Annotated in this window: 38 protein-coding genes, 1 tRNA gene and 2 pseudogenes; 30 read left to right on the top strand and 11 right to left on the bottom strand. The window is 44.1% G+C overall.

The features are described 5' to 3' along the window. Positions 1–179 precede the first annotated feature (179 nt). From C5471_RS10095 to C5471_RS10120, 7 genes and pseudogenes are all read left to right on the top strand, one after another. Positions 180–374: a hypothetical protein gene (locus C5471_RS10095; RefSeq protein ID WP_133813773.1), complete on the top strand. Its 195-nt coding sequence runs from the start codon at positions 180–182 to the stop codon at positions 372–374. A gap of 15 nt (positions 375–389) precedes the next feature. Continuing rightward, complete coding sequence (locus C5471_RS10100) at positions 390–1268, top strand: integrase domain-containing protein (protein ID WP_133813774.1); 879 nt, start codon at positions 390–392, stop codon at positions 1266–1268. A 3-nt stretch (positions 1269–1271) separates the two neighbouring features. Beyond that, the gene (locus tag C5471_RS10105) at positions 1272–1472 is read left to right on the top strand and encodes a helix-turn-helix transcriptional regulator (protein WP_036773792.1); all 201 of its coding nucleotides are present in this window, start codon (positions 1272–1274) and stop codon (positions 1470–1472) included. Next, a pseudogene (locus C5471_RS25280) lies at positions 1469–1801 on the top strand (ash family protein); the annotation flags it as partial. The gene C5471_RS10105 and the pseudogene C5471_RS25280, both read left to right, overlap by 4 nt. Before the next feature lie 271 nt (positions 1802–2072). Further along, a pseudogene (locus tag C5471_RS24310) lies at positions 2073–2969 on the top strand (primase-helicase zinc-binding domain-containing protein); the annotation flags it as partial. 84 nt (positions 2970–3053) lie between these two features. Then, complete coding sequence (locus tag C5471_RS24315; RefSeq protein ID WP_242688644.1) at positions 3054–4103, top strand: helicase RepA family protein; 1050 nt, start codon at positions 3054–3056, stop codon at positions 4101–4103. Between the two features lie 462 nt (positions 4104–4565). After that, complete coding sequence (locus C5471_RS10120; RefSeq protein ID WP_036773694.1) at positions 4566–4775, top strand: helix-turn-helix domain-containing protein; 210 nt, start codon at positions 4566–4568, stop codon at positions 4773–4775. A gap of 127 nt (positions 4776–4902) precedes the next feature. On the opposite strand, the gene C5471_RS10125 is transcribed toward C5471_RS10120, so the two are convergent. Together C5471_RS10125 and C5471_RS10130 are read right to left on the bottom strand one after the other, a co-directional pair. Further along, on the bottom strand, positions 4903–6165 hold the full coding sequence (locus C5471_RS10125) for a tyrosine-type recombinase/integrase (protein WP_166295840.1): 1263 nt from the start codon (positions 6163–6165) through the stop codon (positions 4903–4905). A 164-nt stretch (positions 6166–6329) separates the two neighbouring features. Further along, positions 6330–6414, bottom strand: a tRNA-Leu gene (locus C5471_RS10130). 498 nt (positions 6415–6912) lie between these two features. Between C5471_RS10130 and ampH the strand changes: the two genes are divergently transcribed. After that, on the top strand, positions 6913–8130 hold the full coding sequence (gene ampH, locus C5471_RS10135) for a D-alanyl-D-alanine-carboxypeptidase/endopeptidase AmpH (RefSeq protein WP_133813776.1): 1218 nt from the start codon (positions 6913–6915) through the stop codon (positions 8128–8130). Positions 8131–8240: 110 nt separating this feature from the next. Here the strand turns inward: ampH and lptG are convergent, their stop codons facing one another. Together lptG and lptF are read right to left on the bottom strand one after the other, a co-directional pair. After that, entirely contained in the window at positions 8241–9317 is a 1077-nt protein-coding gene (lptG, locus tag C5471_RS10140; protein WP_133813777.1) for an LPS export ABC transporter permease LptG, read from the bottom strand. Continuing rightward, a complete protein-coding gene (lptF, locus tag C5471_RS10145) occupies positions 9317–10417 on the bottom strand; it encodes an LPS export ABC transporter permease LptF (RefSeq protein ID WP_133813778.1) in 1101 nt (366 codons plus the stop codon). The genes lptG and lptF overlap by 1 nt, the downstream gene beginning before the upstream one ends. A gap of 291 nt (positions 10418–10708) precedes the next feature. Between lptF and pepA the strand changes: the two genes are divergently transcribed. The 7 genes from pepA to C5471_RS10180 all read left to right on the top strand — a co-directional run bounded on the left by pepA (position 10709) and on the right by C5471_RS10180 (position 19375). Then, complete coding sequence (gene pepA, locus C5471_RS10150; protein WP_133813779.1) at positions 10709–12229, top strand: leucyl aminopeptidase; 1521 nt, start codon at positions 10709–10711, stop codon at positions 12227–12229. A gap of 64 nt (positions 12230–12293) precedes the next feature. Then, on the top strand, positions 12294–12743 hold the full coding sequence (locus C5471_RS10155; RefSeq protein ID WP_133813780.1) for a DNA polymerase III subunit chi: 450 nt from the start codon (positions 12294–12296) through the stop codon (positions 12741–12743). 13 nt (positions 12744–12756) lie between these two features. Further along, entirely contained in the window at positions 12757–15654 is a 2898-nt protein-coding gene (locus C5471_RS10160) for a valine--tRNA ligase (RefSeq protein WP_133813781.1), read from the top strand. A gap of 363 nt (positions 15655–16017) precedes the next feature. Then, complete coding sequence (locus tag C5471_RS10165; RefSeq protein ID WP_133813782.1) at positions 16018–16791, top strand: amino acid ABC transporter substrate-binding protein; 774 nt, start codon at positions 16018–16020, stop codon at positions 16789–16791. Positions 16792–17065: 274 nt separating this feature from the next. Continuing rightward, a complete protein-coding gene (locus C5471_RS10170; RefSeq protein ID WP_133813783.1) occupies positions 17066–17767 on the top strand; it encodes an amino acid ABC transporter permease in 702 nt (233 codons plus the stop codon). Further along, complete coding sequence (locus C5471_RS10175; RefSeq protein ID WP_133813784.1) at positions 17745–18509, top strand: amino acid ABC transporter ATP-binding protein; 765 nt, start codon at positions 17745–17747, stop codon at positions 18507–18509. Before C5471_RS10170 ends, C5471_RS10175 begins: the two co-directional genes overlap by 23 nt. Positions 18510–18601: 92 nt before the next feature. Then, positions 18602–19375 (top strand): amino acid ABC transporter substrate-binding protein, encoded by a 774-nt coding sequence (locus C5471_RS10180; protein ID WP_133813785.1) that lies wholly within the window; start codon positions 18602–18604, stop codon positions 19373–19375. A 42-nt stretch (positions 19376–19417) separates the two neighbouring features. Here C5471_RS10180 and C5471_RS10185 read toward each other — a convergent pair whose 3' ends face one another. Next, on the bottom strand, positions 19418–19648 hold the full coding sequence (locus C5471_RS10185; RefSeq protein ID WP_133813786.1) for a hypothetical protein: 231 nt from the start codon (positions 19646–19648) through the stop codon (positions 19418–19420). A 387-nt stretch (positions 19649–20035) separates the two neighbouring features. Continuing rightward, a complete protein-coding gene (rraB, locus tag C5471_RS10190) occupies positions 20036–20452 on the bottom strand; it encodes a ribonuclease E inhibitor RraB (protein ID WP_133813787.1) in 417 nt (138 codons plus the stop codon). 164 nt (positions 20453–20616) lie between these two features. Between rraB and argF the strand changes: the two genes are divergently transcribed. The 6 genes from argF (at position 20617) to nrdG (ending at position 27532) form a co-directional block, all read left to right on the top strand. Continuing rightward, a complete protein-coding gene (argF, locus tag C5471_RS10195) occupies positions 20617–21633 on the top strand; it encodes an ornithine carbamoyltransferase (protein WP_133813788.1) in 1017 nt (338 codons plus the stop codon). Positions 21634–21945: 312 nt separating this feature from the next. Beyond that, positions 21946–22869, top strand: a complete 924-nt coding sequence (gene pyrB, locus C5471_RS10205) for an aspartate carbamoyltransferase (RefSeq protein ID WP_133813790.1) — start codon at positions 21946–21948, stop codon at positions 22867–22869. A gap of 842 nt (positions 22870–23711) precedes the next feature. Next, positions 23712–24176, top strand: coding sequence for an aspartate carbamoyltransferase regulatory subunit (gene pyrI / locus C5471_RS10210; protein ID WP_133813791.1), 465 nt, complete (start codon positions 23712–23714; stop codon positions 24174–24176). A 92-nt stretch (positions 24177–24268) separates the two neighbouring features. Beyond that, positions 24269–24655 carry a 2-iminobutanoate/2-iminopropanoate deaminase gene (gene ridA / locus C5471_RS10215; RefSeq protein WP_133813792.1) on the top strand — a complete coding sequence of 129 codons (387 nt, stop codon included), beginning with the start codon at positions 24269–24271 and terminating at the stop codon, positions 24653–24655. 256 nt (positions 24656–24911) lie between these two features. After that, on the top strand, positions 24912–27071 hold the full coding sequence (gene nrdD / locus C5471_RS10220) for an anaerobic ribonucleoside-triphosphate reductase (protein WP_133813793.1): 2160 nt from the start codon (positions 24912–24914) through the stop codon (positions 27069–27071). Beyond that, on the top strand, positions 27068–27532 hold the full coding sequence (gene nrdG, locus C5471_RS10225) for an anaerobic ribonucleoside-triphosphate reductase-activating protein (protein ID WP_133813794.1): 465 nt from the start codon (positions 27068–27070) through the stop codon (positions 27530–27532). Before nrdD ends, nrdG begins: the two co-directional genes overlap by 4 nt. A gap of 2 nt (positions 27533–27534) precedes the next feature. On the opposite strand, the gene C5471_RS10230 is transcribed toward nrdG, so the two are convergent. Together C5471_RS10230 and bhsA are read right to left on the bottom strand one after the other, a co-directional pair. Beyond that, positions 27535–27966, bottom strand: coding sequence for a YhbP family protein (locus tag C5471_RS10230; protein WP_133813795.1), 432 nt, complete (start codon positions 27964–27966; stop codon positions 27535–27537). Positions 27967–28089: 123 nt separating this feature from the next. After that, a complete protein-coding gene (gene bhsA / locus C5471_RS10235) occupies positions 28090–28341 on the bottom strand; it encodes a multiple stress resistance protein BhsA (RefSeq protein ID WP_133813796.1) in 252 nt (83 codons plus the stop codon). A 275-nt stretch (positions 28342–28616) separates the two neighbouring features. Here bhsA and C5471_RS10240 point away from each other — a divergent pair, with 275 nt between their 5' ends. Beyond that, positions 28617–28931, top strand: a complete 315-nt coding sequence (locus C5471_RS10240) for a GIY-YIG nuclease family protein (RefSeq protein WP_133813797.1) — start codon at positions 28617–28619, stop codon at positions 28929–28931. Here the strand turns inward: C5471_RS10240 and C5471_RS10245 are convergent. Continuing rightward, entirely contained in the window at positions 28900–29403 is a 504-nt protein-coding gene (locus C5471_RS10245; protein ID WP_133813798.1) for a GNAT family N-acetyltransferase, read from the bottom strand. The two genes, C5471_RS10240 and C5471_RS10245, sit on opposite strands and share 32 nt — an antisense overlap. Further along, complete coding sequence (gene ubiT / locus C5471_RS10250; protein WP_133813799.1) at positions 29397–29738, bottom strand: ubiquinone anaerobic biosynthesis accessory factor UbiT; 342 nt, start codon at positions 29736–29738, stop codon at positions 29397–29399. Before ubiT ends, C5471_RS10245 begins: the two co-directional genes overlap by 7 nt. Positions 29739–30348: 610 nt before the next feature. On the opposite strand from ubiT, the gene C5471_RS10255 reads away from it, so the two are divergent. From C5471_RS10255 to C5471_RS10285, 7 genes are all read left to right on the top strand, one after another. Then, positions 30349–31293 carry a prenyltransferase gene (locus tag C5471_RS10255; protein WP_133813800.1) on the top strand — a complete coding sequence of 315 codons (945 nt, stop codon included), beginning with the start codon at positions 30349–30351 and terminating at the stop codon, positions 31291–31293. 20 nt (positions 31294–31313) lie between these two features. Next, positions 31314–33833: a phosphotransferase gene (locus C5471_RS10260; RefSeq protein WP_133813801.1), complete on the top strand. Its 2520-nt coding sequence runs from the start codon at positions 31314–31316 to the stop codon at positions 33831–33833. 166 nt (positions 33834–33999) lie between these two features. Further along, a complete protein-coding gene (locus C5471_RS10265) occupies positions 34000–36744 on the top strand; it encodes a phosphoenolpyruvate synthase (protein WP_133813802.1) in 2745 nt (914 codons plus the stop codon). Beyond that, positions 36737–37792 carry a hypothetical protein gene (locus C5471_RS10270; RefSeq protein ID WP_133813803.1) on the top strand — a complete coding sequence of 352 codons (1056 nt, stop codon included), beginning with the start codon at positions 36737–36739 and terminating at the stop codon, positions 37790–37792. The genes C5471_RS10265 and C5471_RS10270 overlap by 8 nt, the downstream gene beginning before the upstream one ends. After that, complete coding sequence (locus C5471_RS10275) at positions 37789–39363, top strand: fatty acid CoA ligase family protein (protein WP_133813804.1); 1575 nt, start codon at positions 37789–37791, stop codon at positions 39361–39363. The genes C5471_RS10270 and C5471_RS10275 overlap by 4 nt, the downstream gene beginning before the upstream one ends. Next, positions 39360–39983, top strand: a complete 624-nt coding sequence (locus C5471_RS10280; protein WP_133813805.1) for a CDP-alcohol phosphatidyltransferase family protein — start codon at positions 39360–39362, stop codon at positions 39981–39983. Before C5471_RS10275 ends, C5471_RS10280 begins: the two co-directional genes overlap by 4 nt. After that, entirely contained in the window at positions 39973–40515 is a 543-nt protein-coding gene (locus C5471_RS10285; protein WP_133813806.1) for a CDP-archaeol synthase, read from the top strand. The genes C5471_RS10280 and C5471_RS10285 overlap by 11 nt, the downstream gene beginning before the upstream one ends. A gap of 79 nt (positions 40516–40594) precedes the next feature. Here C5471_RS10285 and C5471_RS10290 read toward each other — a convergent pair whose 3' ends face one another. Further along, positions 40595–40777: a hypothetical protein gene (locus C5471_RS10290; protein WP_207627285.1), complete on the bottom strand. Its 183-nt coding sequence runs from the start codon at positions 40775–40777 to the stop codon at positions 40595–40597. 469 nt (positions 40778–41246) lie between these two features. On the opposite strand from C5471_RS10290, the gene C5471_RS10295 reads away from it, so the two are divergent. Continuing rightward, the coding region (locus tag C5471_RS10295; RefSeq protein WP_278250152.1) for a contractile injection system protein, VgrG/Pvc8 family at positions 41247–41570 on the top strand (324 nt) is incomplete at its 3' end.

The following is a 41570-nucleotide window of genomic DNA, read 5'->3' on the forward strand; positions in this document are numbered from 1 at the left end:
CACCTGCCCTGCTTCGGTTTACTGACTCCGATGTTCAGGCGTCACTTTTCGCCGGTTTACTGCTGAAAGTGACGCCGCCGCATAAAGGTAACATCCACATTACAGGCGTATGCCTGCTCAACAAATCAGTGCTTCTGTCACTGCTAATTAAGATTAAAAAAACCATCAAAAAGGAGAACTTGACGATACCGAGGCTGGCTTTGGCCAGAGGGGATAACCTGCCTACGCAGGCGGTAGTACAGCGTACTCAAACCGATACCCCGCAATACCTCAACAGCGTTCACTCTGGCGCACAGGTATCGTTCAAGGGCAAAGCAGATAACCCCTGTTTTGTCAGAACTGTCGCGCGCCAGAGATTTAATGTTATCAGGTGAAAAATAAGGAGTGATATGAGTCGATTAGTCAGGGAAATGCAAACCTTTGCCCGGCAGGCTGGAGGCAGTCATAAAACCTGTCATGACCGCATTCGGATAGCGAGGCGGCTAGGTGAGTTTTTGTTGAAACTGAATATTCAGGTGAAAAGCCTCAACTATTTAAAGACCAAACATATTGAAGGTTATATCCATGCCCGACTGTCTCAGAGCATAGCCAAACGCACCCTGCAAAATGAAATGTCGGCGCTCCGCCATATCTTTCTTCTGGCAGGCCGGACGAAGTTAAGTACCTCTCCCCGATTGAGTAATCAGGCATTGGGACTGAGTGGTACCAGTCGTGCAGGGACAAAACAAGCCATTCCTGATGTACTTTTTCAGGCAGTTCATCAGAAAGCAGCAAAATACGATGCCGGACTGGCAATCACCCTCCAGCTTACCCGTTTAATGGGGCTACGTTCTCAGGAAGCCGTTCAGTGCTGTGCTTCGCTGAAAAGCTGGCAAAAACAGCTTAATCAGCCAGAGCCTAAGCTCCATATAGTTTTTGGTACTAAAGGCGGTCGTCCCAGACAGACTCGAGTTCTGAACGTGGACGCTGTGAAAAAAGCGGTTGATAAAGCCATTGAAATTGCAGAACAGCGCGGCGGCAGGCTGATTGATAAACCCGATCTCAAACGAGCGATGAACTACTGGCGTGCCCATACCGCTCATCTGGGATTAACCGGCTGTTATGCCCCACATAGTTTGCGCTACGCATGGGCACAGGATGCGCTGAGGTTTTACCAAGAAAGCGATTTTACTCGTCAGGAAGCGAGGGCTTTAGTCTCAATGGATTTAGGTCACGGTGATGGTCGCGGGCGTTATGTTGAACGAGTTTACAGTCAGAAGGAGGATTGAGAAATGGCAGAGACAACCTTAATACGTCTGGCGGATGTCATGAAAAAAGTCGGTTTAAAGAAATCATGGATTTACCATTTGATGCAGCAAGGGGAATTCCCTAAATCTGTCAGTCTGGGAGCACGCTCAGTAGCATGGGTAGAAAAAGAAATTGATGAATGGATTATCAATAAAATCAACAATCGCGAGGAAACACAAGGATGAGTCTGAATGAGGCTTTTAACCTTAATTATAAGTTGATAATCAGTAAATTACTGCGGTATAGTTCACGCGCTGCGGCAAAATCCGCAGCCGGAGTTAGCGTTCCGATTAACATGATGGCAGCATTACACGCCTGTTTTAGGCTATCCAATGCTGGTGCTTTTGTACACCTGTTGTCTATGGTGGCTCAGGCAGGGGCTTCGAAAGAAGCGCCGGTTTCCATTGTGTCCGGTAACGCTAACCCTGTCTGGGCTGCCACCCTCGAGGTTAGCGTCTCTGGTGGTAGCGATAGTTCGCACACAATGGAGGCTGCCTTATGGCTATACCCCCTCTTAACCTCTACTTATCATCCCAAAACTGGCTATCTTATCTACAATGTCAGCTATTCTCTCGTTTTAAGGCTTTTTCTCTGGCAGGGGTGTTTTATGCATGATTACCGCCCTGAAAACTCAGAAGAAGTACTCGACCATTGCCGGGCACTTATCAACAGTATTATTGAACAAAATAATCTCGCATTTAAGGAAATCCTGACTTTCGTTTTATGGGAACGTATTGAACTGCTCAGTAAAATGCTGATTGGAGAAACCACAGAGGAGGAAAGCCATGCCCTCCTTCATTTCTGATATTGTCCGGCAATCCCGCCACCGTTGGCCCGCGATCCTATCTCAGGCAGGCATTGTTGTGCCCGCCAATAACCGTCATGGGCCTTGTCCCATGTGCGGTGGGAAAGACCGGTTCCGATTTGATGATAAAAACGGTAATGGTACATGGATTTGTAATCGGGCTAAATGCGGTCATGGAGATGGACTGGATTTATTGGCAAAATTTAAAGGCTGTCAATTAATTGAGGCGGCAAGGTGGATATCTGAGTTGTCAGAACTCCCGTCAACGGCGCCAGCCAGAAAAAAAGCCTCTGTTATTCAAGTGCCGATTGCTGAACGGGTCAATTCGTTATTAAATCAGTGTATTAAGGGCACCAGCCCTTATTTAATTCGCAAGAGTTTAGCTGAACGTGTTTTTTTGTTCCCACCGGCTTACTGTCAAAAAACAGGCAATGTGATTTTTCCAGAAAATACACTGGTGTTACCACTGGTTAATATTGCAGGAGGATATTGCGGTGCCCAATTGATTCACCCTGACGGCAGCAAGCGATTATTACCCGGCAGTCAGTTAAAAGGAGCTTTTGCTATTGTCCATGAACCCGATTCTTATGATGACATTATCATCACAGAAGGTTATGCCACTGGCTTATCACTGGCCGTTATTAGCCGAAACAGTGCAATCTATGCCGCCATTTCCGCTAATAACCTGCTCAATGTAGCAAAAGCGCTTAAAGCGCAACATCCGCAAGGTGTTTTTATTATCGCAGGGGATAATGATGTTGATGCAGATGAAAAGAACACAGGAAAAATTAAGGCGGAACAGGCCGCGAATGCAATACAGGGAAAGGTTGCACTGCCACCAACAGACTATCAAGCTGATTGGGATGATTACCGTAAGCAATATGGTGATGAGGCAACCCGAACAGCCTTTTATCACCAGACCGGTAAAATCACCGGTTCCCTTTCTGTGACTCGTCTCCCCATGACCTACAGCACATCATTACCTTTACGCAGAGGTTCTGAGGGCTTTGATACTCATCAGGATTATCTGATCAAAGGTCATTTGCCCAGTAACGCCTTAGCCAGTATTTACGGCCCCAGTGGTTCTTATAAATCTTTTTTAGCGGTGTCATGGGCATGTCATATCGCCACGGGTAAAACATGGGCAGGTAAACGCGTCAATCGGGGAGCGGTGGTTTATGTGGTAGGTGAAGGTGGTCTGGGAGTTCCGCGTCGTATCCGGGCATGGGAAAGCAGCCTGAACGATAACAGCCCGATAGATGCCCTTTACCGTATAGACTGCCCGGTGTTTCCTGCTAGTCAGGAAAGTGCTGAGCAAGTGATTTGTGCAGCGAAAGATGTCGAACAAGAAACCGGATTGCCTGTCCGTCTGATTGTACTGGACACTCTCGCCCGCTGTTTTGGCGGCTCGGACGAAAACACCGCTAAAGATATGGGCGCGTTTATTCAGGGTTGTGACTATATCAAAGCCAAAACAAACGCCACCGTGCTTGTTGTGCACCATTCCGGCAAAGACCAAGATAAAGGCGCAAGAGGCTCCAGCGCTTTTCGAGCCGCACTGGATGCGGAGTTTAATATCCGCCGTGAAAATGATAAAGAAGCGCTGATATTAAGCTGTACCAAAATGAAAGATGCTGATGAACCTCCACAAGTCGCTTATGACTTGCATCCGGTCAGCATTTGTATTGATGAAGACGGCGAAGAGATTACCTCTCTGGTGTTGTCAGATCAGCCCAGACAACCACAGGATGCCGCAGCCGGTGATATGGCACTGGCCCATGTCCGGCGTCTGTCAGGCAATCATCTGGCACTATGGGAATCTATTCGTAACCGAACAGCCCAAAGCGATTCCTGCACAAAATCACAGGTGCGGGATGACTTACGGGCGAAAGGCATTGATGTATCAAAGAAATTCAGCCGCTGGCTGGATAAACTGGAAAATGATGGATTATTGACCGTGTTGGGTGAAGATATCCGCATTAATCAACGCCACTCTAATATGGGGGAATAAATGGTAAATGTGGGGGATATTGTCAAAAATCCAGCAATGCTCCCCACTTACCACTTATTAAGCTCACCTAAATGGGGGAAGCACATGAAACCCTTATTCTGTCTGGCTTTAAGCGATTTTAATAATATCAATGTGGGGGCAATAAAAATCCATATATCGTGGGGGACAAAATGGGGGAAGAGTAGGTATTTTCCTTCTGTCGGTATAGAGCTATTTAATTCATTCATAATGTATGTTTAACACTATCCTATTTATTAATATCCAATAGAGCATTCACATTATTCTGTAATTAGAAAATCATCTTCTCTTTATTTAAAGAAAAATAAAATGGGTAATCAATGGGGGAGTTTTATTTAAATGGGGGAAATAATAAAATAATGGTATTTTTTAACTTTAACTATTTACAGATAGAGTCCATGAAAGGATAATTATTTTATGTCACCACTCAGGAAAATATAAAATATGATTCAACAGGATTGGCATCCAGCCGATATTATTGCCGGACTGAAAAAGAAAGGAATAACATTAGCCGCTTTATCAAGGAGCGTTGGATTGGCTTCATCCACACTAGCAAATGCACTGACACGCCACTGGCCTAAAGGAGAAAGAATTATTTCTGATGCGTTAGGAGTTCCGCCTGAAATTATCTGGCCTTCCCGTTATGAAAAATAACGGCATTAAAATATCCATACCTGAGAGACTTTATAATTCTTAAAAAAACATTATTAACTCAAGACATCTATTGCCCACTATTCAAAGTGGGCTTTCTTACACAGTGAATTAATGTGTTTTTATATGACTATTTACTATTTTTATTTGAGAAAACGTAAGGAGCAATAAATTCTTTTTTACATTGATCCAAATAATCCGCCCACCATTGGATCATTAATCGCCTTTCCTCCAAATGTTCAGATGTATGGATATAAGCAGCTCGGACACCATTACGCTCTGTGTGGCTCATTTGTCTTTCAACTGCATCTTTTGACCATAGCCCTGATTCAACTAAAGCGCTACAAGCCATCGCTCTGAAACCATGCCCGCATACTTCCGTTTTTGTATCATATCCCATCACTCGTAATGCATTATTTACCGTATTTTCACTCATAACTTTATTAGGATCATGGTCGCCGGGAAAAAGCCGTTCATTGTCCCCACTAAGCTCTTTAAGTTGCTGTAAGATATCTATTGCCTGATTACTCAACGGCACAATATGGGCTGATTTCATTTTCATGCCGCGGTAAGAATAACGAACTCCTTCGATTGGATTTCGTTGACCAGGTATCTCCCACACTGAACTATTAAAGTCAACTTCATCCCATCGTGCAAAACGTAACTCACTAGAACGCACAAAAGTGAGTAGAGTCAGTACCACCGCTAAACGTGTAATTTTCCTGCCACGGTAATGACTTATACGTTCCAATAATTCAGGAAAGCAATTGGATGGCAATGCAGGATAATGTTTAGTTTTAGGCATAGTCAGCGCCCCGGCCATATCTATAGCCGGATTACTGTCGATAATGTCATTTTGTACGGCATAGCGCATGATAGCTGTTACCCGCTGCTGAAGCCGTTGAGCTACATCATGCTTTCCTGCATCATCCACCATTCGGATAGGTGCTAATAGATGACTAGTCTTTAACTGACGGATATCAACTTTACCAATATGAGGAAAGATGTATTGTTCAAGGCTGCGCAGTACACGCGCCCGGTTATAGTCACCCCACCGCTTATTACTGGAGTGCCATTTCCTGGCAATAGTTTCAAAATTGAATTCTCCTGATGCCTCAGCTTGTGTCTCTTTCTGTGTTGCTTTGGGATCTATACCATTAGCTATCAGTTTTTTAGCCTCATCACGTTCAGCTCTGGCATCAGCAAGAGAAATTACCGGGTAAACCCCAAATGCTAACCTGTCTTCTTTTTTATCAGTAGGTCGGCGGTATTTCATACGCCAGTATTTTGAACCTCGCGGAGTAATTTCCAGATACAACCCGCCACCATCAGCGAGTTTATAGGCTTTATCTTTTGGCTTTGCTGTCTCTATTTGCCTGGCATTGAGTTTCATGTTGGGGGCACATTATTAATCGAATCGGAAGATGCCCCCAATTATGCCCCCACAGATATGTGGATTGCAACGGACGATGATAGACCTTGATAGACTACTTTATTTGATTTATAAGGAGTTTTCTTGGATAAGTGGACTTTGGTGAACTGCTATGAACATAGTCATGGTGCCGAAGGCCGGACTCGAACCGGCACACCCGAAGGCGGTTGATTTTGAATCAACTGCGTCTACCGATTTCGCCACTTCGGCACTGAAGTAGTATGCGGATAACGGGGGCCATTATACCTGTCAGTGATCTGTTAGCAATAGTTATCCTACTGATTTAGTTTAACCGTCGAAAAAAAGATCATTTTCATCTATTCAATACAAATTCATGCTCAATTCTTAAACACAAAAAACCCAAGCGAGTATAAAGCATACTCAGCAACATCTTTTCAGTCTGAAATTAATCTTCCTACTCAGCACCAGCTCACAACCGAAAAAAAACTAAAACAGTTTTATATCACCATAGTTTGCTGAAACACCTGACGCCGATAGACAACTTATAATCACCTTATATAATCTGGATGATAATTCACTATGAGGTAAATGGTTATGACGATTATTAGCTGGATTGGTGCTGGTATCTTTTTGGGCATTGTCATTGGCGCGTTGATGATGCTGTTTAAAAAGAATAAGTAACCGTATTTTGATATCTCTATCCTGTCCGTGAGTTTACTGGAAGTATGCCTAATTGGTTAATTCAAAATGAATAAACAGTTTTTTAAGATCTTCCCTGTTTCTGCCATGGTTTTGGCTCTCGCAGCCTGTTCTCCTTCCGATAAAACCTATTCTCCAAAGTTTCTGCAACCAAAGAAACAACCATTGAAATGGGAGGTGTTTGAGGGAAACGCGAGAACTAAAAAGCTAGCTTCGCAATTGGTTGATCAGTACGCGCAGGATATTTTCAATGGCAGCAATGCCCAAGGTATGGCAATGGTGGTGATTGATAATAATCAGGCGGTTTACCGCAGCTTCGGTGAAACTCGTCCGGGAAACGGCATCCGTCCTAAGCCTGATTCAGTTATCCGCATCGCTTCGCTGACTAAGCTGATGACCAGTGAGATTATGATCAAGCTGGAAGAGGATAAGGTTCTGCGTTCCACCGATCCATTGCAAGATTACAGCTATTATGGCGTGAGAGTGCCTCAATACAGCCCTCTTCAGCCTATCCGGTTGTTCCACCTGGCAAGCCATACCAGTGGTTTACCTCGTGAACAGCCGGGAGGTCAATGGGGACGCCCTGTTTTTGTCTGGCCTACACAAGCCAATCGCTGGACTTGGTTGAAAACAGCTCAATTAGATGTATCTCCAGGCACAACTGTATCTTATTCCAATCTAGCTTACGATTTATTAGCGGATGCACTCGCTAAGGCCGCAGGTAAGCCATACACCCGCTTGTTGCACGATAAGATCACCGGCCCTTACTATATGAAAGACACGACACTGACACCCAGCCGCTCTCAATGTGCCCGTCTGATGGAGAGTGATAAACCCAGTCCGTGTCTTAATACTGTTGCGGCAGCAGGTAGTGGTGGAATCTATTCCACGCCAAGAGATATGCAGCGCTGGATGCAGCAGTTTTTGTCATCAGACAATCAGTTACGTAAGCAAACTGCCAGCCGCGAGCAGGGAGTTTATTTTAAGCGTTCCGCTCTGGCTTCAATTAAAGGGATGGATATTGCCGGTCAGGCAGATGGCATTGGTCTTGGCTGGGTTTACATGAACGCTCGTGGTGATGTACTGGGCATTTATCAGAAAACCGGTGGTGGCGGTGGGTTCAATACGTATATGGCAATGATCCCCGAGCAAAATATCGGAGTATTTGTGGTGATTACCCGGAAGCAACGCAGTAAGTTCAGCAGTGTAACGACCGGGGTTAATCAACTGGTAACTGCATTGTCGAGGAATCACAAACAAGTTTGAATCTGAGTTTTATAAATCGAGATACCTGGGATGGAGTTTCTCGCTTATTCTCCATCCCCGCAGCTTCTCTAATATCTTGTTCCTATCACCCGCACCACGATTGCTAAAAATTACTGTCTCTTAAGCAATAAATAAACACTCACAGTAAGGAACAGCAAACTTGGTAGCAGCGCTGCCAAAACTGCCGGCATACTGTAAACCAAACTCAGTGGGCCAAAGATCTCGTTGAGGACATAAAATAAGAAGCCAAAGCTGATCCCCGTTACTATCTTAACGCCCATCGGTACAGTACGCAGCGGTCCGAAGATGAAAGAGAGCGCCATCAACATCATTACCGCAACTGAAAGTGGGGCAAATATCTTTTTCCACATATTCAGTTGATAACGCCCTGATTCCTGCTCACTCTGTTTGAGATACTTGATGTATTGATACAAGCCACTGATGGAAAGTGCTTCAGGGTCGAGCGCGACAACACCCAATTTTTGTGGTGTCAGCCGAGTTTTCCAATCAGCAGAGATACTCTGTGATCCCGTGATTTTTTTGTTGTCTGTCAGGTTAGATTCTTCCACCTGAGAAAGCTTCCATAAGTCACTATCTTCATCATAAACAGCACTGGCTGCATATCTTACAGAGAGTAGTTTTTTATCATCATCAAAATGATAGATATTGACGCCTTTAAGCTCTGTATCACTCATTAACTGCTGGATGTAGATAAAATCGGTCCCGTCTTTCGCCCACATGCCTTTAGTTGTTGAAACCAAAGAACCACCAAATATCTTCTGAGCCCGGTAGTTACGTGCCATCTGTTCACCTTGTGGCGCAACCCATTCACCAATAACCATGGTCAGGATCACCAGCGGAATTGCCGTTTTCATGACTGAGCCAGCAACCTGCATACGGGTAAAACCAGAAGCCTGCATAACCACCAGCTCACTGCGGGTTGCCAGCGTGCCAAGCCCCAATAAGGCCCCAAGTAAAGCTGCCATCGGGAAGAATATCTGAATATCTTTCGGCACACTCAGCAAAGCATAAAGACCAGCGGAAAGAGTGGTATATTCCCCCCGCCCCACTCTTCTCAACTCGTCAACAAACTTAATAATGCCGGAGAGTGATACCAGCATAAATAGTGTCATCAGAATGGTTTGTAGAATAGTCCGACCAATATAACGATCCAATACACCAAACATCAGGCTACTCCTCTACCTTTAAAACAGGCCCGAATCCTGCGCATCAGTACGGTATCCCAGATATTGAGAATCAACGCCAACATCAGATAAGCCCCGTTAACCGCCCACATCCAGATCATCGGATCCAATTTGCCCTTGCTACCGTTAGAGCGTAGGGAGCTTTGCAGTAAGAAGAAGATCAGGTAAAGCAGCATTGCAGGCAACATGCTGAGTACCCGGCCCTGACGTGGATTCACCGCACTTAACGGTACAACCATCATGGTCATAATCAATACCGAGAGCACCAAAGTTAAGCGCCAATGGAACTCAGCACGGGAATCTTTATCATCATTTTGCCATAACTGAGTCATGGATTTTTGTTCAATTTTGTTACCATCTACAGTCGAAGCCTGATGCCCAACAATCGCTTGATAATCATTGAACTCGGTAATTCTGAAATCTCGCAGCATTGCGGTACCTTCGTAACGAGTACCGTGGTTAAGGACAACCATCTGTTTGCCATCAGGCCGTTCCACCATATGACCACCATCCGAGATCACAACCGAAGGACGCTGGTTATCAACCGGACGAAGCTGGGCAAGAAATACATTTTCGAATTTGTCGCCGTACACGTTACCAATATAGAGCACCAAATTGCCGTTATTAGAAGGTTTGAATCTTCCTTCCATTATCGCCGCCAAGCTTGGATTAGCCTTGGCGTCAGCCACCACATGCTCCTGATATTTTGAGGACCACGGCATTGCCCAAATAACATTCACCGCCGCCAGCGCAGAAGTCAACAACGCCAGGATAAGTGCCGAAACCACCAACACGCGTTTGCCCAAGCCACACGCATGCATAACAGTAATTTCACTTTCAGTATAGAGTTTGCTGAAAGTCATCAACACCCCAAGAAAAAGACTCAGGGGTAAAATAAGCTGCGCCATTTCAGGCACACCCAACCCTAACAAGGATAAAACCAAATTTGCTGGGACGTTTCCTTCCACTGCGGCACCCAGAATTTCTACTAATTTTTGACAGAAAAAGATCAGTAAAAGGATAAAGAGTATCGCAACTTGGCTTTTCAGGGTTTCCCGTACCAGATATCTAATGATGATCACGCTTATTACGCCTGTGAAAACTTGTCTTTTTGCAGGAAAATGGCTAACTTCATTGTATATCTACTATTTATTATATGCATCAGTTTGGCTTCCCTATTGCTAAAATGTTCTCGAAGCATTTCATATTTATTTAGGTTCCCAATCAGAACATACTGAAATAGTTAGCTAAACAATTATTAAGTAGTGCGTTTAGCTTAACATAAAGAGTGAACTTTCTATGGGGTAGATTAATGCGGAACGCCATATTTTAACGATAGCGTCCGTCTTTGTCTTTAAGATTCAGGAGAACGCATGGAATTTAGTGTAAAAAGCGGTAGTCCGGAGAAACAACGTAGTGCGTGTATCATTGTCGGCGTTTTCGAACCTCGCCGCCTTTCCCCTATCGCCGAACAACTCGATAAAATAAGTGATGGTTATATCAGCGCCTTGCTGCGCCGTGGTGAGCTGGAAGGCAAAGTTGGTCAATCGCTGCTGCTACATCATGTTCCCAATGTGTTATCTGAACGTATTTTGCTCATCGGCTGCGGTAAAGAGCGCGAACTGGATGAGCGTCAGTATAAACAGATTGTCCAGAAAACGATCAGCACCCTTAATGAAACAGGTTCAATGGAAGCGGTCTGTTTCTTAACAGAGTTGCACGTTAAAGGCCGTAATAATTACTGGAAAGTGCGCCAAGCGGTAGAAACAGCAAAAGAGTCTCTCTATGTTTTCGACCAGCTTAAAAGTAATAAAAATGAGTTACGCCGCCCACTGCGTAAAATGGTCTTCAATGTTCCAACCCGTCGGGAGTTAACCAACGGTGAACGTGCAATCCAGCACGGCCTCGCCATTGCTGCCGGTATCAAAGCGGCCAAAGATCTTGGCAATATGCCGCCAAATATCTGTAATGCCGCTTATCTCGCCTCTCAAGCACGCCAACTCGCAGATTCTGCCAATAGCCACATTACAACCAAAGTCATTGGCGAAGAACAGATGAAAGAACTGGGAATGAACGCCTATCTGGCTGTTGGTCAGGGTTCTCAGAATGAATCGCTAATGTCAGTCATGGAATATAAAGGCAGTCCGGATAAAAATGCCAAACCCATTATCCTGGTTGGCAAGGGCCTGACTTTTGACTCTGGTGGTATTTCAATCAAACCTGCGGGTGGCATGGATGAGATGAAATACGATATGTGTGGGGCCGCAACAGTTTATGGCGTCATGCGTGTGGTTGCTGAGTTGCAATTACCACTCAATGTTATCGGTGTAATGGCAGGCTGTGAAAATATGCCTGGTGGTCGCGCTTACCGCCCCGGTGATGTTTTAACCACGCTATCTGGTCAAACTGTCGAAGTGCTTAATACTGATGCAGAGGGCCGCCTGGTTCTGTGTGATACGTTAACTTACGTTGAGCGTTTTGATCCAGAATTGGTCATTGATATCGCCACGCTGACAGGTGCTTGCATCACTGCTCTTAGTCATCATTACAGTGGATTGCTATCCAACCATAATCCATTGGCCCATGAGCTACTAAATGCTTCTGAACAGGCGGGTGATCGCGCATGGCGTCTGCCAATGACTGACGAGTTTTTCGAACAAATCGATTCTAATTTCGCTGATCTGGCAAATACCGGTGGCAGTGGGGGTGGCGCGATTACCGCAGCCTGCTTCCTGTCCCGCTTCGCTACAAAATATCACTGGGCACATCTGGATATCGCTGGTACTGCATGGCGTTCAGGTAAAACAAAAGGCGCAACAGGCCGCCCAGTTGCATTACTGTCACAATTCCTGTTAAATCGTGCAGGCAATGCTGGTATCAATAACGACGATTGATTTGATCCCTCCCTCGCTTATTAAAGGGCATTTACAATGCCCTTTTTTCGTAACAGAGACATTAATGAAAAGTGCCACGTTTTATTTACTGGAACAGCCATCACCTCAAGAGGATTTACAGGCTCACGAATGGCTGGCATGTCAACTTGCGGCTGACCAATGGCGAGCAGGAAAGCGGGTACTGATTGCCTGTGAAGATCAACAACAGGCAGAAAAGTTAGATGAAGCTTTATGGCAACGGGAGCCTCATCAGTTCGTCCCGCATAACCTCGCGGGTGAAGGGCCAAGATATGGTGCCCCGGTTGAGTTATGTTGGCCACAAAAACGGGGAAATGCACCTCGTGATATCCTGATAAATCTGCTGCCGCATTTTGCAGACTTTGCCACCGCTTTCCATGAAGTGATAGACTTCGTTCCTATAGATGAAAATTTGAAACAGTTGGCGCGTGAACGATATAAAACATATCGCAGCGTCGGCTTTAATTTGACCATGGCAACGCCGCCAACAGACTAAGTACCAAGATAAAATGGAAAAAACACCCGCTAACCAAACGCAATCAGAGCCATCTCTCGATAAAACTTATAATCCTAAAGAAATTGAGCAGCCTCTTTATACCCATTGGGAGAAAAGTGGTTATTTCAAACCAAACGGCGATACCCGCCGTGAGAGTTTCTGTATTGTTATCCCGCCACCAAATGTGACCGGTAGCCTACATATGGGCCATGCGTTCCAGCAAACCATTATGGATACCATGATCCGTTATCAGCGAATGCAAGGTAAAAACACCTTATGGCAATCCGGTACTGACCATGCCGGTATCGCGACTCAAATGGTGGTTGAGCGAAAAATCGCAGCAGAAGAAGGCAAAACCCGTCACGATTATGGCCGCGACGCTTTTATCGATAAAATCTGGCAATGGAAAGCAGAATCCGGTGGCACAATTACCAATCAGATGCGCCGTCTGGGTAACTCTGTTGACTGGGAACGTGAACGTTTCACTATGGATGTAGGTCTGTCCAACGCGGTAAAAGAAGCCTTTGTCCGTTTGTACAAAGAAAACCTGATTTACCGGGGCAAACGTCTGGTTAACTGGGATCCAAAACTGCACACGGCAATTTCTGATCTGGAAGTTGAGAACCGGGAAGTTAAAGGTTCTATGTGGCACCTGCGTTATCCACTGGCTGACGGCGTAACAACCGCAGAAGGTAAAGATTATCTAGTGGTTGCAACTACCCGGCCTGAAACTATGTTGGGCGATACCGGCGTAGCCGTTAACCCGGAAGATCCGCGTTATAAGGATTTAATCGGCAAAGAGATCATTCTGCCATTGGTTAACCGCCGCATTCCTATTGTCGGTGATGAACACGCGGATATGGAAAAAGGCACCGGTTGCGTGAAAATCACGCCTGCCCATGACTTCAATGACTATGAAGTGGGTAAACGTCATGCTCTGCCAATGATCAATATCATGACACTTGATGGCAATATCCGTAATGAAGCAGAAGTTTTCGATACCAATGGCGAGATTTCTGATGTTTACGGTTCTGATATTCCGGTTGAATACCGGGGCATGGAGCGTTTTGCCGCCCGTAAAACGATGGTTGCTGAGTTTGAAAAACTGGGCCTGTTGGTCGAAATCAAAGCTCATGATTTGACCGTTCCTTATGGCGATCGTGGCGGTGTGGTTATTGAGCCAATGCTGACTGATCAGTGGTATGTCCGTACAGCGCCTCTGGCGAAAGTGGCTATCGAAGCCGTTGAAAATGGCGATATCCAGTTCGTACCTAAGCAGTATGAAAATATGTATTACTCTTGGATGCGTGATATTCAAGACTGGTGCATCTCTCGTCAATTGTGGTGGGGCCACCGTATCCCGGCGTGGTATGACGCTGAAGGTAATGTCTATGTCGGTCGCAACGAAGAAGAAGTCCGTCGTGAAAATAATCTGGGTGCAGATGTCGCCCTAAACCAGGATGAAGATGTACTGGATACTTGGTTCTCTTCCGGTTTGTGGACTTTTTCTACCCTTGGCTGGCCAGAACAAACTAACGCGCTGAAAACTTTCCATCCAACGGACGTGTTGGTAAGTGGCTTTGACATCATCTTCTTCTGGATTGCCCGTATGATCATGATGACCATGCATTTCATTAAAGATGAAAATGGCAAACCTCAGGTTCCATTTAAGACCGTCTACATGACCGGCCTTATCCGGGATGACGAAGGCCAGAAGATGTCCAAATCCAAAGGAAATGTCATTGACCCGCTGGATATGGTTGACGGTATTTCCCTAGAAGACCTGCTGGAAAAACGTACCGGTAATATGATGCAGCCACAACTGGCTGAAAAAATCCGCAAGCGTACAGAAAAGCAATTCCCGGCGGGTATTGAATCTCATGGTACCGATGCCCTGCGCTTTACACTGGCGGCATTGGCTTCTACGGGCCGTGATATCAACTGGGATATGAAACGTCTGCAAGGTTACCGTAATTTCTGTAACAAATTGTGGAACGCCAGCCGTTTTGTGCTGATGAATACAGAAGGTCAGGATTGCGGCCAAAATGGCGGTGAAATGGTGTTGTCACTGGCTGATCGCTGGATCCTGGCTGAATTTAACCAGACAGTAAAAGCCTATCGTGAAGCACTGGATACCTATCGTTTTGATATGGCTGCCAATATTCTTTATGAGTTCACTTGGAACCAGTTCTGTGACTGGTATCTGGAACTGTCTAAACCAGCGATTAACAAAGGTTCAGAAGCAGAAGTTCGTGGTGCCCGTCATACTTTGATTGAAGTTCTGGAAGGATTATTGCGCCTGGCTCATCCTATTATTCCATTTATCACCGAAACCATTTGGCAGCGGGTGAAAATAGTTAAGGGGATTGAAGCAGATACCATTATGCTGCAACCGTTCCCAGAATTTGATCAGGCGAAAGCGGATGAATTGGCACTGACCGATCTGGAATGGATTAAAGAAGCGATCATTGCAGTACGTAATATCCGTGCTGAAATGAACATCGCGCCAGGCAAGCCATTGGAAGTTCTGCTGCGTAATGCCGATGCTGACGCACAACGTCGTGTAGCAGAAAATCTGAATTTTATTCAGGCAATGGGCCGCCTCTCTTCTGTCACTATTCTGTCTGTTGGTGAAGAAGCTCCGGTTTCTGTGACCAAGCTGATTAATGGCGCAGAGGTGTTAATCCCAATGGCGGGCTTAGTCGATAAACAAGCCGAGTTGAGCCGTTTGGATAAAGAGATTGAGAAGCTGGATAAAGAGATTGGCAGCATTGAAGGTAAACTGTCGAATGAAGGCTTTGTCAGCCGCGCGCCCGAAGCCGTTGTGACTAAAGAGCGTGAACGCCTGGCAACCTGTAATGCATCAAAAGAGAAGCTGTTAGCTCAGAAAGAAACCATTGCTGCGCTGTAACATTCTCAACAAGTAAATTTTCATCAAAGCCACTGAAATGCATTGTCAGTGGCTTTTTAATTCAAAACGTAAACGATAAAATTTATAAGAAAGTGTAAATTCATCCCATTCTATATAAACATCATCAAATATATTGAAAATAATAACGTCTATTTCATTAATAAGGACGCGTATAATAAATATTTATTTTATTAATTTTCCACATTTATATATCTAAAATTACAATATGATATAATTTTATTTTATATATAAATCATTAAATTTATCATATTGTATCTGGAATAAAATCACACAAATAAATATATTATTACCAGTAAAACATCAAATTATAATTTAATAACGCTAATAACCCGGAGAAATAAAATGAAAATACTTCTTACTCTCTTACTGGCAAGTACCGTCCAGTTTGGTCTCGTACATTCTGCTAATGCAGAATCAACGTTTGATAAGATTAAATCTACAGGCATATTCAGAATTGCGACGGAAGGGGCTTATCCCCCCTTTACCTATCACGACGCTTCCGGTACTTTGACTGGCTTCGATGTCGATATCGGTCGTGAAATTGCCCATCGGCTGAATGTCAAACCGACATTTATCGAAGGAAAATGGGATGGTCTTATTGCTGGGCTGGATGCCAGACGTTCCGACGCTGTTATTAATCAAATTGCAATTACCCCTGAACGCCAGAAAAAATATGATTTTTCTATTCCCTATATCACATCTCAAGCCGTACTTATCACCAATAAAAATAATAACAGCATAAAAACATTCAGTGACTTGAAAGGTAAAACCTCAGCACATACTCTGACCAACAACTTCGCTCAGATAGCCAGAAATAATGGCGCGGAAATCATCGGCACGAATGGATTTAGCCAAGAAATCGAACTAGTCAGTACCGGCAGAGCCGATGCCACGATCAACGATAGCCTCTCTTATCTGGACTATAAGAAGCACAAGCCAAATGCACCCGTGAAAATTGTTGCGTCTGATCCAAACGCAGGGCAAACAGCAATTTTACTCCGCCAAGGCGAGTCAGAGCTAAAAACAGCTATTGATAAAACAATTGTTGATATCAAAGCTGATGGCACCTATCAGCGTATCTGGGCTCAATACTTTGGCAACCATACTCCCGAATAAGTGAAACATATCTTACTCAAATGCACCCGTTCCCTCGACATTGGATACAAATTCTGACCAGGGAACTTTATCGTTAGTCCAGTTGAATTGAAGAATCAGGAAATATTCTCATCAAACATGAAGTATATTGATTTATACAAATTCTTTGATATATCTAAAATGACAATATGATATAACTTTATTTTATATATATAAACTCCCAGCTTGCCATATGATATTTAAAACAATCTCATAAAAATAAATATATTTTTATATTACACAATAGGGAAAGTATATGGAGCCCTCCTGGTTTAATTTAGTACTCGATTCTTTTTGGCCTATGCTTTATGCGGGCTTTACTTTCACTATTCCACTGACGCTTATTACCTTTACTCTTGGTATTATACTTGGGTTTATCGTTGCACTCATCCGGCTTTACGGGCCAAAACCTCTTATTGCTGTCGCTAAATTCTACGTATGGCTGATCCGTGGTACACCGTTACTTGTACAATTGTTTCTTATTTTTTATGCCTTACCCAGCGTCGGTATTACGCTGGGCGCATTTACCTCAGCCATTATTGGTTTCACTCTGAATGTTGGCGCCTATACATCTGAGGTGATTCGCGCCACTTTATTGTCTGTACCAAAAGGGCAGTGGGAAGCGGCTTATTCTATTGGTATGAGCTGGACACAATCATTACGCCGGATCATTCTGCCTCAAGCCGCGAGAATCGCTATTCCGCCACTCTCAAATACATTTATTTCACTGGTGAAAGATACTTCATTGGCCTCAGTCATTACCGTACCGGAACTTTTCCTTGCTGCGCAACGTATTGCTGCGGTGACTTATCAACCCCTCATACTTTATACCGAGGCAGCAATACTTTATCTGATAATCAGTTCAGTATTGTCATCACTACAAGCCCGTCTGGAAAAGAAGTTTTCGCAACAGAGTGATATAAAGGAATTAAAAGATGATTCAGCTCTCCGGCATTGAAAAAAGTTTTGACGGGCAAAAGGTCCTGAAAAATATCGATCTGACCATTGAGGAAGGCAGTCTTACCGCCCTGATTGGCCCATCAGGAAGTGGTAAAAGTACGCTGTTACGCTGCATCAACTTATTAGAAATTCCCCAAGCAGGTAAGCTCCAAATCGGCAATGAGAACATGACTTTCATCGGTAAAGAGCGCATTGCTCATAAGGATATACAACGGATCCGTCAGCAAACCGGCATGGTATTTCAAAATTTTCAGCTTTTCCCTCATCTCACAGTGATTGAAAACATTATGGAAGGGCTTATTTGGGTACAGAAATGGTCGCCTGAAAAGGCTAAAAAGCGAGCACTTGAGCTACTGGAAAAGGTTGGTATGTCACACAAAGCCGATGTCTTGCCTGCCACGCTATCCGGTGGTCAGCAACAGCGTGTAGCAATTGCCAGGGCGCTGGCACCTTCCCCCAAAGTGTTATTATGTGATGAGCCAACTTCCGCACTTGATCCGGAATTATCGCTGGAAGTGGTTGCTGTATTGAAACAGTTGGCTAAAGAAGGAACGACGATGTTGATGGCGACACACGATTTACGTCTGGCAGCTAATCTTGCCTACAACGTCATATTTTTAGAATCTGGTGAAATTGTCGAATCGGGGACGTCAAAAACGATTTTTACCCGTGCTCTCAAGCCGCGGACAGTTGAATTTGTTTCCACTTTAACGAATACCTTACCGGATTGGGAGATATAACCCACCGTTAAAAACACCTTGCCGTAATTGCGCTTTGAATCCATCAAGTCAATTACGATTAAATAAATTTTCTGACAGTTTGGAGAAATAAAATGAAAGCATTCCTTACCGTATTATTGGCTGGCGTCATTCAATTTGGCATTGCCTATTCTGCTAGTGCAGAGTCTGGTCTTGATAATATAAAATCAGCCGGCGTGTTTAGAATCGCTACCGAAGGAACCTATCCGCCCTTTACCTATCACAATGCTTCAGGAACCTTAACCGGCTTTGATGTTGATATTGGTCGTGAAATCGCACGCCGTCTGAATGTTAAAGCGGAATTCGCCGAAGGAAAATGGGATGGGCTGATTGCCGGACTTGATGCCAAACGCTATGACGCGGTAATTAATCAAGTCGCAATTACGCCAGAGCGTAAAAAGAAATATGACTTTTCCGCTCCGTATATTATCTCTAAAGCCGTACTTATCACCCGCAAAAATAATGATAGTATTAAAACGTTCAACGACCTGAAAGGTAAAACATCAAGCCACAGCTTGACCAGCAATTACGCTCAGTTAGCAAAACGTCACGGCGCAGAAATCGTCCCCACAGAAGGATTTAATCAGTCAATTGATTTGGTTGCTACAGGCAGAGCCGATGCTACTATCAACGATAATCTATCCTATCTGGATTTTAAGAAACACAAACCCAATGCACCGGTAAAAGTTGTCGCAACTGAACCCAATGGTGATCAAGTCGGTATTCTAATCCGGAAAGGCGAACCAGAACTACAAGCTGCTATCGATAAAGCGTTAGCCGATATCAAAGCGGATGGCACTTATCTACGCATTTCTACTCAATATTTCGGCACCGACGTTTCCAAGTAAGAAAATAACTGCCTCTTCTTTCAAGAGGTGGTTTTCTCTTAATTAAATTATGTTAAATTTCACCACTTGTTTACCCTCTTTATCCTTACCCTTATGAGACTTAACTTGATCCTTATTAGGTGGATTTAAATAATCTTGGAAAACCCAAATATCACCTACCCACTCAGAATTACTGTTAATAGTATGAGTCTTATTATTATCCTCACCGACTATAACAAAAATTTCCCTAGAGGCATTATTAATAACGTCCTTAATGTTAGTTACTTTAGCCATTTGAAACACCTTGTTAAATCAATATTATTTCCCTAGGATAATTAATTAAAACCCTCTATCTCACATTATCAATTCAATATCTGGCTACAAATCTGCAATATCATAGATATAATTGAAGACATTTAACAAGTAATAAACTCAATATATATCTTAGAATAATTTTAAATTTAATTTCGTTCAATAAGAATTAAAAAGGGAAATTACCGAAGCAAATCAAATCAGGAAAGGAACTTTTCTTTCAACAGTCAGAGAACACGGGTCTGATAAAATAATCCACTAAAATACAATAGTCCTTATTCGCAAAAACCTATAAGGACTATTTTGTTTTGAATCACATGCATCAGCCACGACCAAGGCTAATACAAGATTTATAACGAACTGATTTTATTAATGAAGTCTAGTCTCACCCTGCTCTGGCAAATCATCTTCACCCTCTTCATCTTGCTCATCAGGATCTTCGAAATAAGTGCCCCAACCGTCATAATTGACACCCATCTTCTGGGCCAAATTTACCAGTTGTTCAACCTGAGCATCGATCAATTCAGCATTCAACCCACATTCGCTGATGACATCACAACACATCAGAATAGAACCATCTTCGATTTCCAACTCTTCCGCGTCAGTCACTTCATAACCCAGCTTAAAAGCTTCAACTGCCGCCTTTTCCAACAGATTAAAATCTTCCGCAGAAAAGTGGTGTTCAATGGCATAAAGCGCATCTGGATCACTACCATCTTCCAGTAATTCTTCAATAATAAGGCGCGTTTCTTCGCGTTGTTCTTCTAAGTCTTTTTGATTTGCCATACCCAATACCCTCAATCAGTTGGCCGTCCCAACATTCATTCTCCCACACCACAAGCAGGCTAACCACTGTTTACATCAAAGAAATCTAATTCGGAGTTGAAATTGAATTTTTATAGATATAAATTGAATTTAAATGCAAGAAATAACTGTGGAGATATCCAACAATGAATCCATTCTATCAACGTAATTTCTTAAGGTTACTTGATTTTTCCTCAGCAGAAATCCATATCTTCCTAAAACTGGCGGCTGAATTAAAATCGACTAAAAAATCCGGCACAGAAAGAGCCTGGCTAACAGGTAAAAATATTGTGCTAATTTTTGAAAAAGACTCCACTCGCACCCGCTGTTCATTTGAAGTAGCCGCTTACGATCAGGGGGCAAATATCACCTACCTTGGCTCCAGTGGCAGCCAGATTGGTCATAAAGAATCAATTAAGGATACCGCCCGTATACTTGGCCGCATGTATGATGGCATTCAATATCGCGGCCATGCTCAGAAAGTGGTTGAAGCCCTGGCAGAATATGCAGATGTTCCTGTATGGAATGGGCTGACGGATGAGTTTCACCCTACTCAGTTACTGGCAGATTTGCTGACTATTCAGGAGTATCAACCAGAGAAACCGCTGTCAGAAATCAAATTCGCCTACTTGGGGGATGCCCGTAACAATATGGGTAATACCATGTTGGAAGCCGCAGCATTGACAGGCATGGATGTTCGGCTAATTGCGCCTGAACAGTACTGGCCAGATGCAGTACTGGTTGCTGAATGTCAGAAACTGGCCGAAAAAACAGGCGGGAAAATTACGCTAACTGAAAATGTCGCAGAGGGAGTTAAAGACGCTGATTTTCTTTATACCGATGTCTGGGTTTCTATGGGAGAGCCAAAAGAAGTTTGGCAACAACGGGTTAACCTGTTGAAACCTTATCAAGTGAATATGGCTGTGGTGAAAATGACAGGCAACCCACAGGTAAAATTCCTGCACTGCCTGCCCGCATTCCATGATGAAGAAACGACGTTAGGCAAGCAACTCGCCGCTGAATTTAATATGTATGGGGGGCTGGAAGTCACTAATGAAGTTTTTGAGTCAAAACATAGTATTGTGTTCGATCAGGCAGAAAATCGCCTGCATACCATTAAAGCGGTAATGGTAGCAACACTGGCAAGTGATCTTAAAATCTAATGACTTATGATATCCGCAGGGCTGTACCTGTAAAGAGGTAATCCTGTCTATATCATTTTTCTTCGGCAAACGCTTGCTGTGAGATTTTTCACGAGTATAATTCGCCACAATTTGCCGGGAGAAATTATGAAAAACAGCGCCTCTTTTCATCAAGCTAAAGTGCGGGTGCAACTGCCTAAAGGCAGCCAACAATCATTATTTTTGCCGTTGCTAAACCGATCATTTACTGCCCCTCAGTGAGGGGCTTTTTTTTGCCTGGTGATCATCAAGTGATCACCGCACCCGGATGTCAGCATTAGAGGAGAGTGAAAAATGGCTAATCCGTTATATCGCAAACATATCATCTCAATAAATGATCTGAGCCGCGAAGATCTGGAATGGGTGTTGCGGACCGCTGCCACACTGAAAGCCAGACCACAACCTGAATTGCTGAAACACAAGGTTATCGCCAGCTGTTTCTTTGAAGCCTCTACCCGTACCCGCCTCTCTTTTGAAACCGCAATCCACCGCCTTGGCGCTTCCGTGGTTGGTTTCTCAGACAGCAGCAACACCTCCCTGGGTAAGAAAGGTGAAACGCTGGCAGATACTATCTCCGTTATTAGCCAATATGTTGACGCTATCGTGATGCGCCACCCGCAGGAAGGTGCTCCACGCCTGGCTTCCGAATTTTCCGGTCATACTCCGATTATCAATGCCGGTGACGGCGCTAACCAACATCCAACTCAAACCTTGCTGGATCTGTTCACTATTCAAGAAACTCAACAACGGCTGGATAGTCTGAATATCGCTATGGTTGGTGACCTGAAATATGGACGCACGGTTCATTCACTGTCACAAGCGTTAGCAAAATTTAATGGCAACCATTTTTATTTTATCGCGCCGGAAGCATTGGCAATGCCAAATCATATTCTTCATATGCTGAATGAAAAAGGGGCAACTTACAGCCTGCATACCAATATAGAAGAAGTCTTGCCGGAACTCGACATTCTTTATATGACTCGCGTGCAAAAAGAGCGCCTTGATCCATCCGAATACGCCAATGTAAAAGCGCAATTTGTTCTGCGGGCCGCTGATCTGATGGGCGCGAAAGAGAACCTCAAAATTTTGCATCCATTGCCACGTATTGATGAAATTTCTGCTGATGTGGATAAAACCCCCCATGCCTATTATTTCCAACAGGCAGAAAATGGTATTTATGCCCGTCAGGCACTACTGTCTCTCGTTCTAAATGAGTGATTAAAGAAAATTGTTATTATTTACTTTTGACATGACGCCATACTTATGTATATGATTGAATATTAGGTCTATTTATTCACCTTCGAAAGTGAACTCAGATAATAAACCAGTAAATTTAGAAGTTCAGTTAACACATATTTTACACCTCACTGGATACTGCCTCATGATAGAGGCGTATCGTCAGCGGTCAAAAATCAACCAATGGCATTAAAACGAATAATGATTTTTCCGGGATAATTGGGATTTATTTTATTAGCTATTACGTAGTTAGATTCTTAAAACATTGTTTAGAAAAAATAGGAGTTCAATGGAATAATTCCAAGATCAATATCCCTTAGAAGGGAATGTACCAAGATATTAGGATTTCTCAGAGAACAAACCAACTCATGAATAAGGGACTGCCTTCATACTTTTATCAACGGCAGGATCAGTAATCTCTCGTTAAAGGTACACTAACAATTGCCCATAAGTTTAATTTATATGATATTTGTGGCCTTTAAAGCCACAAATCGTGGAATATACAAACTAATTCAGCCAATTACTGGGCAATGTTACTTTGAGTTTTTCCACAGAGGCGGCCCATTTCTCTGGGTTCTTTTCCTTCAATTGTCGGAGGTTAGCTTGTTTCCAACGTATAGCTGGCAGTGGATACGAATATCTTCTTCTCCCAGGTCCCACAACTTTTCGGCATAATAGTCGTAGAATGACACTCAATTACCTGCGTCTTATCTGGATAAACAGGATGGCACCACCTAAAATGGAAGATGTGCCGATTCTTAACAATATATCTGGAGGATGAATACAGAAATAGTTGTCAATAAAATGTATTCATACAGAACACTATGACCCAAGATCATCAACTACAAGTCGAAGCCATTAAATGCGGTACGGTGATTGACCATATCCCAGCTCAGGTAGGTTTCAAGTTACTCTCTCTATTTAAGCTGACTAAAACCGATCAGCGCATTACCATCGGCCTGAACCTGCCTTCCAACCAGTTAGGTAAAAAAGATCTCATCAAAATCGAAAACACATTTCTAACAGAACAACAGGCTAATCAGCTTGCTATGTATGCGCCACATGCAACAGTGAACTGTATTGAAGACTATGAAGTTGTGAAGAAACTGCCAATTAACCTGCCTGAGCGTATTGATAGCGTGTTAGTCTGTCCTAATAGCAATTGCATCAGCCACAATGAGCCGGTAGAAAGCAGTTTTCGGGTCAAAGTCACATTTGAAGATGTGGTATTGACCTGCAAATACTGCGAGAAAGAGTTTGATCGCAATGTGGTGATACTCAGCAAGTAAATATCTATGCCAGTTGCTGAGGCAGGTACGGGCACTATAATAGTCACCTTTGGTGAAATATTTATTCAGTTATTACATTAACAGGAGAACCTATGTCATACGAGATTAATACCGAGAAAGCCCCTGCTGCAATTGGCCCATATGTTCAGGGTGTTGATCTGGGCAGTATGGTAATCACTTCCGGTCAGATTCCAGTCAATCCAGCAACAGGTGATGTCGCAGAAGATATCGCTGCCCAAGCTCGTCAATCACTGGAAAACGTTAAAGCTATCGTTGAGAAAGCAGGTCTGACTGTCGGCGATATCGTTAAAACAACTGTTTTCGTTAAAGATCTGAATGATTTCGGCACTGTTAACGCGACTTATGAAGCATTCTTCAAAGAACACAATGCCGCTTTCCCAGCACGTTCCTGTGTTGAAGTAGCCCGTCTGCCAAAAGACGTTAAAATCGAAATCGAAGCTATCGCAGTGCGTAAATAATCCCTATTCCATTTCCTATCAACCCTTGGTCAGTTCACCCACTGACCAAGGTTTTTTTATTTTTTCCCATCTCCCAGATATAGCTTCCTGTTCTTTGTGTTAGATCAAATCAGGTCGTTATTATTTCACTTTAACTTACTACATATTGTGCTTAAATATAAAAATACAAACCATATATAGCATCACCTCTATTTAAGCTGAATATCAAAACGAGAATGGATTATATCTTTGGATAACATTCTCAAGGAGTTATAGTGTGAAAACTGTTGTGATAAAACGAGATGGTCGTCAGGTACCATTTGATGAAATCCGTATCAGAAATGCGGTAAAACAGGCTGCTTCTGCCGCTGGAGTCATAGATGATGAGTACTGTGCCCAAGTGGCATCCACAGTAACGCAATTAATGGCTGACGATAGACAAGTTGATATACGAAATATTCAGCACGCAGTAGAAAACCAATTGATGGCAGGCAACTATAAGCACCTTGCCCGCCTCTATATTGAATATCGTCATGACAGGGATCTTGCCCGGGGATCACGCAGTCGCCTTAATCAGGAAATCCGTGGTTTAGTTGAACAGAGCAACATCTCCCTGCTCAATGAGAACGCGAATAAAAACAGTAAAGTTATTCCAACCCAACGCGATCTGCTGGCAGGAATTGCTGCCAAGCATTATGCCAAACAGCACATGCTGCCGCGTGACGTGGTTCTGGCTCATGAAAGAGGTGAAATCCACTATCACGATTTGGATTATTCACCCTTTTTCCCGATGTTCAACTGTATGCTGATCGACCTGAAAGGCATGTTGACCAACGGGTTCAAGATGGGTAATGCTGAAATAGAGCCACCCAAATCCATTGCAACCGCAACAGCGGTAACTGCTCAAATTATTGCCCAGGTTGCCAGCCATATTTATGGTGGTACTACGATTAACGGTATAGATGAAGTCTTGGCACCATTCGTTAAAGCCAGCTATGACAAACATTTGGCCGTTGCTAAAGAATGGGATATTGCCGATAAAGAATCTTACGCGAAAGCACGAACAGAAAAAGAGTGTTACGACGCTTTCCAGTCACTGGAATATGAAGTTAATACACTGCACACCGCCAACGGACAGACACCTTTTGTCACTTTTGGCTTTGGTCTGGGCACTTCAAAAGAGTGCCGCCTAATCCAACAATCTATTCTGCGTAACCGTATCGCCGGGTTGGGCAAGAACCACAAAACAGCGGTATTCCCCAAACTGGTATTTGCTATCCGTGATGGCCTGAATCATAAATTTGGTGACCCCAACTACGATATCAAACAACTGGCGCTAAAATGTGCCAGCAAGCGAATGTATCCTGATATTCTTAACTACGATCAGGTTGTTAAAGTCACGGGTTCCTTTAAAACCCCAATGGGTTGCCGCAGTTTCCTCGGTGTTTATGAAGAAAATGGTGAGCAAATTCATGAAGGTCGCAATAACTTGGGGGTTATCAGTTTAAACCTGCCTCGGATTGCTATCGAGGCCAAACGAGATGAAAAACATTTTTGGCGATTGCTGGATAAGCGTCTGGCACTGGCAAAACAAGCATTGCTGACCCGTATTGCCCGTCTGGAAGGTGTCAAAGCACAGGTTGCACCAATCCTTTATATGGAAGGTGCTTGCGGGATTCGCCTGCAAGCCAATGATAATATTGCTGAAATCTTTAAACATGGCCGGGCTTCTATCTCTCTGGGCTATATTGGCATTCATGAAACCATTAACGCATTATATGGCAATCGGGCTCATCTATTTGATGACCAACAATTACGCATCAAAGCGCTCTCAATTGTTAACCATCTGCGAAAAGCCACTGATCAATGGAAAAAAGAGACAGGTTATGGTTTCAGCCTGTATAGCACACCCAGTGAAAACCTGTGTGATCGTTTCTGCCGCCTTGATGCCGCTGAATTTGGTGTTATCGACGGGGTAACAGACAAAGGCTATTACACCAACAGTTTCCATCTTGACGTTGAAAAGAAGGTCAATCCTTACGACAAACTGGATTTTGAAGCCTCTTATCCACCACTGGCAAACGGCGGTTTTATCTGTTACGGCGAATATCCCAATCTGCAACATAATTTAAAAGCACTGGAAGATGTCTGGGATTACAGCTACTTACACACCCCCTATTATGGGACCAATACCCCCATTGACGAATGCTATGACTGCGGATTTACCGGTGAATTTTCCTGCGCCAGTAAAGGATTTACCTGCCCCCGTTGCGGCAATCATGCTTCCTCCAGGGTATCTGTAACCCGCCGCGTCTGCGGTTATCTGGGAAGCCCTGACTCCCGCCCATTCAATGCAGGCAAGCAAGAAGAGGTGAAACGCAGAGTAAAACATCTGACAAATGGACAATTAGATGCATTCAGGCAGGCTAAAAAATGAATTACCACCAATATTACCCGGTTGATGTGGTTAACGGTCCCGGAACTCGCTGTACACTGTTTGTCGCAGGATGTGAGCACCAATGCCCCGGTTGCTATAACAAAAGCACCTGGCGAACAAATTCCGGCCAACTATTTACACAGGAAATGGCAGACCATATTGTCGCCGATTTACAGGATAACCGCATTAAACGGCAAGGGTTGTCCCTGTCTGGCGGCGATCCGCTTCATCCACACAACATATCTGTGATCCTGAAACTGGTAAAACGCGTCAAGGCAGAGTGCCCTGAAAAGGATATCTGGCTGTGGACTGGCTATTTGCTAAGTGAGCTCAGCAAAGCCCAACAGGAAGTTGTCCGCTATATTAATGTGCTGATAGATGGCAAGTTTATCCAGAATCTTTATGATCCCGGCTTATTATGGCGCGGCAGCCGCAACCAGATTATTCATCAACTGAGATAATTTTATCGCTGCCAGCAGATTTTCTTACCAAATCCCAGCGTGTTATCAGTCATTTTTATTTCACTGAGATCCAGCTGCCAAACCGGTGTTTTAGCCGCCATCGCCACAGGAAAACGGCGGCAATAACGTGCTCTGGCCGCTTTATCTTCTTCTCCTGCCAAACAAATGACACTCCCTTTGAACTGAATACCTTTTATCTGCGCGATATTACGTATCTGCCCGGCAACAGTCCCTGCCACCTGTGAGTTTATTTGCATCATTTCACCATGACGGGTATGGGATTCAGTCATAAACCAAAAGGCTATTTTCTCGGCATCGAAAACATAGAAACAACTTGCACACCAGATATCATTTTCTGTTGTTGTGCAAAGCGTGAAGACGTGCTGTCTTGCGAGGTATTGACGGATAATCTGAAAGTTTTCAGTAGTATTCACACTCCCTCCAATGGGGGGATTTTATTAGTCTGGAAACCCAGAACCACGCCGGGATAAACATCATCCTGCGGCGTGTTCTGACATCTCCCGACAAAGTCAGGGTTCAGTGTGTTCTACTATAAATTAGCTATAGATTTCAGCAACACCTGACAATTGATTCTTACCGCTAGTAGATATAATGCGGAAAGAAGATGCACCAGCTTTGTCAGCTTTTTTGGACAATTCAGCACTCAAACTTTCCAAGGTATCAGCACCGGTTACAGAAACCACGCCAACCTTGGCAGATGAAGTAGTTTGAACTTCTGTTGCGGCCATACTGCCAAAAGAGATAGCACTTAAAGTCAAAACAGCAGCGATATATTTTACGTTTTTCATAACATGATCCTTGATCAATTTTTAATGGAATGAGTTACTCTCTGTGATGTGGATCATAGTATGCTCTAACGACCAGAATAAAAATTAGCAATTATTGCTATTTTATTTCAATTTTTTTGAACAAAAAATACGATATATAGGAATTTGATATGTAACAAATTTTAATAAAACTGTTATATTATAATGACTTAAACTAAGTTATTTGGAAAAATAATATAGAAAAAACGTCTTAATAAAAGATAAATATCAAAAATAAAAAATTAAGAAAAAGTTATATGGCTAAAAATCAATGGGTTCTTTACTTGCTGAAAACGAAAGCAGGGATGCTGTACACCGGGATAACGACAGATATCAACCGCCGTTTTGCGCAACATGCAAATGGTAAAGGAGCAAAAGCACTGAGAGGGAAAGGACCATTACAGTTGGTTTTCAGCAGTTATGCCGGAGACAGATCCCGTGCCTCACAACTGGAATATCAGGTAAAGCAATTGAGTAAACAACAAAAAGAGAGGCTGGTTATTTGCCAGCCCATCTGTATAGCAAAATATTTGACATCAATCAGAAACGGTCAAAATGGGGAGAATAAGTAACCAGCCCAGTATAATCAGCCAAGGAACTGTCAGCTAATTCATATACCTGAAAATAGGGTTCACATGTTGGCCACTTACACTGTAACTGGTGCTCACTGGCAAGCGTAAAACCAAACCGGCGATAATAGAGTGGATCACCTAAAACAACGACTACGCCGTAACCAAATTCATTCAGGCTATCCAAACCTTCATAAATGAGTCTTTCACCAATCCCTTGCCGACGATATTCTTCAGCAACCGCTAACGGCGCTAAACCAACCCATTGGCGATCCTCTCCATTAATATCTACCGGACTGAATGCCACATAACCAATGACCTGACCTTCTTCATCCGTAGCAACCATACCCAACGTGAGTAATCCATCTTCCCGCAATTGCTGTACCAATTCCGCTTCTGCCGGAGTATCAAAAGATCCCCGCAGCAACTGATCTATTCCTGCTGCATCTACTGGAATTTCTACCCTGATCAACATGATAATCGCGCATGTTCTGCGCCCTCCGGCAAACTGACTTTAATAAACGCAACCAATCGCAATAAACCGGTACGAAAAACAGCAGGCATAAATTTCAGTGCTATCGCATCCACCCAATTTCTAACATACAACCCTGATTCTGTATCCTCTGCAATACACAAACGACACAGGAAAGACAAAATATCCCGCTTTTCTTTGTGGGCAACGATTAAAATCAGACTATTGGCTTCGCCGATGAAATTAACCTCTTTCTGCTTATGCTGGCTGACAACTAAATGATTATCACGGACAGTAGTAAACCAGCGCAGATTAAGATCGCGGATTTTTCCTAACACAGCTCAAACTCCTTACTTGATAAAGTAGCATAGCTATTCAACCAGAATATATCGGTATTTCTCCGATCCTACATCAAGAATCTAATACAGAACCAGTTGTAAATTTTATCTTGCAGCTATTTGGGTAATATCCGCCTATAAACTGCTCTAAATCAAAACATCTCACCATTCGGTTAATTACAATTGTTAACTATTATTACTTTATTCCAGTATTTCATATAGAACAGACTTTCCCCATAAAAAGCTTATTTATGTGGAGCATAGTTGTTGTAGATAACGGGATGGATGTCATTTATATCGGACCGACATATGACATCAAGGCTCATTACCTTTCAATCCAAAAAACCAAAAACATCAGACAAACATACATTTATGAAAGAAAATGTAAACATAAGTTGCATACTGATATTTAAATTTACACATCCTGATTATAGCGGATTGCAAATTTTTGGCTTAACGTATGACGCTGGTCGATACGTATTTCATACGGCTACCTGCCAAAAAGCACGTATAGACTTTATTAAGATTTATTTTTGGATTTATTATCCTTGGATTGGATTGTTACAAACGTATATTAGTTTAATCTTTATACAATAAATAGGAATGACGTATGGAAGGCCAAGAGATCTACTCAAAATTCATTGGTAAGAGGATAAAACTATGGATGGATGAACGTTTCCCGCTACAAAATGCACCGCTTTTCTTTATTTTTTATATCATCAGCTATTCCGTCGCTTTTTATTCGATAGGGGAAAAACCCGTTTTGTCATGGGAAATCCTACTCGGTTGCCTGATGGCCTTCTCCTATTTTTTACTATTACGGATATTCGATGAGCATAAGGATTATCAACTAGATTGTGAACACCACCCACAGCGGATCTTACAGCGGGGTATTATTACGCTAAAAAATCTACGGGTACTTGGTATCTGCTGTATCGCATTGCAATTGGGTGGCAGCTTATTTTTAGATCGCGGCGTCGGCTCAGTCACTTTTACCTGGCTATTAGTTTTTATCTGGACTTGCCTTATGGGGAAAGAGTTCTTTATCAGTGAATGGTTAAACCAGCACCTCACTTGGTACGCCATTTCCCATATGCTGGTAATGCCACTTATTATCTGGTGGTTAGGCAATATCGCCAGCCCTAACGTTACACTCACTTTCCCAATATGGGTTTTAATGGGATTGTGCTTTTTCTCTGGATTCAGTTTTGAAATTACACGCAAATGTAAAGGCCCAGATGAAGAGCGTCTGGAAATACCAACCTATTCATCTATTTTCGGTATAAAAGGGGCTGTCGCTATTATCGCGTCATTACTCACTGTAATGCTGGTGTTACAGATTTGGCTAATCAATATCACTACTGGTGGTATAGCGTTATGGGCGTTAATTATCCTGGTCGTTTGTTATGTATTGTGTCTATGGCAATTAGGCAAATTCCTTCATCGCCCCATCATCCAGAATCGCAAACGCGATGAAGCAATAGTGGGAATATTTATGGTGCTGGGTTACTCCGTGTGCATTGCCAGCATCTTAATAAAGCTTGGGTTTGCTTAGGTATTAAAGGAAATAGAGTTATGTTGCAAAAAAATATCCAATCATGTGTGCTTGATGTTTCAGATAATACCACTGCTCACACAGAAAACTGTGCGCGAGGTTCTATTCTAGAATTATCACATGACATATTCAGCATTAAACATCAAGAAGCATCTGGCGTTCGCACAGAAGCAGCCCAAGAACTATTGCCCCGCCGCCACCTCTATACATATACCGAGGAAGCCCGGCAAAAGCGCCTGGATTATCTGGCAAAACATACAGGTCATCCACTGGAACACGTAGCCGCTACCCATCTGGATGCAACGAAACTAACAAAAACCATTGAAGGATTTATTGGTTCAATAGAAATCCCTGTAGGGATCGCCGGCCCTCTCTTGATCAAGGGACAATACGCGCAAGGGGTATATTATGCCCCACTCGCCACCACAGAAGGCGCTTTAATTGCGTCGATATCCCGTGGCTCCTCTGCCATTATGCAATCAGGGGGGACGACTGCCCGGGTACTCAGCCAACGCATGATACGAGCACCTCGTTTTGAATTTTATAGCGTAGCACACAGCATCATGTTCAGTGATTGGGTTAACGAACATCTCAGCGAAATACGGCATGAAATTGGCCGCCACTCCAAACATGCGCGATTGCTGGAAATAAAGCCGCAAATCATTGGGCGCAGCGTCCATTTGCAGTTCATCTACAATACAGCGGCGGCAGCAGGCCAAAATATGACTACCGTCTGCACCTGGTATGCATGCCAATGGATCCAACAACAACTCGCCAAAATAGCGTTTATACCACTGCGCCACTTTATGATAGATGGTAATACTTCCGGCGATAAAAAAGTCTCTTATAAAACGTTTATTGAAGGACGAGGGACACGTGTCGTCGCCGAGGTTTATCTCAGTGCTGAATCCTGTCAGCAAATCCTGAAAGTCACGCCGCAACAACTTGTCACGGCTTATCATCATATCTGCGAGGGGGCTATCGCCTCAGGGATGGTCGGCGTAAATATTAATGCAGCAAACGTTATCGCCGGTATGTTTACTGCCCTCGGTCAAGATATCGCTTGTGTACATGAATCATCAGTCGCGCATTTACACATGACATTAACTGCCGATAACCGAGTCTATTGCAGTGTCACACTGCCCTCGCTAATCGTAGGAACAGTCGGTGGCGGAACCTATTTACCACACCAACGTGAATGTCTGAACATGCTGGGCTGCACCGATGAAAACGGCACTGCCCGTCTGGCTGAAATCATCGCCAGTTACTGCCTGGCGCTTGATATTTCAACACTATCAGCTGTTGCGGCGGATGAATTCGCTCAATCACATGAAAGACTTGGCCGCAACCGCCCACCCCACACTAGCAGTATTATTCCGCACACCCTACAGGAGCTTGATCTGTCATTTTTCCAGCAAGCAAACCTCAATCCTGTGTTACAGGGAACTCATCTGACCACGATCAAACCAGAATTTTCTGGCAATGATGAGCACAGCCTGCTGACACATCTGAGTTCGAATTATGCGGAACGTTTAATTGGTTTATTTCCCTTTGCGATGACGACATCCGCACAACGTACTCTGCCAGTGATGCTGAAACTGAAACCTTTGGGGAGTGAGATCGTTAAAATGGTCCTGGATATTGCCAGGCACTGTTCCCCTGAATTATTTACTGTTTTCCAAGATTTTGCCCACCAGCTTGAATTTCACCAAAGTCATAGCCGTGAGCTGGCTATTATGAATCAACAAAATCCACAGTTGATGCGCTATATACCCATTATCTATGGTGTGATTGAAAATGAGGCAACCGGAACTTATGGCCTGATTGAAGAATTACTCCAGGATATGGTGCTAATGAACAATATTAACCTGGAAACACCGTGGGAACAGCACCATCTTGAAACGGCTATCAGAGGGGTAGCCGATATTCACTCCATCTGGTTAGGGCGGGAAGGAGAGCTTATGTGGAAATTCCCACAACTGCAAATTCCTGATGCCGATACAGTTTCACAGATGAAGCCCCTGTGGCAAAAACTAGGTCATTTTATTCACCAGGCATTTCCAGAGTTGTTCACCGCCGAAGAACAACAAGACTTTCAGCACTGGGTAGATAACGCCGCCATCTGGTGGCAAGAAATCGAACAAATGCCCAGAACGTTGATCCACGGTGATTTCAACCCACGGAATATTGCCTTCCGGCAGCAGGAAGAAGGATTACGTTTATGCGCCTGGGATTGGGAGTTGTCTACTTTACATCTGCCACAGCGCGACCTTGCCGAATTACTGGCCTTTAGTTTAGACCAGCATAGCGATGCGAACAGTGTGGCCTATTATATTGAACTGCACCGGGTTGAACTTGAACAAAAATCGGGAATTTCTCTCGATCCAATAAGTTGGCGACGTGGCTATGAACTCGCATTACGTGATTTATGGATGAGAAGAATACCGCTTTATATGATGGCGCATAATGTCGTTGGCTATCCATTTATGGAGCGCACAATGAAAACTATCCGCTGGCTTATTTCATTAACGCGGAACTAACTAGTAACCCAAATAAATTATTTAATTTACTCTTCCTCTAAAATAAGGGTGCAGCAATAGTTTGTAATACATTCGTGTCTTATCGATTGACCTACGCCAATATTATTACGCGCAGATAGGGCCATGATATAGGCAAGGTGTACTATTGCTGCATTGGTGGAACAACATGAAATATCTCTATACTCAAGATAGCGCTATTGAATTAGCAGAACATTCCTTAGGCGGTAAAGCGGCTAATTTATTATGGCTTACGCAAAACGGTTTCCCTGTACCTGATTATTGGGTCATCAGCAGCGAAGTGCTGAACAGTTTATTAATCAACGATACGTTTGCGATTAACATTGTGGAACAATTAGCCGCCGTACCACATGATATTAGCCAGGAAAAACTCGACGCCATCGCCGCCCCTCTGCGCCAATGGCTACAGTCGATTCCGTTGCCTGCTGAGTTAGAAGAAGAATTAACTCACTTGTCAGAAAATTACCCGGATGCGTTTTTTGCTGTTCGCTCATCAGCTATTGGTGAAGATGCAGCCAACGCCTCCTTCGCCGGACAGATGGACAGCTATCTGTTTCAGCGTGGCAAATCCGCCCTTGCCGACAGCTTACGCGCCGTGATGGCCTCAGCCTTTAATACCCGCGCGTTACAATATCGTTTACACAAACAGCTACCGATGGGCAATATCCGTAGCGCGGTTATCATTCAGAATATGGTTGCCGGTAAAGTTTCTGGTGTCATGTTTACGGCACATCCAGTGACCGGCAGCAGACAACATTGCCTCATCTCATCCGCCTGGGGCACAGGTGAAGGTGTGGTTTCCGGCGAATGTGATACCGATGAATTTTCCGTTCATCTCACCACGTTCGAGATCGAACGCCATATCACGCAAAAAGGGACAGCCAGTGTTTTCGATACCACCAGCGGCAGTGGTACAGTAACGATGCCCGTCGTGGAAGAAAAGCAGTGGGAACCGACCTTACCCGATAGCGAAATCTATGCATTACGGGATATGGGCAAAAAAATCGCTGCGGCACGGGGATGTCCACAAGATATTGAATGGACGATTCAAAACCACCAAATCTTTATTCTACAGACCCGGCCAATCACCCGGTTGCCCCGTCAGGATGATAAAAGCGAACGCCATATTATTTTCGATAATTCCAATATTCAGGAATCTTATTGTGGAATAACAACGCCGCTGACTTTCTCTTTTGCCCGCGCAGGTTATGCCACCGTTTATGAACAGACAATACGTGCCTTAGGTTGTTCGGATAAACAAGTTAATCAGCATCGTTCCATGTTGGAAAACATGCTTGGTTTAATTAAAGGCAGGATCTATTACAACATCAACAATTGGTACAAAGGACTATTATTACTGCCCTCTTTCCAAACCAATAAAAAAGATATGGAAAGAATGATGGGACTGGAAGACCCGGTTGATTTTATTGAAGATAAAACCCCCTCACTGGGCGATAAAATAAAGAAACTGCCAAAGATGGGGTGGGCACTCCTGCGCCTGCTATATGCTTTCAGAACAATGGATCAGCGGGTAGAACTCTTCTTAGAACAGTTTAAACAGCATACCGCCGCGATAAAACGAACTGAATTGCACACCTGCAATAGCAGCCAACTGATCGAGAAATTGAAATATCTGGATGAACATCTACTACAACGCTGGACGACACCTATCCTGAATGACTTCTACGTGATGATGTTTAATGGCCGGGTACACCGGGGGCTGACCGCTGCGGGTATTGAAAACTCGTCCGCATTATTAGGCGATCTTCTCTCCGGGGATGAAGATATAGAAAGCACCCAGCCGACCAAAGTGTTGTTGAAAATGTGCCAGTACGCACGCCAGAATTCAGCATTATGCACCCTGTTAACACACGGCGATGCAGGTACCCTGTTAACTCAGGTACGCAAACTCGATACATCCTTCCACCAGCAGTGCATTGATTATATTGAAAAATATGGCGATCGTACTATGGGTGAGCTAAAGCTGGAGACCATTACGCTAAAACAAGATCCCAGTTTTCTATTCCTGATAATAAAAAACTACCTTGCGATCGATACCCTCACACCAGAAACCTTGTCCAGCCGGGAAAGAAAGTTGCGTACTCAGGCTGAAAACACGGCATTTCAGCAAATACGCGAGCAACTTGGCTCCAGGCGTATGGAAGCCTTCAAAAAAAATCTGCATAAATTACGTCAGGCGATACGTCACCGGGAGAATATGCGCTTCACCCGAACCCGGATGTTTGGGCTATACCGGGATATTTTCATACAGCTTGGCCAGGCATATGCATTAGAAGGACTGCTCGCAGAACCCCGCGATATTTTCTACCTGACGTTAGAGGAGATTTACAGCGGTTACGAAGGAACAGCAGTACAGACCCAGCTTAAGCCTTTAGTCGCTATACGCAAACAAGAATACACCCGCTACGAAACAGAAGACGAGCCTGCTCACCACTTCTTTATCAGAGGCTCACTGTATCAACAGCAAGATTACAACTATCCCTATCAGAAACAGCAGGCACCCACCGATAGCGGGATGCTACAGGGCATAGGCTGTTATCCAGGGGTGGTTGAAACGACCATCCGCTTAATTAAAAACCCACAGGATGAGATGTCATTGGCAGGGCAAATTCTGTGTACCGTTCGAACCGATCCCGGTTGGGCACCACTATTCCCTACCGCAGGCGGGTTATTGATCGAACGCGGTTCCACCCTCTCGCATTCTGCCGTTGTCGCTCGTGAACTGGGGATCCCCGCCATTGTCGGCATTCCCGCGATCACCCAAATTTTAAAAGATGGCGATCGGGTACGTATGGATGGTGCAACCGGGAGTGTTATCCGCTTGCACGACACCACGACAGAAGAATTACCTGCAAGGAGCGAACATGTCTAACATCTTCATGGGCGAATGGTCCCCGGCCAACCCACTGCCTGAAAGTTTTCTCGATCTTCCGGCAACAATCTACCGTGACTGGCCGCTCTGGCCTGGCGAAGATCGGGAGAAGGTGCAACAACAGTTCAGTCTGGAAAATCCCTGGTTTAATCACAGCAAAGCCTGGATTGGCTGTATTCCGGGGAAAACCCGTCTTGCCGGTTTTTTAGTGCCCCATGCCGTTGATGGTCAATCCGCCGCATTTTTCGGTTTTTGGGAAACCGATAATGATATGGCAAGCAACACCATGCTGTTTAGCGCTCTGGAACAGTGGGCTAAGAAAAATGGCGCACACAATCTCTACGGGCCGATTAACTTCTCGACCTTCGGGCATTACCGCGTCCGGCTTGATCATTTTGATGTCCCCCCTTTTGAGCATGAACCTTACAACCCGCCTTATTACTCCCTATTGTTAGAAGGATTAAGGTTTAGTACTCGTTACCGCTACACCTCGATATTCGACGATACTCAGGCAGTAGCAAACAATTTTCGGCTGGACTATCAGCGCGGACAAAAGCTCCCTGATACTCAGGCGACATTACTGCCGCTAACGCCGGAATTATGGATGCAGGAACAGGTTAGATTATATTCCTTCATTGATTCGGTCTTCGGCGAGAATTTCGCTTACACCACACCGTCATGGACAACATTTCAACAATATTGCGGTGAGGAGTTTATTAAACCTTTTTGCCATTACCCTGCATCATTCCTGGCTAAAACTGATAGTGGTGAAATTGCCGGGTTAATTCTTAGCTTATCCGTGAGCCAAAACGGTCAGCCCGCTATAGGCTTATTGAAAACCGTCGCAGTCGCGCCGCAATACCGGGGAAGTCGGCTATATCACACGCTATATCACTCATATCAGCAAAGTGCCAGCCGCATTCATCCCTACCTTGGGGGTGCCCTGATGCGTGAAGATAATAAATCGTTAAAGACCGCAGAACGGATTTTCAATACCCCCGCTGCCGCCAGACACCAATATGCGCTTTATTACAGGAGGCTCGCATGACAAATATTTGTCAGCCAATTGTCGATGCGGCCCAAAAACACCCTGAGCATTTAGCCCTGCAAGCACCACACAGCAGTAGTTTAAGTTTTCGGGAATTTTTTTCTCACGCATCCCACTTCCAGCATCTATTAACCCAAGCCGGGTTCGTGGCCGGCGATCGCTTGTTAGTGATTGTTCAGCCAGGCTTAGTACTTTACCCATTGCTTATCGCCATTCTGGGATTGGGGCTGGTTCCGGTTATGCTTGAGCGGGGACTTTCCAGAAAACAACTCCGGGAGACGCTACGGCACAGTAAATTATCGGCGGTTATCAGCCAACCTGCGTTAGGAAAATTCTGGTTTCTGATCCCCGAACTGTGGCGACTGCGCCGTTTTGTTATTGGACAGCCTATCTGGGGCATGAAAGTACTGAAAGCGCCCAGCCAACATTTACCAATGGATAACTTTATCTGCCGGGACTTACCACCGGATACGACGGGATTAATTACTTTCACCTCGGGTTCTACCGGTATGCCTAAAGGTGCAAATCGCACTCACGACAGCCTGTTAGCACAACTTTATGCGATAAAAGCGCTTTTTCCTGAGGAAAAAAGCGAGATCGACCTGCACAGTTTCCCCGTCATGGTGCTGCATTCATTGTGCTGCGGCAACAGCAGTATTCTGCCTGATTTTGACTTTGCCCATCCTGCAACTGTTGATGCGCAGAAAATCATTGGGCAGTTGCAAAATGGGGACATCACCTGCCTCAGCGGTGCACCGGCTTATATGAACAAAGTCACTGGTTATGCCAGAAACAAGAGCTTGTCATTCCCCAATGTACGCACTGTCATCGTGGGCGGCGCGCCTGCCAATAAGGAGCTGCTTGAAAACTGCCAGGCAGTCTTCCCACATGCTCTGCGTCTGGTGGTCTATGGCTCCACCGAGGTTGAACCGATCAGTACGGTCGAAATGACAACACAATTAAATCACTGGGCAACACATGATGGTTATCTGGTCGGGAAACCCGTCGCACAAGCGGAAATATGTATCAGGAAGATAACCGCTGATCCCCAGCAAATTACCCCGCTGGCTACCGGTAATATAGGTGAAATTCTGGTTGCCGGGCCTCATGTGCTCAAAGACTATATTGATAATCCTCAAGCAACAAAAGAAAACAAACTCCCACGTAAACAGGGAGGGATCTGGCACTGTACCGGTGATGTTGGCTACCTAGATACCGCAGGACAGCTCTGGTTGCTTGGACGGGTAAAAGACAAGGTGCGGTTAGATGATGGGCGCATCATTCATCCCTATGGGGTGGAAAAAAGGATCAACGAACTGCCAAACGTCGCACGGAGCGCATTCGTATTGCATCCTTTAGGTGGAGCCGCTCTGATATTGGAAAGCACCACCCTGCCGACTGGTTTATCCGCCATCTTAGACGAACTGGATCTCACTCTGGTCACCCGGATTTATTATGCCAATCCGCTTCCCGTCGACATTCGCCATAACAGCAAAATCAACCGCATAGCACTGATAAATATGCTCAGAAAAGGCCAATTACCCTCCTTTCCATACAAGGAAAAATTATGAACAGTAACCATTTCATCATCCAGCTAAACAGAGCGGACTATATCACTATTGGTGGAGCGGTATTTAGCGCGCTCTCCGTGGCAGCCGCATTACAGCATTGGTATTATCTGGCCATTGCGTTCTTATATCTTGCCATGCTTGGCGACGCACTCGATGGTATTCTGGCCAGGAACTTAGATATTGTCCGCCCTTTTGGCCGTTATCTTGATGGATTTATGGATCAACTTATTTACCTGATCTCACCATCCATCATCCTATACCTTTCCGGTTATCAATCCTGGTATTCGCTGTTTATTATCTTAATGATAATCAGCGGTTGTCTGCGATTATCCGTATTTAACGAAGTCGGAAATATTCAGGATGAAGATCGACTCTCCTACCTTGGAATGCCCGTATTCTGGAGCTTATTTATTGTCAGTGGTTACGCTTTGGTAAGTTTGGTAGCAACGCCGGGGCTGACCCATCTTTTACTGACATTAGCGCTCCTTGCATTCAGTATTGCCATGCTATGGGATCGCCCGTTTTATAAATTCAAACATCTCAGTACTATCGTCAGTACAACACTTGCAGGGTTTGTTTTATTTACCGGTCTTCATTTCTGGAGTCTCTATGCTCAATAGTTTTTATCACGGAGGGATTTTACTTATCCCGGTTATCCTTGGTGGTTGTTTACACATGGTGATTGTTACAAAAAACTATTTTTCCTGCTGGGCTATCCCGGTACACCAACGTTATTTCGGCTACAACAAAACCTGGCGTGGTTTTATTGCTGTACCCATTATTACCGCGCTATTTTCACCGCTGTGGTTAATACTCTGTACCGAAACACAGGACACCATTATTCCACGGACTCTTGCCTCCTGCTTATTTACCGGGTTCATAGCGGGTTTCGGCTATGTTCTTTTCGAATTGCCAAACTCCTGGTTGAAAAGGAGACTCGGCGCACCACCGGGACAACATCCGAAGCAAAATAAGCAGCTGTTTATTTTATTCGATCAGCTCGATTCTGCTATTGGCATCACAATCGCGTATTCCATTTGTCTTAATCTGACTTATATTGATGCACTTTTCGTTTTCCTCTGGTTTTTAATCAGCGCTTTTATCGTTAAAAATATGCTGTTTTTACTTTCGCTGAAAAAAACGAGATTCTAGGCGGGAATACCGCAGCAAAATGGCTTCCTTTTGGAAGCCATTTTAGGGCAATACCAAATAAGTATGCCTCTGCGTGTTATCACCAACGGAACACACATTTTACAACATCTACTTTTTTTAGACCTGCCTTTTCCCGCCATTCAGTGAGTTGCTCTAGCAACTCATATTCTTCTGTAGCCTCAGCATAGGCTTGCAGAGCTTCCGGTGTATTAAGAAGACGTTTTCTCATTTTCGCATGTGAGATAGGAGTTACTTTAACCATGAGTCATATCTTCCAGTCGTTTCAGTGCTAACAATACCTTGACGACATCAAATCCCCGACCAAAACAACAGAACATCACATCTTTTACCTTATTAACAATTCATTAACTATTAATTCCAGCTTATGACATCGAGCTATCATGGTGCCATAACTTGATTAAAGCAATCTCCCCTAAATCAAACTTTTTGAAATAAATTAAATCATTATGTTACTTAAACGCCGATAAAATTCACACCAGTGACTGTTTTGAAGTGAGATTTACATATCTTTAAAATATCAATCTTGATATTTATTAAATCAACATATAAATTCGAATTAACCTTTGATCATAAAAGAGGCGATCATGCTTTGCCTCATTTATCCCTAAACCGGGTGATCCAAATATTCTTCGGGGGTTGGAAGGCCATGAATGCTGGACATCTTTCAATCATGCCCGGACACCAAAAGATGATGTCATTGAGGAAAAACCATGAAAACCGGACTCCGCTTCTCTTGCACTATCGGCAATCTGGCACCCAAGACTTTTGCGGTCGTCAATTTTACATTAGATGAAGCGCTTTCATCGTTATTTACCCTGTCGCTGACCCTGGCGGCACCGCGCTCCGATATTGATACGGATACCCTTCTGCTTCAAACCGCACTGTTCACCGTCACCCGTGACGATGTTTTACAACGTGAAGTGAACGGATTGATTGAAAGTGCGGTTGTCGGGACCACAAACCGGCATCAAACGCTGTATCACCTGACCGTCAGGCCAGAAATGTGGCTGCTGACTCTGGATCAGGACAGCCGT

Source organism: Photorhabdus tasmaniensis (genome assembly GCF_011189505.1).
Lineage (GTDB): Bacteria > Pseudomonadota > Gammaproteobacteria > Enterobacterales > Enterobacteriaceae > Photorhabdus > Photorhabdus tasmaniensis.

Coding starts and splice junctions, on each gene's coding strand:
- C5471_RS10100 (WP_133813774.1), top strand. CDS start 390: ATGAGTCGATTAGTCAGGGAAATGCAAACCTTTGCCCGGCAGGCTGGA.
- C5471_RS10105 (WP_036773792.1), top strand. CDS start 1,272: ATGGCAGAGACAACCTTAATACGTCTGGCGGATGTCATGAAAAAAGTC.
- C5471_RS24315 (WP_242688644.1), top strand. CDS start 3,054: ATGACCTACAGCACATCATTACCTTTACGCAGAGGTTCTGAGGGCTTT.
- C5471_RS10120 (WP_036773694.1), top strand. CDS start 4,566: ATGATTCAACAGGATTGGCATCCAGCCGATATTATTGCCGGACTGAAA.
- C5471_RS10125 (WP_166295840.1), bottom strand. CDS start 6,165: ATGAAACTCAATGCCAGGCAAATAGAGACAGCAAAGCCAAAAGATAAA.
- ampH (WP_133813776.1), top strand. CDS start 6,913: ATGAATAAACAGTTTTTTAAGATCTTCCCTGTTTCTGCCATGGTTTTG.
- lptG (WP_133813777.1), bottom strand. CDS start 9,317: ATGTTTGGTGTATTGGATCGTTATATTGGTCGGACTATTCTACAAACC.
- pepA (WP_133813779.1), top strand. CDS start 10,709: ATGGAATTTAGTGTAAAAAGCGGTAGTCCGGAGAAACAACGTAGTGCG.
- C5471_RS10155 (WP_133813780.1), top strand. CDS start 12,294: ATGAAAAGTGCCACGTTTTATTTACTGGAACAGCCATCACCTCAAGAG.
- C5471_RS10160 (WP_133813781.1), top strand. CDS start 12,757: ATGGAAAAAACACCCGCTAACCAAACGCAATCAGAGCCATCTCTCGAT.
- C5471_RS10165 (WP_133813782.1), top strand. CDS start 16,018: ATGAAAATACTTCTTACTCTCTTACTGGCAAGTACCGTCCAGTTTGGT.
- C5471_RS10170 (WP_133813783.1), top strand. CDS start 17,066: ATGGAGCCCTCCTGGTTTAATTTAGTACTCGATTCTTTTTGGCCTATG.
- C5471_RS10175 (WP_133813784.1), top strand. CDS start 17,745: ATGATTCAGCTCTCCGGCATTGAAAAAAGTTTTGACGGGCAAAAGGTC.
- C5471_RS10180 (WP_133813785.1), top strand. CDS start 18,602: ATGAAAGCATTCCTTACCGTATTATTGGCTGGCGTCATTCAATTTGGC.
- C5471_RS10185 (WP_133813786.1), bottom strand. CDS start 19,648: ATGGCTAAAGTAACTAACATTAAGGACGTTATTAATAATGCCTCTAGG.
- rraB (WP_133813787.1), bottom strand. CDS start 20,452: ATGGCAAATCAAAAAGACTTAGAAGAACAACGCGAAGAAACGCGCCTT.
- argF (WP_133813788.1), top strand. CDS start 20,617: ATGAATCCATTCTATCAACGTAATTTCTTAAGGTTACTTGATTTTTCC.
- pyrB (WP_133813790.1), top strand. CDS start 21,946: ATGGCTAATCCGTTATATCGCAAACATATCATCTCAATAAATGATCTG.
- pyrI (WP_133813791.1), top strand. CDS start 23,712: ATGACCCAAGATCATCAACTACAAGTCGAAGCCATTAAATGCGGTACG.
- ridA (WP_133813792.1), top strand. CDS start 24,269: ATGTCATACGAGATTAATACCGAGAAAGCCCCTGCTGCAATTGGCCCA.
- nrdG (WP_133813794.1), top strand. CDS start 27,068: ATGAATTACCACCAATATTACCCGGTTGATGTGGTTAACGGTCCCGGA.
- bhsA (WP_133813796.1), bottom strand. CDS start 28,341: ATGAAAAACGTAAAATATATCGCTGCTGTTTTGACTTTAAGTGCTATC.
- C5471_RS10240 (WP_133813797.1), top strand. CDS start 28,617: ATGGCTAAAAATCAATGGGTTCTTTACTTGCTGAAAACGAAAGCAGGG.
- C5471_RS10245 (WP_133813798.1), bottom strand. CDS start 29,403: ATGTTGATCAGGGTAGAAATTCCAGTAGATGCAGCAGGAATAGATCAG.
- C5471_RS10255 (WP_133813800.1), top strand. CDS start 30,349: ATGGAAGGCCAAGAGATCTACTCAAAATTCATTGGTAAGAGGATAAAA.
- C5471_RS10260 (WP_133813801.1), top strand. CDS start 31,314: ATGTTGCAAAAAAATATCCAATCATGTGTGCTTGATGTTTCAGATAAT.
- C5471_RS10265 (WP_133813802.1), top strand. CDS start 34,000: ATGAAATATCTCTATACTCAAGATAGCGCTATTGAATTAGCAGAACAT.
- C5471_RS10270 (WP_133813803.1), top strand. CDS start 36,737: ATGTCTAACATCTTCATGGGCGAATGGTCCCCGGCCAACCCACTGCCT.
- C5471_RS10275 (WP_133813804.1), top strand. CDS start 37,789: ATGACAAATATTTGTCAGCCAATTGTCGATGCGGCCCAAAAACACCCT.
- C5471_RS10280 (WP_133813805.1), top strand. CDS start 39,360: ATGAACAGTAACCATTTCATCATCCAGCTAAACAGAGCGGACTATATC.
- C5471_RS10285 (WP_133813806.1), top strand. CDS start 39,973: ATGCTCAATAGTTTTTATCACGGAGGGATTTTACTTATCCCGGTTATC.
- C5471_RS10290 (WP_207627285.1), bottom strand. CDS start 40,777: ATGGTTAAAGTAACTCCTATCTCACATGCGAAAATGAGAAAACGTCTT.